56 protein-coding genes, 8 tRNA genes and 1 pseudogene (1 of these 65 running past the window's edge) are annotated in these 57671 nt (G+C 30.1%); 46 read left to right on the plus strand and 19 right to left on the minus strand.

The genetic code is table 11. The features are described 5' to 3' along the window. The first annotated feature begins 26 nt into the window (after positions 1–26). From ELQ11_RS02210 to ELQ11_RS02230, 5 genes are all read left to right on the plus strand, one after another. Complete coding sequence (locus ELQ11_RS02210) at positions 27–1619, plus strand: methyl-accepting chemotaxis protein (protein ID WP_070242961.1); 1593 nt, start codon at positions 27–29, stop codon at positions 1617–1619. A gap of 9 nt (positions 1620–1628) precedes the next feature. Then, positions 1629–2063, plus strand: a complete 435-nt coding sequence (locus tag ELQ11_RS02215) for an META domain-containing protein (protein ID WP_002871471.1) — start codon at positions 1629–1631, stop codon at positions 2061–2063. A gap of 98 nt (positions 2064–2161) precedes the next feature. After that, positions 2162–3139, plus strand: coding sequence for an agamatine deiminase (locus tag ELQ11_RS02220; RefSeq protein WP_002861700.1), 978 nt, complete (start codon positions 2162–2164; stop codon positions 3137–3139). Further along, complete coding sequence (locus ELQ11_RS02225) at positions 3136–4023, plus strand: cation diffusion facilitator family transporter (RefSeq protein WP_002861699.1); 888 nt, start codon at positions 3136–3138, stop codon at positions 4021–4023. Before ELQ11_RS02220 ends, ELQ11_RS02225 begins: the two co-directional genes overlap by 4 nt. Next, the gene (locus tag ELQ11_RS02230; RefSeq protein WP_002871473.1) at positions 4020–4892 is read left to right on the plus strand and encodes an N-carbamoylputrescine amidohydrolase; all 873 of its coding nucleotides are present in this window, start codon (positions 4020–4022) and stop codon (positions 4890–4892) included. Before ELQ11_RS02225 ends, ELQ11_RS02230 begins: the two co-directional genes overlap by 4 nt. 11 nt (positions 4893–4903) lie before the next feature. Here ELQ11_RS02230 and ELQ11_RS02235 read toward each other — a convergent pair whose 3' ends face one another. Further along, positions 4904–6250, minus strand: coding sequence for an SH3 domain-containing C40 family peptidase (locus ELQ11_RS02235; RefSeq protein WP_070284789.1), 1347 nt, complete (start codon positions 6248–6250; stop codon positions 4904–4906). A 48-nt stretch (positions 6251–6298) separates the two neighbouring features. On the opposite strand from ELQ11_RS02235, the gene pif1 reads away from it, so the two are divergent. Together pif1 and ELQ11_RS02245 are read left to right on the plus strand one after the other, a co-directional pair. After that, on the plus strand, positions 6299–7642 hold the full coding sequence (gene pif1 / locus ELQ11_RS02240) for an ATP-dependent DNA helicase Pif1 (protein ID WP_126214174.1): 1344 nt from the start codon (positions 6299–6301) through the stop codon (positions 7640–7642). 9 nt (positions 7643–7651) lie between these two features. Beyond that, positions 7652–8386 (plus strand): hypothetical protein, encoded by a 735-nt coding sequence (locus ELQ11_RS02245; RefSeq protein WP_002861695.1) that lies wholly within the window; start codon positions 7652–7654, stop codon positions 8384–8386. On the opposite strand, the gene lolA is transcribed toward ELQ11_RS02245, so the two are convergent. Continuing rightward, on the minus strand, positions 8383–8892 hold the full coding sequence (gene lolA, locus ELQ11_RS02250; protein ID WP_070242963.1) for a LolA-like outer membrane lipoprotein chaperone: 510 nt from the start codon (positions 8890–8892) through the stop codon (positions 8383–8385). The genes ELQ11_RS02245 and lolA overlap by 4 nt on opposite strands. A gap of 100 nt (positions 8893–8992) precedes the next feature. Here lolA and secA point away from each other — a divergent pair, with 100 nt between their 5' ends. The 12 genes from secA (at position 8993) to ELQ11_RS02310 (ending at position 18314) form a co-directional block, all read left to right on the plus strand. Beyond that, positions 8993–11581, plus strand: coding sequence for a preprotein translocase subunit SecA (gene secA / locus ELQ11_RS02255; RefSeq protein WP_126228865.1), 2589 nt, complete (start codon positions 8993–8995; stop codon positions 11579–11581). Beyond that, the gene (locus ELQ11_RS02260) at positions 11578–12783 is read left to right on the plus strand and encodes an ABC transporter permease (RefSeq protein WP_134225127.1); all 1206 of its coding nucleotides are present in this window, start codon (positions 11578–11580) and stop codon (positions 12781–12783) included. The genes secA and ELQ11_RS02260 overlap by 4 nt, the downstream gene beginning before the upstream one ends. 22 nt (positions 12784–12805) lie before the next feature. Then, positions 12806–13591, plus strand: a complete 786-nt coding sequence (locus ELQ11_RS02265; RefSeq protein WP_070242964.1) for an amino acid ABC transporter permease — start codon at positions 12806–12808, stop codon at positions 13589–13591. 61 nt (positions 13592–13652) lie between these two features. After that, positions 13653–13728, plus strand: a tRNA-Lys gene (locus ELQ11_RS02270). Between the two features lie 7 nt (positions 13729–13735). Beyond that, positions 13736–13811 (plus strand) — tRNA-Val (locus ELQ11_RS02275). 51 nt (positions 13812–13862) lie between these two features. Further along, positions 13863–13939, plus strand: a tRNA-Asp gene (locus ELQ11_RS02280). Between the two features lie 4 nt (positions 13940–13943). After that, positions 13944–14019 (plus strand) — tRNA-Lys (locus ELQ11_RS02285). Positions 14020–14038: 19 nt separating this feature from the next. Continuing rightward, a tRNA-Arg gene (locus tag ELQ11_RS02290) sits at positions 14039–14114 on the plus strand. Positions 14115–14120: 6 nt separating this feature from the next. Further along, positions 14121–14196, plus strand: a tRNA-Val gene (locus ELQ11_RS02295). Between the two features lie 51 nt (positions 14197–14247). Then, a tRNA-Asp gene (locus ELQ11_RS02300) sits at positions 14248–14324 on the plus strand. Between the two features lie 66 nt (positions 14325–14390). After that, positions 14391–14777, plus strand: a complete 387-nt coding sequence (locus tag ELQ11_RS02305) for a hypothetical protein (protein ID WP_070243244.1) — start codon at positions 14391–14393, stop codon at positions 14775–14777. Positions 14778–14801: 24 nt separating this feature from the next. Beyond that, complete coding sequence (locus ELQ11_RS02310; protein WP_134225128.1) at positions 14802–18314, plus strand: acyl-[ACP]--phospholipid O-acyltransferase; 3513 nt, start codon at positions 14802–14804, stop codon at positions 18312–18314. 7 nt (positions 18315–18321) lie between these two features. On the opposite strand, the gene ELQ11_RS02315 is transcribed toward ELQ11_RS02310, so the two are convergent. The 3 genes from ELQ11_RS02315 to ELQ11_RS02325 form a co-directional block, all read right to left on the minus strand. Next, positions 18322–19233, minus strand: coding sequence for an AEC family transporter (locus ELQ11_RS02315; RefSeq protein WP_002861688.1), 912 nt, complete (start codon positions 19231–19233; stop codon positions 18322–18324). Between the two features lie 195 nt (positions 19234–19428). Continuing rightward, positions 19429–19514, minus strand: a tRNA-Leu gene (locus ELQ11_RS02320). A 34-nt stretch (positions 19515–19548) separates the two neighbouring features. Then, the gene (locus ELQ11_RS02325) at positions 19549–19887 is read right to left on the minus strand and encodes a F0F1 ATP synthase subunit C (protein WP_052949384.1); all 339 of its coding nucleotides are present in this window, start codon (positions 19885–19887) and stop codon (positions 19549–19551) included. A 231-nt stretch (positions 19888–20118) separates the two neighbouring features. On the opposite strand from ELQ11_RS02325, the gene ELQ11_RS02330 reads away from it, so the two are divergent. Genes ELQ11_RS02330 through argH form a run of 5 tightly spaced genes read left to right on the plus strand, consistent with a single transcriptional unit; the run spans position 20119 to position 27616 of the window. Continuing rightward, entirely contained in the window at positions 20119–21453 is a 1335-nt protein-coding gene (locus tag ELQ11_RS02330) for a sodium-dependent transporter (protein WP_052949385.1), read from the plus strand. Positions 21454–21465: 12 nt separating this feature from the next. Then, entirely contained in the window at positions 21466–22806 is a 1341-nt protein-coding gene (locus ELQ11_RS02335; protein WP_134225129.1) for a sodium-dependent transporter, read from the plus strand. 31 nt (positions 22807–22837) lie between these two features. Further along, on the plus strand, positions 22838–24637 hold the full coding sequence (locus tag ELQ11_RS02340) for a biotin/lipoyl-containing protein (RefSeq protein WP_052949387.1): 1800 nt from the start codon (positions 22838–22840) through the stop codon (positions 24635–24637). 12 nt (positions 24638–24649) lie between these two features. Beyond that, positions 24650–26224 (plus strand): phosphoenolpyruvate carboxykinase (ATP), encoded by a 1575-nt coding sequence (gene pckA / locus ELQ11_RS02345; RefSeq protein WP_070285649.1) that lies wholly within the window; start codon positions 24650–24652, stop codon positions 26222–26224. Positions 26225–26233: 9 nt separating this feature from the next. After that, the gene (gene argH / locus ELQ11_RS02350; RefSeq protein WP_070285650.1) at positions 26234–27616 is read left to right on the plus strand and encodes an argininosuccinate lyase; all 1383 of its coding nucleotides are present in this window, start codon (positions 26234–26236) and stop codon (positions 27614–27616) included. Positions 27617–27637: 21 nt separating this feature from the next. Here the strand turns inward: argH and ychF are convergent, their stop codons facing one another. The 6 genes from ychF to rpiB are packed head-to-tail and all read right to left on the minus strand — an operon-like array spanning position 27638 to position 32115. Then, positions 27638–28741 carry a redox-regulated ATPase YchF gene (gene ychF, locus ELQ11_RS02355; protein WP_052949390.1) on the minus strand — a complete coding sequence of 368 codons (1104 nt, stop codon included), beginning with the start codon at positions 28739–28741 and terminating at the stop codon, positions 27638–27640. After that, positions 28738–30189, minus strand: coding sequence for a leucyl aminopeptidase (locus ELQ11_RS02360; protein ID WP_070317619.1), 1452 nt, complete (start codon positions 30187–30189; stop codon positions 28738–28740). The genes ychF and ELQ11_RS02360 overlap by 4 nt, the downstream gene beginning before the upstream one ends. Then, complete coding sequence (locus ELQ11_RS02365) at positions 30186–30782, minus strand: DedA family protein (RefSeq protein WP_002861619.1); 597 nt, start codon at positions 30780–30782, stop codon at positions 30186–30188. Before ELQ11_RS02365 ends, ELQ11_RS02360 begins: the two co-directional genes overlap by 4 nt. Before the next feature lie 18 nt (positions 30783–30800). After that, a complete protein-coding gene (gene apt, locus ELQ11_RS02370; RefSeq protein WP_044779227.1) occupies positions 30801–31349 on the minus strand; it encodes an adenine phosphoribosyltransferase in 549 nt (182 codons plus the stop codon). Further along, the gene (locus tag ELQ11_RS02375) at positions 31346–31678 is read right to left on the minus strand and encodes a membrane protein (RefSeq protein ID WP_002853247.1); all 333 of its coding nucleotides are present in this window, start codon (positions 31676–31678) and stop codon (positions 31346–31348) included. Before ELQ11_RS02375 ends, apt begins: the two co-directional genes overlap by 4 nt. Next, on the minus strand, positions 31678–32115 hold the full coding sequence (gene rpiB / locus ELQ11_RS02380) for a ribose 5-phosphate isomerase B (RefSeq protein ID WP_002861617.1): 438 nt from the start codon (positions 32113–32115) through the stop codon (positions 31678–31680). The genes ELQ11_RS02375 and rpiB overlap by 1 nt, the downstream gene beginning before the upstream one ends. Before the next feature lie 163 nt (positions 32116–32278). On the opposite strand from rpiB, the gene ELQ11_RS02385 reads away from it, so the two are divergent. From ELQ11_RS02385 to kcuS, 9 genes are all read left to right on the plus strand, one after another. After that, positions 32279–32833: a chemotaxis protein CheB gene (locus tag ELQ11_RS02385; protein ID WP_053872752.1), complete on the plus strand. Its 555-nt coding sequence runs from the start codon at positions 32279–32281 to the stop codon at positions 32831–32833. A gap of 15 nt (positions 32834–32848) precedes the next feature. Then, positions 32849–33637 carry a CheR family methyltransferase gene (locus ELQ11_RS02390; protein WP_052858622.1) on the plus strand — a complete coding sequence of 263 codons (789 nt, stop codon included), beginning with the start codon at positions 32849–32851 and terminating at the stop codon, positions 33635–33637. A 135-nt stretch (positions 33638–33772) separates the two neighbouring features. After that, complete coding sequence (locus ELQ11_RS02395) at positions 33773–34501, plus strand: amino acid ABC transporter ATP-binding protein (RefSeq protein WP_052858624.1); 729 nt, start codon at positions 33773–33775, stop codon at positions 34499–34501. A gap of 21 nt (positions 34502–34522) precedes the next feature. Next, on the plus strand, positions 34523–35302 hold the full coding sequence (gene peb1A / locus ELQ11_RS02400; RefSeq protein ID WP_044780510.1) for a bifunctional adhesin/ABC transporter aspartate/glutamate-binding protein PEB1a: 780 nt from the start codon (positions 34523–34525) through the stop codon (positions 35300–35302). Position 35303: 1 nt separating this feature from the next. Further along, positions 35304–36056, plus strand: a complete 753-nt coding sequence (locus ELQ11_RS02405) for an amino acid ABC transporter permease (protein WP_002853332.1) — start codon at positions 35304–35306, stop codon at positions 36054–36056. A 10-nt stretch (positions 36057–36066) separates the two neighbouring features. Next, positions 36067–36726 (plus strand): amino acid ABC transporter permease, encoded by a 660-nt coding sequence (locus tag ELQ11_RS02410; RefSeq protein WP_053872756.1) that lies wholly within the window; start codon positions 36067–36069, stop codon positions 36724–36726. Positions 36727–36833: 107 nt separating this feature from the next. Continuing rightward, positions 36834–37763, plus strand: a complete 930-nt coding sequence (locus ELQ11_RS02415) for a ribose-phosphate pyrophosphokinase (RefSeq protein WP_002861611.1) — start codon at positions 36834–36836, stop codon at positions 37761–37763. 167 nt (positions 37764–37930) lie between these two features. After that, entirely contained in the window at positions 37931–40042 is a 2112-nt protein-coding gene (locus tag ELQ11_RS02420) for a carbon starvation CstA family protein (protein ID WP_134225130.1), read from the plus strand. After that, entirely contained in the window at positions 40023–40220 is a 198-nt protein-coding gene (gene kcuS / locus ELQ11_RS02425; RefSeq protein WP_002867452.1) for a KCU-star family selenoprotein, read from the plus strand. The genes ELQ11_RS02420 and kcuS overlap by 20 nt, the downstream gene beginning before the upstream one ends. A gap of 39 nt (positions 40221–40259) precedes the next feature. Here the strand turns inward: kcuS and ELQ11_RS02430 are convergent, their stop codons facing one another. Continuing rightward, the gene (locus ELQ11_RS02430; RefSeq protein ID WP_052949397.1) at positions 40260–40673 is read right to left on the minus strand and encodes an acyl-CoA thioesterase; all 414 of its coding nucleotides are present in this window, start codon (positions 40671–40673) and stop codon (positions 40260–40262) included. A 61-nt stretch (positions 40674–40734) separates the two neighbouring features. Between ELQ11_RS02430 and ciaB the strand changes: the two genes are divergently transcribed. From ciaB to cysM, 3 genes are all read left to right on the plus strand, one after another. Continuing rightward, on the plus strand, positions 40735–42567 hold the full coding sequence (gene ciaB, locus ELQ11_RS02435; protein WP_052949398.1) for an invasion protein CiaB: 1833 nt from the start codon (positions 40735–40737) through the stop codon (positions 42565–42567). 101 nt (positions 42568–42668) lie between these two features. Then, the gene (locus tag ELQ11_RS02440; protein WP_002861608.1) at positions 42669–42965 is read left to right on the plus strand and encodes an HU family DNA-binding protein; all 297 of its coding nucleotides are present in this window, start codon (positions 42669–42671) and stop codon (positions 42963–42965) included. 126 nt (positions 42966–43091) lie between these two features. Then, positions 43092–43991, plus strand: a complete 900-nt coding sequence (gene cysM / locus ELQ11_RS02445) for a cysteine synthase B (RefSeq protein WP_126233368.1) — start codon at positions 43092–43094, stop codon at positions 43989–43991. Positions 43992–43997: 6 nt separating this feature from the next. On the opposite strand, the gene ELQ11_RS02450 is transcribed toward cysM, so the two are convergent. The 4 genes and pseudogenes from ELQ11_RS02450 to ELQ11_RS10255 form a co-directional block, all read right to left on the minus strand. Next, positions 43998–44558, minus strand: coding sequence for an SCO family protein (locus tag ELQ11_RS02450; protein ID WP_002856825.1), 561 nt, complete (start codon positions 44556–44558; stop codon positions 43998–44000). Next, entirely contained in the window at positions 44555–45007 is a 453-nt protein-coding gene (locus ELQ11_RS02455) for a hypothetical protein (protein ID WP_070252965.1), read from the minus strand. Before ELQ11_RS02455 ends, ELQ11_RS02450 begins: the two co-directional genes overlap by 4 nt. A gap of 3 nt (positions 45008–45010) precedes the next feature. After that, a complete protein-coding gene (locus ELQ11_RS02460; RefSeq protein WP_070252964.1) occupies positions 45011–45430 on the minus strand; it encodes a copper chaperone PCu(A)C in 420 nt (139 codons plus the stop codon). Between the two features lie 85 nt (positions 45431–45515). Continuing rightward, positions 45516–45959, minus strand: a pseudogene (locus ELQ11_RS10255) (hypothetical protein). 179 nt (positions 45960–46138) lie between these two features. Between ELQ11_RS10255 and ELQ11_RS02470 the strand changes: the two are divergent. The 4 genes from ELQ11_RS02470 to ELQ11_RS02485 all read left to right on the plus strand — a co-directional run bounded on the left by ELQ11_RS02470 (position 46139) and on the right by ELQ11_RS02485 (position 50143). After that, positions 46139–47116, plus strand: coding sequence for a murein L,D-transpeptidase family protein (locus tag ELQ11_RS02470; protein ID WP_044780507.1), 978 nt, complete (start codon positions 46139–46141; stop codon positions 47114–47116). After that, positions 47117–48103 (plus strand): alanine racemase, encoded by a 987-nt coding sequence (locus tag ELQ11_RS02475; RefSeq protein WP_134225131.1) that lies wholly within the window; start codon positions 47117–47119, stop codon positions 48101–48103. 2 nt (positions 48104–48105) lie between these two features. Further along, positions 48106–48573 (plus strand): tRNA (cytidine(34)-2'-O)-methyltransferase, encoded by a 468-nt coding sequence (locus ELQ11_RS02480; RefSeq protein WP_052949402.1) that lies wholly within the window; start codon positions 48106–48108, stop codon positions 48571–48573. 103 nt (positions 48574–48676) lie between these two features. Next, positions 48677–50143 (plus strand): sodium:alanine symporter family protein, encoded by a 1467-nt coding sequence (locus ELQ11_RS02485; protein ID WP_070252962.1) that lies wholly within the window; start codon positions 48677–48679, stop codon positions 50141–50143. Between the two features lie 27 nt (positions 50144–50170). Here the strand turns inward: ELQ11_RS02485 and ELQ11_RS02490 are convergent, their stop codons facing one another. Both ELQ11_RS02490 and ELQ11_RS02495 read right to left on the minus strand, forming a co-directional pair. Then, complete coding sequence (locus tag ELQ11_RS02490) at positions 50171–50899, minus strand: amino acid ABC transporter ATP-binding protein (RefSeq protein WP_052949403.1); 729 nt, start codon at positions 50897–50899, stop codon at positions 50171–50173. Next, positions 50892–51635 carry an amino acid ABC transporter permease gene (locus ELQ11_RS02495; RefSeq protein WP_002861598.1) on the minus strand — a complete coding sequence of 248 codons (744 nt, stop codon included), beginning with the start codon at positions 51633–51635 and terminating at the stop codon, positions 50892–50894. The genes ELQ11_RS02490 and ELQ11_RS02495 overlap by 8 nt, the downstream gene beginning before the upstream one ends. Before the next feature lie 82 nt (positions 51636–51717). Between ELQ11_RS02495 and ELQ11_RS02500 the strand changes: the two genes are divergently transcribed. After that, positions 51718–51897: a hypothetical protein gene (locus tag ELQ11_RS02500; RefSeq protein WP_010891894.1), complete on the plus strand. Its 180-nt coding sequence runs from the start codon at positions 51718–51720 to the stop codon at positions 51895–51897. Continuing rightward, entirely contained in the window at positions 51890–52459 is a 570-nt protein-coding gene (locus ELQ11_RS02505) for a DJ-1 family glyoxalase III (RefSeq protein ID WP_004305949.1), read from the plus strand. Before ELQ11_RS02500 ends, ELQ11_RS02505 begins: the two co-directional genes overlap by 8 nt. 29 nt (positions 52460–52488) lie before the next feature. On the opposite strand, the gene ELQ11_RS02510 is transcribed toward ELQ11_RS02505, so the two are convergent. Continuing rightward, a complete protein-coding gene (locus ELQ11_RS02510) occupies positions 52489–52854 on the minus strand; it encodes a histidine triad nucleotide-binding protein (RefSeq protein ID WP_002857192.1) in 366 nt (121 codons plus the stop codon). A 123-nt stretch (positions 52855–52977) separates the two neighbouring features. Here ELQ11_RS02510 and pheS point away from each other — a divergent pair, with 123 nt between their 5' ends. The 4 genes in view from pheS to ELQ11_RS02530 are tightly spaced (each overlapping or abutting the next) and all read left to right on the plus strand, a layout consistent with a single transcriptional unit that may run on beyond the window. Further along, a complete protein-coding gene (pheS, locus tag ELQ11_RS02515; protein ID WP_002852567.1) occupies positions 52978–53970 on the plus strand; it encodes a phenylalanine--tRNA ligase subunit alpha in 993 nt (330 codons plus the stop codon). Then, positions 53967–56288, plus strand: coding sequence for a phenylalanine--tRNA ligase subunit beta (pheT, locus tag ELQ11_RS02520; RefSeq protein WP_070243236.1), 2322 nt, complete (start codon positions 53967–53969; stop codon positions 56286–56288). Before pheS ends, pheT begins: the two co-directional genes overlap by 4 nt. Continuing rightward, positions 56285–57571, plus strand: coding sequence for a 3-phosphoshikimate 1-carboxyvinyltransferase (gene aroA, locus ELQ11_RS02525; RefSeq protein ID WP_070239657.1), 1287 nt, complete (start codon positions 56285–56287; stop codon positions 57569–57571). The genes pheT and aroA overlap by 4 nt, the downstream gene beginning before the upstream one ends. Then, a protein-coding gene (locus ELQ11_RS02530) for a 4-hydroxy-3-methylbut-2-enyl diphosphate reductase (RefSeq protein WP_002861592.1) crosses the window boundary here: on the plus strand, positions 57561–57671 show its 5' portion. It continues 723 nt past the right edge of the window; only the first 111 of its 834 coding nucleotides appear in the window; it begins with the start codon at positions 57561–57563; its stop codon lies off the right edge, out of view. Before aroA ends, ELQ11_RS02530 begins: the two co-directional genes overlap by 11 nt.

Raw genomic sequence — 57671 nt, forward strand, 5'->3', positions numbered from 1 at the left:
AAAAATTTTATTTTTAGGAAACTATGATGTTTAAAACTATAGGATTTAAGGTTTCTGCTGCAATTTTTGTGGTGTTGCTTATAAGTTTTATTGTAATGCAAGTGATTTTAAATTTGGACTTTAAAAATACTGCCAATAAAATGAGCAGGGCAAATTTAGATACCGTAAGTACTTCTGTTTTTCAAACAATGAGAATGGCTATGAATTTAGGAGATCCTGAAAAAATTAAAGAAGCCATTGAAGATGCAAAAAGTATAGAGGGTATTAGTGATATTAAAATTTATCCTTCAAAAGATACTATAGATCTTTTTGAGATGAAAGCCCCTCAAATTTCAAATGATAAGCGTATTATAGAACAATTTTCAAATCCTAAAATTCAAGCTTTAGAAGAAAATATAAATGGTGTTGTGCATTTAAGATTGATACGCCCTTTGATTGCAGATGAAAGTTGTGTTGCTTGTCATGCAAATGCTAATGTAGGGAGTGTGATAGGGGTTATGGATATATCGCATTCTTTAGAAGGTGTTCAAAAAGATATAAGTAAAACCAGTCAATCTTATATTATAATATTTACTATTGCTTTGATTTTTACCCTTTGTGTGGTTCTTTTAATGCTTAAAGTTGTTGTTGGAAAGCCTGTTTTAGAGCTTTTAAATCATGCTAAAGAATTAGCTCAAGGAAGTGGCAATTTAAAAGCTCGTATTTCAGTTAAAGGTCAAGATGAAATTGCTTTAGCTTGTGGATATATCAATCAATTTATCGAAAAAACTCACAAGGCAGTTAGCGGTGCAAGTCATAATTCAAAAAATGTAGAAAAACAAAGCAATCTTTTAAATTCAAATGCTATTTCTTTAAGTGAAATCAGCTCACAAAGTCATAAACAAATAGATCAAAGCTTTAAACTTGGTGCAAATGTTGGCAATGAACTTGGAGAACTTGCTAGTTTGTCAAATAAGGCAAATAGTGCCAATGAAAAATCCTTTTTATTATTAGAACAAATGCTTAAATCTTTGTTTAATGTTGCTAATAAAGTATCAACAGTATCCCAAAATGAAAATAAATTGGCTAAAAAAGTTGAAAACATGGTCAATCAAGCAGGTAATATACAAAAAGCAACTCAAATGATGGATGAGATTGCAGATAAAACCAATTTACTATCCCTAAATGCTGGCATAGAAGCAGCTAGGGCTGGTGCCTTTGGACGAGGTTTTTCTGTAATTGCTGAGGATGTTAGGCAGTTGGCTCAGAACAGTGAAGAATTTTTGGGAAATGTAGCTCAAATTACAAAAGAGCTTTTGCAAAGTATTAATGAGGTTAGCGCAGAATTAAAGAAAAATGCTCAAAGTGTACAAGCTTTAAATGATGACACCGCTTTATTGGTTGATGATGCTAATGAGGTTAAATTATGTAACGAAGACGCTAGGGCTTTGGTAACTCAATGTACTGAAAAAATAAAAATTTCCCAAGAGAATATACAAAATTTACTTTCTCGTATGCAAGAAAATGTTGAAGTAAGTGAAAAGAATGAAGAAATTTCTAAAATTCTACTTCAAGTTGCAGATGAGTTAAAAATAGTGTGTCATAATCTCGAAAGCGAACTTAACCAATTTCAAATTTAAAGGAATAAAATGAAAAAAACGCTTCAAATTGCTTTAGCTGCAACTTTTTTTGCGGGTTGTGCTAGTACTTCTGTTACTTCATCTACTTCTAAAGGTAATAATGAACTTGTGCAGAACCAGCTTTTCAAAATAGAAAAAATTATAGTTAATGGTAAAACTTTTGATCCAAAAAACGCAGAGGAAAGTCCAAATATTAGTTTTGAAAATAATAAATTTTATGGTTATTCAGGATGTAATCGTTTTTTTGGTTCTTACCAAACTAAGGCAGATACTTTGCAAATCGAAGGTGATCGCGTAGCTTCAACTCAAATGCTTTGTCACCCAATGGATGTAATGGATTTTGAAAATTCTTTCCTTTCAAATTTCAAAGGAACTTTTAAAATTTCAAATGAAAATGGAAAACTTGTTTTAAGTAATGATGAAATGAAAATCTTTTTTAAATAATACACTAAAGCCTCGAAATATCGAGGCAATCTTCTTAAATTTGACAAAATTCCAAAAAATGATACAATTATAATTTTATTATCAAAAAAGGTAGTTAAATGATAAAATCAATTCCTGAATGGAGTGAGCAAGAATACCTCATGCTTTCTTTACCTCATGAAAAAAGCGATTGGAGTCCATATTTAGAGGAAATTTTGCAAAGTTATAAAGAATTTGTAAAAGTGGTAAGTGAATTTCAAAAAGTTTTACTTATAGCTCCTAAACAGAGTGATTTTGAAAATTTTAAAGATATAAAAAATGTTGAGTTTTTTAAATGTGATACAAATGATACTTGGATACGTGATTTTGGAGCTATAGATATAGTAGAAAATAATCGTTTAAAGGCTCTTGATTTTACTTTTAATGCTTGGGGAAATAAATTTCAAAGTGAGCTTGATAATGCTGTAAATTCTAAGCTTTTTAAAGAAAAATTTAAAGAGGGGCTTAAAAAGGTGGATTTTGTTTTAGAAGGAGGAAGTATTGACTTTAATGGAGAGGGTGTGATGCTTACAAGCTCTCATTGTCTTTTAAATGAAAATAGAAATTCTCATCTAAACAAAACCCAAATTGATATAAAATTAAAAGAAATTTTTGGTTTAAAACAAATTATTTGGCTAGAAAATGGTTTCATAAAAGGTGATGATACAGATCATCATATCGATACCTTAGCAAGATTTATAGATAAAAATACCATAGCACATTGTGTTTGTGAAGATGAAGAGGATGAGCATTATTTGCCTTTGCAAAAAATGAAAGAAGAGCTTAAAAAAACAGGCTTTGATTTAGTAGAACTTCCTATACCTAAGCCTTTATACTATAAAGGAAGAAGATTGGGGGCGACTTATGCGAATTTTGTTTTTATAAATAATGCTTTAATTGTGCCTTTTTATAAGGATAAAAATGATGAAATCATAACTAAAAGACTTTCTAAAGCTTTACCCAATCATAAAATTATAGGAGTAGATGCAAGAGTGTTTTTACGACAAAACGGTTCTTTGCATTGTTCTTGTCAAAATCGTTTCAAAGGTTTAAGATGAGTTTGCAAAAAAAAGCAACTCTTGTAGCAAGTTTATGTGCTATTGTTTTAGCCTTGGTTAAATTTATAGTAGGCTTAACAAGTGGTTCTGTTGCAGTGCTTTCAAGTGCGATTGATTCTTTAATGGATTTTGCTATTTCTGCTTTTAATTTTTTAGCTCTTAAAAAAAGCTCACAAAAGGCGAATGAAAATTATAATTTTGGTTTTTCTAAAATTGAAGCTTTAATGGGTTTGTTAGAAGGTGTTTTTATAGTTGGCGTGGGGATTTTTATTTTTTATGAGAGTATTTTAAAGATTTATTATAAAGAAGAAATTAAAGATTTAAATTCAAGCATCTATGTGATGATTTTTGCTTTAATTATGACTTTTTTTCTTGTACTTTTTTTAAATTATGTAGCTAAAAAAACCAAAAGTTTGATTATAGAAAGCGATGCTTTGCATTACAAAACAGATTGCTTAACCAATGCTTGTACTTTAGGGGCTTTGGTTTTGATTTATTTTACAAATTTACATATTATTGATGCTATTTTTGGGATAGTGATCAGTCTTTATACGGCATTTTCTGCTTTTAAAATCATTAAAAAAGCTTTGGCTTTTTTAATGGATGAGGCTTTACCTAAGGAACAAGTGGATAAAATTTGTATTTTGATTTCTAATAATCCTGAAATAATTTCCTATCATGAATTAAAGACGCGTAAAACTCCAAGTTGTAATTATTTAAGCGTGCATTTGGTTTTTTGCCCTATAATTTCGCTTTTAAATGCGCATAAAATTTCAGATGAAATAGAAGAAGGTGTGCGTAAGATGTTTGAAAATGAAAAATGGGATATACAAATTCATTTAGATCCTTATGATGATGCAGAACAAGAAAGGCAAAGACAATGAAAATCGCTTTAATACAACAAAAATTTCACTCAAACAAAGAACAAACTATAAAAAAAACTTGCGAATTTATAGAAGAAGCCTCTAAACAAGGAGCTGAGCTTATTTGTTTAGGAGAGCTTCATCAAAGTGAGTATTTTTGTCAAAGTGAAAATGTGGATTTTTTTGACTATGCTAATGATTATGAAAAAGATGTGAAATTTTGGGCAAATATAGCTAGAAAAAATCAAATAGTGCTTATTACTTCATTATTTGAAAAACGAAGTGCCGGACTTTATCATAATACTGCAGTAGTTTTTGAAAAAGATGGTTCTATAGCAGGCAAATATCGCAAAATGCACATACCTGATGATCCTTGTTTTTATGAAAAATTTTATTTTACTCCTGGAGATTTGGGTTTTGAACCTATAAATACAAGTTTAGGCAAGCTTGGAGTGCTTATTTGTTGGGATCAGTGGTATCCTGAAGCAGCAAGAATTATGGCTTTAAAAGGAGCTGAGATTCTTATTTATCCCACGGCAATTGGTTGGTTTGATAAGGATGAAGATGAAGAAAAACAAAGGCAGCTCAATGCTTGGCTTGGTGTTCAAAAAGGACATGCTATAGCTAATGGTTTATATGTAGTAGCTATCAATAGAGTAGGTTTTGAAAAAGATGTAAGTGGGGTAGAAGAGGGCATTAGATTTTGGGGAAATTCTTTTGTTTTTGGCCCTCAAGGTGAAGAACTTTGTCTTTTAGATTCTCAAAACGAATGTGTAAAAATCATAGAAATAGATAAAAAAAGAAGTGAAAATGTGCGTCGTTGGTGGCCTTTTTTGCGAGATAGACGCATAGAATATTTTGCAGATTTAACTAAAAGATTTATTGATTAAATCAATAAATCTTATTTGTTTTGTATATTTTCAAGATAGCTTTTTATTTGCTCTTTTTCTTGTTCGTTTAAATTTATAAAACTTATTTCTTTAAGTCTTGATAAAAGCAAATTATCTTCTAAAATTTCATTTTTTCCTATTTCTAAAGAAGTGATGACGCTAGAACTTATGAGAAGTCTTTGGGTTGCATCTTTTCTTAAGCCCCATATATTATGTATGGCAATATTATTATCTGTAATTTGTCCTGCATAAAGCATAATATGTCCAGGTAAATAAAGTAAACTAAGATAAGCTTTCCCAAAGCGGTTTAAAAAATCTTTTTTTTGAGAATTACTAAGAGTGCTTATATCAAAATGATTAAAAGAATTTTTTTGTGCAGCTGAATTTCTTGGTAGATAAAGTCCAAAAGCTGAAAAGATATCACGAGTTAGTAAAGAACAATCTCTTTCAAAATTATAACCGCCCCAGCCATAAGGCAAATTTAAAACTTGTGAAAGTTGATTTTTTAAATTTTTATCATTGAATTGTAAAGGAAATTTAGATACATCTTTTTTAGAAATTTTATATTTTTTAGAACCTATTTTTCCATAAAAATAGTTTTTATCTTCTTTGTAGCAAGGATAAATAGCGCCAATTCTACTTTCAAAGAAAAATTTACCATCCTCGCTATAGATAGGAAATTTTTCTTTTAGTGGTGTGATAAAGTTAAGATTTTCATAGATTTTCGCTCTATCGTTTGAGAAAAATTCCAAATTTTTACTTTCAACAAATCCAAATCCAGCTTCACCTAAAACAAAAGCATAACGCTTATCTTTGCTAAAATGTGAAATTAAGACAGGGGTTCCAGCATTTAAAATGCCATCGCTTGCATAGTCAAAAGGAATTCCTTCATTTTCAAAAAAAGGATTTTTTAAGATAGCTCTTTGGGTTGGAAGATTTTTAATGATTGTATTTTGGATAATTAAAGCTTTTTGATTAAGTTTACCGAATTCTTGGATATTTGCGTTATTTATAGCGTTTTTAAACCATGAAAGTGGAATAATTTGTTTATTGAAAAAATAATAAGTATTTTTTGAATTTAAATATAAAGGAAAGGACCAAAAAATATTTTGTCCTTTGTAATTTTTAAACGAATCATGCCAAGGGTTAAAGAAATATTTTTTATATCGTTTTGCATCAAAATTAATATCGTAAGCAAATTGTGGCAAAATGCTTACATTTTGTTCGTATTCAAGTTTTGCATAATGTTGATTTTCATTTTTTTGTTCTAAATTTTCATGATGAAGTGAAGTTAAATTTTTTGTTGAACAAGCTGTTAAAAATAGCACTATAAAAGTAAAATATAAACAAGATTTCATAATCAACCTTTTAGAAAAAATAGTTATAATTAAAGCCAAGGAAATATAATGCTTGATAAACTAGAAAAAATTTTAGCTTATGATAATGTTTTTTTAAGTGGTGGTGCTGGAGTTGGTAAAAGCTTTTTGACAAATGAGCTTATCAAATCTTATAGAAAACAAAAAAAATTAGCCATAGCTCTTGGTTCTAGTGCTCTATCGGCGTTTAATATAGGCGGTGTTACTTTACACAGCTTTTTTTGTTTAGGGTATTGTGATGATATGATGAAATTAAGCACATTGGATCGCAATCAAAAACAAAAAGAAAAATTAACAAAACTTAAAGAGCTTTTAAAAACGATTGAGCTTATTATTATCGATGAAATTTCCATGGTTAGCGCAAGTGTTTTTGAAATGATAGGCTTTAGACTTAAAAATTCTCAATTTAATGGAAAAATTTTAGTTGTAGGAGATTTTTTTCAACTGCCTCCCGTAATTAAAGAAAAAAAAGAAACTTTATTTAATCATTCTTATTATGCTTTTTCTTCATTTTTTTGGCAAGATTTAAATTTTAAGAATATTAAACTTTCTCAACCTAAAAGAACACAAAATATGGAATTTTATAACTATTTATCTTTGATTAGACAAGGTTTTTTAGATGAAAAAATTTTAAGCTTTTTTGAATCTTTGCGAATTGATTATAAAGAATTAGAAAATTTAGAAGATGATTATACTTTACTTTGTGGTATCAATAAAAAAGTAAACAATATTAATCAAGAAAAATTAAGCAAACTTGAGACCCCACTTGTATGCTTTAAGGCTCAGGTTAAAAAAGAAGATAAGAGAATAAAAGATGAAGAACTTGATTCTTGGATTAGAAGCTTAAATATATTGGAAGAATTAAATATTAAAATAGGTGCTCGTATTATTTTTTGTGTAAATAATTGGGATAAGAATTATTATAATGGTGAGCAAGGCATTATAGAAGATATTCTTTATGAAGAGGAGAAAATTTATATTAGTATTATTAAAAATAATGGGATGAAAATTTTACTTGAACCTTATACTTTTTTCATGGAAGAACTTGAACAATCAGGTAAAGATTTTGTTGTTAATATTCTTGCAAGTGTTACACAGTTTCCTATTAAATTAGCTTATGCTATTACTATACACAAATCACAAGGTATGAGCATTGAAAAATTAGCGTGTGATATTGATCATATTTTTGAAAATGGACAGCTTTATGTCGCTCTTTCTCGCGCTACAAATCCAAATACTTTAAAAATTTATTCTACAAAAAAGATAAATTTTGGATTTTATTTTGCTAATATTTTAAAAATAGATTCTAATGTGATTGATTTTTATAAAAAACATAATTTTTTAGATCTTGAAATACAAGAACAAATCATTTAAAGGCATTAAATGAAAAAAATATTTTTAAGTGTTTTTTTGGCTTTGAGTTTAAATGCTCAAAATCTTGAAATAGATAAAATAAGAACAGATTTGTATTCTAAAAGTGGGGCAAATGTTCTTAAAAAAGTTGAAATTTCTTTGGAATTTGATGGGAATAATTTAAAAGAAAATGAAAATAAGTTGATTGATGCTGTAAATACAGTAATTTCAGGGTTTTTTTACGAAGATATTTTTACAGAAATTGGAAAAAATAATTTTAAAAAAACTTTAGAAAAATTTTTAGATAAGAAGTATAAGATTAAATTAGATGATATATATATCATATCTTTAAGCGGAGTGGAAAAATTTGATTTAGAGGAGTTTAAACGCTTTTTAGAAAGTACTGAGGCTAAAGAGAAAGGTATGGGCAGCGAGGTAAAAAAAGCACTTGAAAACTTAGAAGTTCCTAAAACTCAAGTTCCTGGTGTTGAAAAGATCCCAACTCCTAGTGTTCCAAATTTAGAAGCCAAGCAAGTTGAACAGCTTTTCAAAGATTCAGATGAAGAAAATAAAAATGACAATGGAGAAATCAATATAGATAATTTAAATACACCTAAAATGACTCCAGATATAGAAGAAAAAATTAAAAGAGATTTAATCGCCAATCCTCCACAAATATTCAAAGAAAATAACGCAAGCAAGCCTTATCATTTACCACAAACAGGTTATGATATAAAGCTTGATGAAAATACAACGCAAAATTAGCGAACTATATCATAATTTTGCGGAATTTTTGCCTTAAAAACATCGGAATTAATTTTTGGATTTTTAATTTGATTGTTTAGATTGATTATAACATCATTTTCAAATTCATCTTTATAGGATATGCTTTGAATTTGCTCTTGATTGAGTTTAATTGTATAATTTATATTATCATATTTTGCTACAAGTTTATCTTTATCTATAAGACTTGCTTTTTTGAAAATTTCATTAAGATTTGGAATGTTATCAAGATGAGAGAAAATGACTTGCTCTAGATCGTGCTCTATTATGGTTACTTGATTTTTGTTAATATAAATCTCTTTTTTACTAGGAGTATCATAACTCCAATATGCTTGATCTTTACTCAGTGTAAAATGTCCAGAATAAGAAAGTGTAGAGTTTTTGGATTTTACTATTTGGATAAAATCGCTTGAAAAGGTATTAAAATTAAGATCAAGGGCAAAAAGTTGTCCTATAAAAATAAAAAATATCAAGAATGTTTTTTTCATTTATTTTCCTTAAAAAAATTATATTTTTTATATCATTCTAGCTAATTTTAATTAAATAATCGTTATAATGGTAGTTTGAAAAATTTATAAAGGTTTAAAAATGTTTTTAAATACCTTAAAAGCCGTTTTTGGAACAAAAAATGATCGTGAAGTTAAAAAATACTTCAAGCGTGTAGCACAAATCAATGCTTTAGAAGGCAAATATCAAAATTTAAGCGATGATGAATTAAAAGCCGAATTTGCAAAATTTAAAGAGCAAATTTTAAACGGAGAAAAAAACGAAAATGATATCTTAAATGATGTTTTTGCTATAGTCAGAGAGACAGGTAAGAGAACTTTAAATATGCGTCATTTTGATGTGCAGTTAATCGGTGGTATGGTTTTACACGATGGAAAAATCGCAGAAATGAAAACAGGAGAAGGTAAAACCCTTGTAGCGACCTTGCCTGTAGTTTTAAATGCCATGAGTGGCAAAGGCGTACATGTCGTTACAGTGAATGATTATCTAGCCAAAAGAGATGCTGAGCAAATGAGTGCGATTTATAATTTTTTAGGTTTTAGCGTAGGCGTGATTCTTTCTTCTCAAAATAGTGACATAGAGCACAAGCAAGCTTATGATTGCGATATTACTTATGGAACCAATAATGAGTTTGGTTTTGATTATTTGCGTGATAATATGAAATTTTCAAAAGTTGAAAAAGTTCAAAGAGAGCATAATTTTGTTATTGTAGATGAAGTAGATAGTATTTTAATTGATGAGGCAAGAACTCCGCTTATCATCAGCGGCCCTACAAATCGCACTTTAGATGGTTATATTAAAGCCAATGAAGTAGCTAAGCAAATGCAAAAAGGCGAAGCAGTTTTACCTCCTGCAAAACCTGAGGGTGATTTTGTGGTAGATGAGAAAAATCGTAGTGTTTTGATTACCGAAGCAGGTATTGCTAAGGCTGAAAAACTTTTTGGTGTAGAAAATTTATACAGTCTTGATAATGCTATCTTAGCACATCAGCTTGATCAAGCTTTAAAGGCACATAATCTTTTTGAAAAAGATGTGCATTATGTTTTAAGAAATAATGAAGTTATCATCGTTGATGAATTTACAGGGCGTTTAAGCGAAGGACGTCGTTTTAGCGAAGGATTGCATCAAGCTTTAGAAGCTAAAGAAAATGTAAAAATTCAAGAAGAAAGCCAAACTCTAGCAGATATTACTTTTCAAAATTATTTTAGAATGTACAATAAACTCGCAGGTATGACAGGAACTGCACAAACAGAAGCGACTGAATTTTCTCAAATTTATAGTTTAGATGTTATTTCTATACCGACAAATATTCCTATTAAAAGACAAGATAAAGATGATCTTATCTATAAAACTCAAAATGAAAAATTTAAAGCCGTAATTGAAGAGATTAAAAAAGCCAATGCTAAAGGTCAGCCTGTGCTTGTAGGAACCGCAAGTATAGAACGCAGTGAAGTTTTTCACAATATGCTTGTAAAAGAGAAAATCCCTCATCATGTTTTAAATGCTAAAAATCACGAGCAAGAAGCTTTGATTATCCAAGATGCAGGTAAAAAAGGTGCCGTAACTATCGCTACAAATATGGCAGGTCGTGGTGTGGATATAAAAATCGATGATGAGATTAGGGCTTTGGGTGGGCTTTATATCATAGGTACAGAAAGACATGAAAGCCGCCGTATTGATAATCAACTTCGTGGTCGTGCAGGAAGGCAGGGCGATCCTGGAATAAGTCGTTTTTATCTAAGTTTAGAAGATAATCTTTTAAGAATTTTTGGTGGGGATCGTATTAAAAGCATTATGGATCGCTTAGGTATAGAAGAGGGCGAAAGCATAGAGTCAAGAATCGTTACAAGAGCGGTTGAAAATGCGCAAAAAAAAGTAGAAAGCTTACATTTTGAAAGCAGAAAGCATTTGTTAGAATACGATGATGTAGCAAATGAACAAAGAAAAACTATTTATCGTTATCGTAATGAGCTTTTAGATGAAAACTATGATATTAGAGCTAAAATTTCTCAAAATATCGCTGAATATAGCGCAAATGTAATGAATGATTATATGCTTGATGAAAGCGGTTCTAATGTAAATTTTGAAAATTTGAAAGCAAAAATTTTATATGAGTGTTCAACTCAGATTAGTGAAAAAGATTTTGAAAATTTAAGCGTCATTGAAATGCAAGATAAGCTAAGTCAAATTCTTGAAAATTCTTATAACGAAAAGATGTCAAGACTTGAGATTAAAGAATTGCGTAATATAGAGCGTATTTTATATTTGCAAGTTTTGGATAATGCTTGGAGAGAGCATTTGTATCAAATGGATATTTTAAAAACAGGAATAGGACTTCGCGGATACAATCAAAAAGATCCTCTTGTGGAATATAAGAAAGAAAGTTATAATCTTTTCTTGGAGCTAGTTAATCGTATTAAATTTGATAGTATTAAACTACTTTTTAGTGTGCAATTTAATCAAGAAGAGGTACAAAATTTAGAAAATAAAGCCAATGAAGAAAATGAAAAGCTACTTCAAAGCTCAGTAGAAATGGGCGCAAGCGAAGATAATCTTGGCGAAGCTGAGTTTAAAAAAGTTCCACGCAATGCTCCTTGTCCTTGCGGAAGTGGAAAAAAATTTAAAGAATGCCATGGAAAAAGTGGTCCTAAGCAAGGAATTTTAGCTTGAATAAAAGCGTTTTAAAATATTTACTTTTTAAATATTTAAGATTTGATAAAGAACAACCCTTTATCAATCTTTCTATGCTTTTGGCCTTTTTAGGAGTTTGTGTAGGACTTTGCGTTTTGCTTGTAGCTATGGCAATTATGAATGGTTTTGATAAAGAATTTGAAAAACGCTTTTTTGTGATGAATTATCCTATTACTATTTTGCCTAAATTTTACGCTCCTGTAAATGATGAATTTATAGATGAGTTAAGAAAAACATTTCCAAATTTGTTATTTAGCCCTTATATAAGTACTCAAGTTGTTGTAAAGGGAGATAATCGTTTTGAAGGTGGTGTGCTTTTTGGCGTTAATTTTAATGATGAAAAAAAAATAAACGAAGTGGTTGCTAAAGCTTTAAAGGATGAGAATTTAAGTGGTTTTGATATACTTGTAGGATCAGCACTTATTGATGAATTTGGTTTGCATAAAAATGACAAACTTTCACTTATTTTTTCAAATCTTAATCCTAGTGGATTTTCTTTAGTACCGCAAACTAAACGTTTTGATGTTAAAGCGCGTTTTACTTCAGGGCTTGCATTTTATGATAAAGCTTATATGTATACAGATGTTGATGCATTGAAAAAAGTACTTGGAATGCCTAAAAATCCAAATTATGATGGAGTTCATGTATATAGTGATAATGCTTTTAAGGATGTTGAAAAAATTAAATCTTATTTAAAAGACGATTATGCTGTAGTAGGCTGGTGGGAACAAAATAAAAATTTCTTTTCAGCCTTAGAGCTTGAGAAAAGAGCGCTTTTTATAGTGTTGATGCTTATTATTTTGGTTGCAAGTTTAAATATAGTAAGTTCTTTATTGATGATAGTAATGAATCGTCGCAGTGAAATAGCACTTTTGCTTGCCCTAGGTGCAAGCAAAAATGAGGTAAAAAAGAGTTTTTTTGTCTTAGGCATGCTTATTGGCGGCGGCGGTATGATAGTGGGTGTGATGCTTGCATTTTTTGCTTTATGGCTTTTAGGAAATTTTGATATTGTAACTTTACCTGCTGATGTTTATGGAACCAGTAAATTACCACTTGATTTGTCTTTAATGGATTTTTCTTTAACCATTATAGGTGCTTTAATAATCATAGCTTTATCGTCTTTTTATCCTGCAAAAAAAGCAACTCAAATTAATATTTTAGATACTTTAAGAAATGAATAAATTGTAATTTTGGAGATTTTTATTGTCTTTGTTTATCCAAAAAAATAAGAATTTTAAACCTTTAAAACCTCTATCAAAGTCAAAAATAATCACTAATTTAATTCTTTTGATTTTATTTTTAATATTGTTTTGTTATTGTGGTTTTAGTATAAGTGCTTATCATTTTGATTTTAGTGCAATTGCGACCTATAAAGAAAAATTTCTTCAAGGTTTTTTAAATACTTTAATAATCAGTTTTTTTTCTTTATTGTTGAGTATAATTTTAGGTGGAGTTTTTTGTGCTTTTTCTTTAAGTTCGATTGTTTTTTTAAGATTTTTATCTACATTTTACATAGAGCTTGTCAGAGGAACCCCTTTACTAGTGCAGGTATTATTGATATATTATATCATTGCAAATAATTTAGGACTTGATAATCGATATGTGGCTGGAGTTATTATTTTATCATGTTTTTCTGCTGCTTACTTAGCTGAAATATTTAGAGCTGGAATTTTAAGTATTTCTATATCTCAGCTTGAGAGCGCTAGGGCTTTAGGGTTAAAAGAGATGCAGGTTTTTGCGTATGTAATTTTTCCCCAAGCTTTAAAAAATATTTTAGCACCGCTGAGTGGACAATTTGCAAATTTAATTAAAGATAGTTCATTATTAAGCGTCATTGCTGTAAATGAATTAACCCAAAGTGCACAAGAGATAAATTCTTATACTTTTGCTACTCTTGAAGCTTATGTAATTTTGGCTATTACATATCTTGTTTTGACTTTACCTATAAGTATATTTTCTCGTTATTTGGAGAGAAAATGCCAAAAATGATTTAAAAAAGCTTGACAAATAGAGCTAATTTTGGCATAATCACATTTTTATTTCAGAAAATGTCTCGTTAGCTCAGTCGGTAGAGCATCTCCCTTTTAAGGAGGGGGCCGTTGGTTCGAATCCAACACGGGACACCATTATAAAGGTCGCTTAGCTCAGTTGGTAGAGCGCCACCCTTACAAGGTGGATGTCATAAGTTCGAGTCTTATAGTGACCACCATTTTATAAAATCATAAATAGGTTTTATAATCTCTACTTCTTTACTTTGGATGCAGCGGTAGTTCAGCTGGTTAGAATGCCGCCCTGTCACGGCGGAGGTCGCGGGTTCGAGCCCCGTCCGCTGCGCCATCTTGTCTCGTTAGCTCAGCCGGTAGAGCATCTCCCTTTTAAGGAGGGGGCCGTTGGTTCGAATCCAACACGGGACACCATTTTTATTGTTAGGGTTATGACCCTTTCGTCTAGTGGCCCAGGACAACACTCTCTCTGTGTGGAAACAGAGGTTCAAATCCTCTAGGGGTCGCCAATCATAGGTCGCTTAGCTCAGTTGGTAGAGCGCCACCCTTACAAGGTGGATGTCATAAGTTCGAGTCTTATAGTGACCACCATTTTATAAAATCATAAATAGGTTTTATAATCTCTACTTCTTTACTTTGGATGCAGCGGTAGTTCAGCTGGTTAGAATGCCGCCCTGTCACGGCGGAGGTCGCGGGTTCGAGCCCCGTCCGCTGCGCCATCTTGCTTGGTAACAATTTTATAAGTATAATTTGCAAAATAATAAAAAATAGAGCTAAGGAAAAAAATGCTTATTATTGGACATAAATTATTAAAAAATTTAGATTTTTCTTTTATTGAAAGTGTTGAAGAAGTTAAAGATAATAAAGTTTATTGTATTGTTTATGATGAAAAATTGATTTCTTATTTAAGTCAAAATGATTTTGAATTTGCTATTTTAGCGCAAAATAAAGACGAGATATTTTTAGCCAATGCTTTAGGAGCTAAATTTTTGCTATGCAATGATAAAAAACTTGCAAAATTTGCTAGCAAGGTTGCAGAATTTTATGTTTTTGATAGTAGGGTTTTAATGATTGTTGATAAATTAGAGAATTTTAAAAAATTTTATAAATTAAAAATCGATGGAATTATTTTAAAAGATAATATAGATAATTTTCCTAAATTTGTAAAATAAGTGCTAATTGACGAGGTTTAAATAATGCAAAAAAAATCTTTTTTGAAAATTTACGGATTAATTCCTTTTTTACTTATAGCATTCATCAATGCTTTTGTGGATTTGGGACATAAAATTATTATTCAAAATACTATTTATAAGGCCTATGAAGGAAGCGAGCAGTTATTTTTAAATGCTATAGTTAATGCTTTGATTTTACTTCCTTTTATTCTTATGCTTTCTCCTTCGGGTTTTTTAGCGGATAAATATCCAAAAAATATTGTAATGAAAATTTCAGCAATTTTCAATGTTATACTCACTTTAATAATTTGCATTTGTTACTATAGCGGTGCTTTTTGGATGGCTTTTATTTTTACTTTTATAATGGGAGTACAAGCAGCGATTTATTCACCAAGCAAATACGGTTTTATCAAAGAACTTGTAGGAAAAGACTTTCTTGCTATGGGCAATGGTGTAATTAATGCAGTAAGCATTATGGCAATCTTAGCAGGAATGGCTTTGTTTTCTTTAAGTTTTGAAAGTCTTTATAGTTCTGCATATAATCAAACAGATGAAATTTTAAAAGAAGTAGCGCCTTTAGGAATTGTGCTAATTTTATTTTCTTGTATCGAAGTATTTTTTGCGTGGCGTTTACCTAAGCTCAAACAAACAAATAAAGATTTAGTTTTTAACAAAAAAGACTATATTCATGGAAAACTTCTAATAAATAATCTTAAGCTTGTTTTTAAAAATAAAACTATTTGGCTTTGCATAATAGGAATTTCATTTTTTTGGGCTATATCTCAACTTTATCTTGTTAGCTTTCCTGTCTTTGTCAAAAATGAACTTTTCATAGAAAATACTTTTTATGTGCAAATTTCACTCGCTTTTTCTGGTATAGGAGTGATTTTAGGCTCTTTAGTAGCTGGTAAATTTTCAAAAAATTATATAGAACTTGGACTTATTCCACTTGGTGTATTGGGTATGTTTTTAATGGCTTTTTTAATGCCTTATTTTGTAAGTTTATTAAGTTATAGTTTTTTATTTTTCTTTTTTGGATTTTGCGGAGCTCTTTTTATCATTCCTTTAAATACTTTAATCCAATTTCATGCCAAAGAAAATGAATTGGGACAAATTCTTGCAGGAAATAATTTTTTTCAAAATATTGCCATGTTAGGATTTTTACTCTTAGCAACTTTATTTGCAAAATTTGAAATCAATGTAGTTTATTTGTTTTATTTTATTACTTTAGTAACCTTTATAGGAAGTTTTTATATACTTTTAAAACTTCCCTTTTCTTTAGTGCGTATACTTTTAAGCATAGCTTTTTTGCAACGATACCGCTTACTTGTAGAAGGTTTTGAAAATATACCAGAAAAAGGTGGAGCTTTGCTTTTAGGTAATCATATTTCTTTTATTGATTGGGCTGTTGTACAAATGGCAATTCCAAGAAAAATTTATTTTGTTATGGAAAGAAGTATTTATTCTAAATGGTATATTAAAATTTTTCTTGATAAATTTGGTATTATTCCTGTATCAAGTACAGGAAGTAAGACGAGTTTAGAACTGATAGCAAAGCATATCAAAGAAGGTAATTTAGTTTGCTTGTTTCCTGAAGGTACGCTTTCAAGACATGGACAATTAAATGAATTTAAAGCAGGATTTGAATTAGCTTGTGAATATTTAAGCGAAGATGATGGAAAAATTATTCCTTTTTATATAAGAGGACTTTGGGGTAGTGCTTTTTCAAGAAGCGATGAAGAATTTTCAGCAAGAAACCGCACTTTAAATAAAAGAAAAATTGCTATAGCTTTTGGTAAAGCTATGCCTTTGCATTCTAAAAAAGATGAAGTTAAAGCTAAAGTTTTTGAACTTTCTTTTATGGCTTGGAAATCACAATGCGAAGCTATGCATACTATAGCAAGAGCTTGGATAGATACAGCTAAAAAAAATCTAAATCAAATAGCTATTATCGATACACTAGCTGGAGATATTTCTTATAGAAAAATGTTGAGTCTTAGTTTAATTCTTAATTTTTTTATTAAAAGAAAATCCAAAGAATTAAACATTAACCCTCAGCGTGGAAGTTACGCTCCTAAAGAGGAAGCTATAGGAATTTTACTACCTGCTTCTTTTGCAAGCTCTTTAACCAATCTATCTGTTTTAATCGCAGAAAAAATTGCAGTAAATCTTAATTTTACGGCTGGAGAAAAAGCTCTAAAAGCAGCTATAAAAAATGCGCAAATTTCACAAATTTATACTTCTAAAACTTTTTTAGAAAAATTAGCAAATAAAGGTATAAACCTAAATTTCGATACAAATATACATTTAATTTATTTTGAAGATATTGTAGAAGATTTTAAAATGCAAAAAACTAAAATTTTTAGCATGATGTTAGTAGTTAGTATCATGCCTAGTTTTATACTCAAAAGCATCTTCACTCCTTCAAAAAACAATCTTGCCATCGCAGCTATTTTATTTAGTAGCGGAAGTGAAGGTTCTCCAAAAGGTGTTATGCTCAACAACCGTAATATTTTAAGCAATATAGCACAAATTTCTGATGTGCTTTGCACAAGAAACAATGATGTCATTCTCTCATCTTTACCACCTTTTCATGCTTTTGGACTTACCGTAACTACATTTTTGCCTTTGCTTGAAGGTATTAAAAGTATCACTTTTGCAGATCCAACTGATGCCTTAGGGGTTGCCAAAGCTGTTGCTAAAAATAATGTCACTATTATGTGTGGAACTTCAACCTTTTTAGGAATTTATGCAAGAAATAAAAAACTTGATGCTTTAATGTTTGAAAGCTTAAGAATAGTTGTATCAGGTGCTGAAAAACTAAAAAATGAAGTAAGAACTGCTTTTGAAATGAAGTTTAAAAAAAGCATTTTTGAAGGTTATGGAGCTACGGAAACTACACCTGTAGCGAGTGTAAATTTACCAAATCGTTTTGATGCGGATTATTGGCTTATACATCGTGCCAATAAAGAAGGAAGTGTAGGAATGCCTCTACCTGGAACTGCGGTACGTATTGTTGATCCAAATAATTATGAAAATTTAAAAACAAATGAAGATGGACTCATACTTATAGGCGGTCATCAAGTTATGGTAGGCTATCTTAATAACAAAGAAAAAACCGATGAAGTTATTAAAGAAATTGATGGCATAAGATGGTACAACACGGGAGATAAGGGACATTTGGATGAAGATGGTTTTTTATATATTGTCGATCGTTATTCTCGCTTTGCAAAAATTGGCGGAGAGATGATTTCTTTGGGTGCAATAGAAGAAGAAATTGCCAAATTTATAGACACTGAAGTGGTTAAATTTTGTGCTACATCTTTAGAAGATGAGAAAAAAGGGGAACAAATTGCTTTACTCATAGAATGTAATAATGAAATTTTTGAAAGAGTATGTGAGGCTATAAAAAATTCTAATATACCTACACTTTTTAAACCTAGATATTATTTTCAAATAGAAAAAATTCCCCTCCTAGGTTCAGGAAAAGTTGATCTTAAAAAAGTTAAAGAATTAGCTAAAAATTTAGCCATATAATTTGAGCTTATAACAAAGCCCAAATTAAAATTGGCATAGAAACAAAAGCAAAAAGAACTCCAAAGGCTACAGCACTTACGGCTAAATTGCTATCTAGTTTAGCTTTCATTACCATAGCTCCTGCTAAGGTCATAGTAGGAGCTGCGCTTTCTATAATAGCAACAATGGTAGAATTTTTTAATTCTAAATTAAATATTTTTAAACAAAATACAAAAAATAAAGGAGCTAAAATCATTTTAGCAAAGATGACAATTACTGTAGGTTTGTAAGAGGTTTTAATCGCCATAAAGCCAAGTCCTAAACCTATGGCAAAAAGTGCAACAGGGGTTGCAGAAGCGCCAAATAAACGAATAGGAGAGAAAATAAATTCAGGTAAAGTAATTAATTTGCACAAAAAACCAAAAAGCAAAGCTAAAAAAGGTGGAAAACTAAGAATTTTTTTAACATTAGCAAGTAAACTGACTTTTTCTCCATTTCCCAAAGAAAGTATAAAAGGTCCAAAAAGTGATATAGGTAAAGTTGTGGCTAAAGCATCGTAAAATATAACTTCAGCGCTAAATTGTGGGTCATTAAATATACCAGCAACAATAGGCATACCCACAAATATAGTATTTCCAAAACAAGAAAGCAAAAACATACTGACTAAAGTTACTTTAGAAAAATGAAAAACTTTTCCAATAAGAATAGCAAAAAAAGCTGCTAGTATACAGCTAAACAATCCAATAAAAATAAAAATAATCAATGAAAAATCAAAATTTAAATGATATGCTTTATCGAAAATCAAACAAGGTAAAGCAAAAATAATAGCAAAATCTAAAAAAGTCCTAGCTTGTTTTTGCTTTAAAACGCCAATTCTTTTGGCAAAATATCCGCCTGCAAGTAAAATAAAAATTGTAAATAATGGTATAAAAACAAACATTGAATAATCCTTTTTAAGGGATGGTTTTTGAAAACGGATAGAATTATATTCTTTATACTTAAAAAAAATCTTAATATTTTTAAGTTTTTTAAAAAAACCAATATTTTTTATTTTTTGTAACTTTAAGAAATTGTAAGTTGAAATTTGATTTTGAATAGTTGGTATTTTAAGTTGAATGATTATAATTTTAAATAATGGTGCGGTTAGCGAGATTTGAACTCGCACACGCGGAGCGCACCACCCCCTCAAGATGGCGTGTCTACCAATTCCACCATAACCGCATAAAAAAAGCCCAAAAAAGGGCTTTAATCAGTTTTATTGTAAAACTATAAAAGGATTTGCATAAAGTGCTATTAGCGCGATAACAAGAGCATAGATAACTTGTGCTTCAATCATCGCTAAAGCGATAAACATAGTTGTCATTAATTTTGGCCCAAGACCAGGGTTTCTAGCTGTTCCTGCAATTGTTGCCGCTGCGGTATTACCCATACCGATAGCACCACCAAGTGCTGCAACACCAAGACCTAAACCTGCTGCAAGAACTGAAAATGCTTTAATCCATATATTGATAGCTTCTTGCTCTACTGGAGCGTTAGTTTCAGCTGCAAAAGCTACTGCTGCACATGCTAATAATAAAAAAAGAACTTTTTTCATTATCTTAACCTTTCTATAAAAAATATTTTTCAATTTTTAAATCAGTTCGGCTTGCGTATCCCTACTTAAGACTTAAAAATAAAGCCGAATTATAACCAAAAGTATCTTTATTTTTATTGAAATTTACAAAAATTCACATTTTTGATTTAAATTTGATTGTTTTTAATAAAGCTTAAAAGTTTTTTTGCTTTAATAATATTTTAAAATAATTTTTAAATTAAGGTTGTAACATTGAGTTCTAAATTTTCAAAAATAGGTTTCATTTTAGCGGTAGCAGGTTCAGCAGTGGGCTTGGGTAATGCTTGGAAATTTCCAACACTAGTAGGTCAAAGTGGTGGATCTGCTTTTATCTTGCTTTATATAATTCTTACTTTAGGTGTAGGTTTTGTGATATTTTTAGCTGAGCTTAGCATAGGAAAAATTAGTGAAAAAGATCCGGTTAATGCCTATGAAAAGTTAGCACCTTCAAATAAAAAAACTTGGTCTTATGTTGGTTTTACTATGGTGGGAGCGATTTTAATAGTTTCTTTTTATACCTTGGTGATTGGCTGGATAGTTAAATATGTGTTTTTAAGTATCACTGGAAATTTGCCTATGGATCTAGAAGTAAGTAAAGCGCAGTTTGGATTTTTTACAAGTGAGGATTTTTTAAGTCAGTTTATTTGTTTTACTTTAGTTTTTTTATGTGTTTTTTATATTGTTTCTAAAGGTGTTAAGAATGGGATTGAAAAGTTAAATGTTTGGATGATGCCTTCATTGTTTATTTTACTTATTTTGATGCTTGTTTATGCTATTAGTAAAGATGGTTTTATGATGGCGGTTAAATTTCTTTTTGTGCCTGATTTTTCCAAAATCAACACTTCAAATGTTCTTGAAGCCTTAGGGCTTGCCTTTTTTAGTCTTTCTTTGGGCGTTGGAACGATTATTACTTATTCTGCTAGTCTGCCTGATAAAACTAATTTTATTACCAGTACTTTAAATATTATTTTTATCAATCTTTTAGTTGGTTTATTAATGGGTTTGGTTGTTTTTACTTTTATCTTTGAATTTGGTTACAATCCTAATCAGCAAGGACCAGGACTTGTTTTTATTTCCTTGGCTACTTTATTTGAAAAAATTGGGGTGATTGGTTGTATTTTTGGAGCAGCATTTTTTATTTCTTTAATCTTTGCTGGTATTACTTCAGCTGTTTCAATGATAGAGCCTTTTGCTTTTTACCTTATTAATACTTTTGGTATGAGCCGTAAAAAAGCTTTGATTTTAATAGGAATTGTTGTTTATATTTTAGGAATGTTGTGTATTTTATCTTCTTTAAAAAGTACTCAGTTTGGATTTTTTGGAATGAGTTTTTTTGATTTGCTTGATAGTATTTCAAGTAAGGTTATTATGCCTTTAGGTGGAATTTTGGCAGCTATTTTTGTGGGATTTGTGATGAAAAAAGAAGCTTTAAAAATTTTATTTGAACCTTATATGAGGGGTATATTTTTTGAACTTTGGTATGTGTTTTTGAGATTTATTTCCCCTTTGGCTGTTGTTATAGTTATGATAGCCGCTTTTTTAAAGTGAGTTTGAAAAATAATGAGAACATATTTTTCAAAAATCGGTTTTGTATTGGCTGTTGCTGGTGGAGCCGTTGGTTTAGGTAATGCTTGGAAATTTCCAACTTTAAGTGCAGAAAATGGTGGTTTTGTTTTTGTGCTTTTATATTTGTTTTTTACTTTAACCATAGGATTTAGTATTTTTTTGGCTGAAGTGGCTATGGGACGTTTAAGTAAAAGTGATCTTGCAAATGCTTATTCAAATCTTGCCATAAAATATGGCAATAGATGGCGATATGGCGGCGTTTTTATGTTAGGTGGTATTTTTGTTCTCTCTTTTTATCTAGTTATCATGGGATGGGTTTTAAAATATACTGTAGTTAGTCTTTATTATCTTCCTAAAACTTTAGATGAAGCAGCAAGTAATTTTCAGAATTTAATTACTGCAAATTTGACAAGTTCTGTTTTTTTCTTCATTTTATCTTTTTTTCTTACTTTATTAATAGTATCTAAAGGTTTAATCAAAGGGATTGAAAAATTAAACGTTGTTATAATGCCTAGCTTATTTTTAATGCTTGTTTTTATGTTGTTTTATTGTATGGGATTTAAGCAAGGTTTTGCAAATGCTTTTTCTTATTTATTTTATCCTGATTTTTCACATTTTAAATTTAGCTCTATTGCCGAAGCTTTAGGGCTTGCATTTTTTACCTTATGCTTGGGAATAGGTTGTATAGTTACATATTCATCAGCCTTGGATAAAAAAACAAATTTTATAAAAAGTTCAGTGTATATTGTTTTGATTAACTTATTGATTTCTTTTATCATGGGACTTATTGTTTTTACTTTTATCTTTGAATTTGGAGCCGATCCGCATACTCAAGGAGCAGGAATTGTTTTTGTATCCTTGATGAGTTTGTTTAATCAACTTGGAGCTTTAGGCTATATTTTTGCATTTTGTTTTTTCTTAGCGCTTTTTTTTGCTGGTATTACTTCAGCTGTTTCAATGATAGAGCCTTTAACTTTTTATATGATTAATAACTATCAAATTTCTCGTTTTAAAGCTCTATTTTTAATAGGTTTATTTGTTTTTGTTTTTGGAATTTGTTGTATCTTGTCGTTAAATTTAAATTTTTTTTCTATGTTTAGTTTTTTTGGTAAAGATTTTTTTACTTTATTGGATAAATTAACTTCAAATTTTTTACTTCCACTTGGTGCTATAGTATGCTCTATATTTGTAGGTTTTTTTATGAATAAAAAACAAATTTATAAAATTTTTTCTAAATTTATAAGTCGAAAAATTTTCTTAATTTGGTTGTTTTTTATTCGTTTTATATCGCCTATAGCAATAATTTTGGTAATGTGTTATCAAATTTTTGTATAATAATGAAAAAATATTTTTTTAAGGAAAAATAATGGCTAAAAAATTCATCGATGTAATGGATACAAGCTTTAGAGATGGTTTTCAGTCTGTTTATGGAGCTAGGGTTTTAATGGATGATTTTTTTCCTGCAGTAGAAGCAGCAAAAGAAGCAGGAATTACACATTTTGAATTTGGCGGTGGTGCTAGATTTCAAAGCTTGTATTTTTATCTTAATGAAGATGCTTTTACCATGATGGATAGATTTAGGGCTATTGTAGGAAAAGATACCAATCTTCAAACTTTAGCAAGAGGGGTTAATACTGTTACTTTAGATACTGGAAGTAGTGAACTTATTGATTTGCATGCAAAACTTTTTGCAAAACACGGTACTACAACGATAAGAAATTTTGATGCCCTTAATGATGTAAATAATTTAAAATTTAGTGGTGAATGTATAGTAAAACATGGGTTAAAGCATGAAATTACTATTACTTTAATGGATTTACCGCCAAATTGTAAAGGTGCTCATGATGTGCCTTTTTATGAAAAAATTTTAAAAGAAATTTTAGCAGCAGAAATTCCTTTTCATAGTATTTGTTTCAAAGATGCAAGTGGAACTTCAAATCCAAATAAAATTTATGAAACCATTAAAATGGCAAGAAAAATTTTACCTCAAGATATGCATATTAGACTTCATACGCATGAAACTGCAGGGGTGAGTATAGCCTGCTATCTTGCAGCACTTGAAGCAGGGGTTGATGGTATCGATTTGGCTGCGGCTCCAGTAAGTGGCGGAACCTCTCAACCTGATATTTTAACCATGATGCATGCTTTAAAAGGCAAAGATTATGATTTAGGCGGACTTGAGGAAGAAAAAATTCTAAAATACGAAGAAGTTTTAAAAGATTGTTTAAAAGAATATTTTTTACCACCTGAAGCTACTATGGTAAATCCACTTATTCCTTTTTCTCCTATGCCAGGAGGAGCTTTAACAGCAAATACACAAATGATGAGAGATAATAATATCTTAGATAAATTTCCACAAGTCATTCATGCTATGAGAGAAGTTGTAGAAAAAGGTGGATTTGGTACTTCGGTTACTCCAGTTTCTCAATTTTATTTTCAACAAGCTTTTAATAATGTGATGTTTGGACCTTGGAAAAAAATAGCAGAAGGTTATGGAAAAATGGTGCTTGGTTATTTTGGAAAAACTCCTGTTACACCCGATGCAAATATTGTTGAACTTGCTTCAAAACAACTTAATTTAGAACCTACTACAGAGCTTGCTATTAATATAGCTGATAAAGATGAGAGTAAAAGTATAGTTTATACTAAAACCTTGCTTGAAAAAGAGAGTATAGAAACGAGTGAAGAAAATATATTTATTGCAGCAGCTTGTAAAGAAAAAGGTATAGCATTTTTAAAAGGAGAGGCAAAGGTAAATGTACGCAAATTAGCTAGTATGCCAAAGCCTATGAGTGTAGATGAAAACAAATTTACCGTAGCTGTAAATGGTAATAAATATCATGTAGAGGTAAGCTATGGTTTTGATAAAGATGTTAATGTTAAAAGTGTAAAAAAAGTAGAAGAAAATAAAAATATTGTTTCTTCAAATTCAACAAGTTCTGTAGATGCTGAAAATGAAGTTTTAGCAGGTATTTCAGGTAATGTCTTTAAAATTTATGTTAACGAAGGTGAAGAAGTAAAATCAGGTCAAGCCATCATGGTTTTAGAAGCAATGAAAATGGAGATTGAAGTTAATGCCCCAAAAGATGGAATTATTTCAGAGCTTTGTATTAAAATAGGCGATACTGTTAACGAAGGTGAAGTATTAGCTATCTATAAGAATTAAAGTGAGGGAAAGATGAAAAAATTTGATAATTTAGGCTTGGACAATATAAAAGAAATTTTTCATAATTTAAGTTATGATGAATTAAATGCTCATGAAAAAGCAAATAATGAAGGTTTAAGTACGGATAATGATACTTTTTGTGTGGATACAGGAATTTTTACAGGTAGAAGTCCTAAAGATAAATATTTTGTAAAACAAGATCCATCTAGTAAGTATATTGCTTGGGGAAAGGTAAATCAGCCCATTACAAAAGAATTATTTGATAAGCTTTTGACTAAAGCAAAACAAGAATTAAGTGGAAAGAAAATTTATGTTCAAGATGCTTTTTGTGGCGCTTCTTTGCAAAGTCGCAAAGCAGTAAGATTTGTTACTGAAATTGCATGGCAAGCACATTTTGTTAAAAATATGTTTATTCGCCCAAGTCAAGAAGAACTTGAGAATTTTAAAGCAGATTTTATTGTTTATAATGCTTGCAAATGTATCAATGAAGATTACAAACAAGATGGTTTAAATTCAGAGGTTTTTGTAATCTTTAATGTTGAAGAAAATATAGCGGTTATTGGTGGAACTTGGTATGGCGGAGAAATGAAAAAAGGTATTTTTTCTATGATGAATTATTGGTTGCCACTAGAAAATAAACTTTCTATGCATTGTAGTGCAAATGTCGGAGAAAAAGGTGATGTAGCACTTTTCTTTGGACTTAGTGGTACTGGAAAAACTACACTCTCAACCGATCCAAAAAGAAAACTTATAGGTGATGACGAACATGGTTGGGATGATGAAGGTGTATTTAATTTTGAGGGTGGTTGTTACGCAAAAACAATCAATCTCGATCCTGAACATGAGCCTGAAATTTATAGTGCCATTAAAAGAAATGCACTTTTAGAAAATGTAGTTTTAAGAGCCGATAAGAGTGTTGATTATGCTGATGCTTCAAAAACAGAAAATACAAGAGTTTCTTATCCTATAGAGCATATTGAAAATCATGAGCCTAGTCTAAAAGCAGGGCATCCAAAAAATATTATATTTTTAAGTGCAGATGCTTTTGGAATTTTACCTCCAGTAAGTAAACTAAGCAAAGAGCAGGCTATGTATTATTTTTTAAGTGGTTATACAGCAAAAGTAGCTGGAACTGAGCGTGGTATTTTAGAACCTCAAGCAACTTTTTCAGCTTGTTTTGGAGAACCTTTTATGCCTTTGCATCCAACGGTTTATGCGAGATTACTTGGTGAAAAGATTGAAAAGCATGAAGCTAATGTTTATCTTGTTAATACAGGCTGGAGCGGTGGAAGCTACGGTGTGGGTAAAAGAATGAGCATTAAGGCTACTAGGGCTTGCATTAATGCTATTCTAGATGGAAGTATTGCAAAATGCGAATTTGAAAATTTTGAAGTGTTTGATTTAGCTATTCCAAAAGCTTTAGAAGGTGTAGAAAGCACGCTTTTAAATCCTATAAATACTTGGTCAGATAAAAATGATTATATTGCAACAAGAGATAAATTAGCACATATGTTTATACAAAATTTTAAACGTTATGAAGATGTCAAAGAAGGCATTGAATTTAGCAAATTTGGACCAAAAATTTAAGGCATTTAAATGAAAAATGAAATGTGGTCAGGACGTTTTAGTGGTGCAAGTGATGAGCTTTTAAAAGAATTTAATGCAAGTTTAAATGTAGATAAAACTTTGTTCAATGAAGATATACAAGGTTCTATAGCACACGCTACAATGCTTGAAAGTTGTGGTATTTTAAAAAAAGAAGAATTAGATGCTATTATAAAAGGTTTAGAGCAGGTTAGAAGTGAAATAGAGCAAGGCAAATTTATTTTTGATATTAAAGATGAAGATATTCATATGGCTGTAGAAAAGCGTTTAAGCGAGCTTATAGGTAGTGAAATTGGTGGAAGACTTCATACTGCAAGAAGTAGAAATGATCAAGTGGCTACTGATTTTAAACTTTTTGTCAAAAAATCTCATATTGAACTTATAAAGCTTTTAAAAGAATTGATTCAAACCATGCTCGAACATGCCAAAGTGCATAAAAAAACTATTATGCCAAGTTTTACACATTTACAACACGCTCAGCCTGTGAGTTTTTCTTTTTATATTTTAGCTTATGCTTTTATGCTAATGCGAGATATTAAGCGTTTGCAAAATAGTCTAGAACTCGCTGATTTTTCGCCACTTGGGTCTTGTGCGTGTGCAGGAACAAGCTATGTTACCAATCGTGAGTTGAGTGCTGAAATTTTAGGATTTAAGGAGATTATGCCAAATGCTATGGATGGAGTGAGTGATAGAGATTTTGCTCTTGATTTACTTTATGATATAGCAGTTATTTTTACACACACTTCAAGACTTTGCGAGGAAATGATTTTATTTTCAAGTTCGGAATTTTCTTTTATATCCATAAGTGATAGTTTTTCAACAGGAAGTTCTATCATGCCTCAGAAAAAAAATCCCGATGTTTGTGAACTTATACGCGGAAAAACAGGGCGTGTCTATGGAAATCTGATTTCTCTTTTAACTATAATGAAAGCTCTACCTTTAGCTTACAATAAAGATATGCAAGAAGATAAAGAAGGGCTTTTTGATAGTGTAAAAACCGCTAAAGATAGTTTAATCATCTTAAATGCAATGTTAAAAGAAATACGAATTGATAAAGAAAATATGCTTAATGCTTGTAAAAAAGGTCATTTGTTGGCTACCGATTTGGCGGATTATTTGGTGCGTGAAAAAAATATTCCTTTTAGAAAAGCACATTTTATAGTGGGAAATGTTGTTGCACAAGCTGAAGCACAAGGTATTGATATAAGTGAAATTAAAGATCTTTCAAAAATAGATCCTGTATTTGATGAAAAAGCTATGGAACTTTTAAATTTTGAATTTTCTTTAAATTCTAAGCAAAGTGAAGGCTCAAGTTCTATTGCAAGCGTAGAAAAGCAAATTCAAATTTTGGAAGGTTTTATTCAAAATTTATAAATATTGTTTAGGCTATTTTGCCTAAACATTGAATCTAAAATGCATTACATCGCCGTCTAAAACGATATAGTCTTTTCCTTCAAGGCGTAGCTTTCCTACTTCTTTGGCGCCATTTTCGCCTTTGTATTGGATATAGTCTTCATAGGAAATAACTTCAGCTTTTATAAAGCCTTTTTCAAAGTCATTATGAATCACGCTCGCTGCTTTTGGTGCTTTCCAGCCTTTTTTGATTGTCCAAGAACGCACTTCAACTACACCAGCGGTAAAATAACTGATCAGTCCAAGCTTAGTAAAAGCAGTGCGTATGATTTGATCAAGACCGCTTTCGTTAACTCCTAGAGAACTTAAAAATTCATGGCTTTCTTCATCGCTTAATCCTACTAATTCTTCTTCGATTTTTGCACAAAGCTTGATAACTTCATGATCATTTTTTTTAGCATATTCTTTTAAAGCTTTTACATAATCATTATCTTCACTAATACCATTTTCATCAACATTTGCACCATAAATCACTTCTTTAGCAGAAAGCAGTCTTAATTCTTTGATTAAGGCTTGATAAATTTCGTTTTCTTTTTCAGGATAAGAACTTGCAGCTAAGCCTTTGTTTAAATGATCAAGTAAAGAATTTGCAAGTTCGAGGCTTTCTTTAGCACCCTTTTGGTTGGCTTTGGTTTCTTTGGTGAGTTTTTCTATTTTTTTACTAAGTTGTTCAATATCTGCTAAAATAAGCTCTGTATTGATAATTTCTACATCACGCAAAGGATTAACTCCACCTTCAACATGGGTGATATTTTCTTCATCAAAACAACGCACTATGTGTAAAATAACCTCAGTTTCGCGTATATTTGAAAGAAATTTATTTCCTAAGCCTTCACCCTTACTTGCACCTTTAACAAGTCCAGCGATATCTACAAATTCTATTAAAGAATGCATAATTCTTTCAGGTTTTACGATTTTAGCAAGTTCATTAAGTCTTAAGTCAGGAACTTCAACCATGGCTTTGTTAGGCTCTATGGTACAAAAAGGATAGTTTGCACTTTGGGCATTTTGTGCTTTAGTTAAAGCATTAAAAGTCGTTGATTTGCCAACATTTGGAAGTCCTACTATACCCACGCTTAAACTCATTTAGCTTTCCTTAAAATTTGAATTAGATAATTAACACACATTCTAACTCCAGCTCCACCTGCACCAAAACTAGAATATCCCCAAGATTTTTCCGTATAAGCAGGTCCTGCTATGTCAAGATGTAACCATTTGTCTTTATATTCTTTACGAATAAATTTATCTAAAAATAACCCCGCGGTAATTGCGCCTCCATAGCGACTAGAGGCAGTGTTGCTAATATCGGCAATATTTGATTTTATAAGTTCTCTTAAGTGGGGGTTAAAGTGTAAGATTGTAGTATATTCTCCACTTTTTTTAGAGCTTAGATAAAAATCATTTTGCAATTCTTCATTGTTTCCCATAATAGCACTTGTAAATTCTCCAAGTCCTACAACACAAGCTCCAGTAAGTGTTGCCATATCAATAAGTAAATCAGGTTTTAAATCTTGTGCAAAAGAAAGACAATCAGCTAAAACCAAGCGTCCTTCTGCATCTGTATTTCTTACTTCTATACTTACGCCTTCGCGACTGATTAACACATCATCAGGCTTATAAGCATTGCCGCCTATCATATTTTCAGTTGCACCTAAAATACAATGCACTTCTAAATCTAAAGCAAGCTCGGCTACGGCTTTTATGATCCCCATTGCTGCTGCTGCACCGCTTTTATCGGCTTTCATTGTAAGCATAAAATCAGCTGGTTTTAAGCTTAATCCACCGCTATCGTAAGTTAAGCCTTTTCCAACAAATACAACACGTTTTTTTGCATTTTTGGCTTTATAGCTTAGATGAATGAGGCGTGGTGGATGTACCGAGGCACGATTGACTGCCAAAAAAGCATTCATTTTTTCTTTGGCCAAAAATTTTTCATCATAAATTTTACAAATAATGTTTTTATTTTCTTTAGCTAAATTTTGCGCATCTTCTGCCATTTTTAAAGGGGTGTAAATTTCAGGAATTTCATTGACTATATTTTTAGTAAAATTTGTGGCATTAGCTAAAATTTCTCCACGCTCCAAGCCTATCTTAGCTTCATCTTTATTAAATTTCTTACCATTTAATTCTTCGCTTGAAATAATAAATTTTTCCAAAGTGCTTGTTTTTTTCTCGCTTTTATATTTATCAAATTTATAAGCTCCAAAAAGTACGCCTTCAACTAAAGATGTAAAACTTCTAACTACACAATCTCCTATTATGCTAGGAAGTTTTACGCTTTTTATATTAAGCTTTTCAAGAGTTTTGTATGCTGTGCAAAGACTTAATCTTATATCCTCATAAGCAAGGCTTTTAAGCTCTAAATAAAGCTTTTTATTGTTTAAGTCTAGTAATATACCTTCGCCTTTGTAATTATTAAGTTTAAAAAAATCTTTTTCTTTGTTAAAATTTTTTAAATTTTTATCCTGTATAAAAATAAGTTCAAAGTCTGCTTTTATAGCATCTAGTTTTTTATCGTTTAATTCAAATTTCATGATTTTTTCCTTTTATCTTTAAGTATAGCTTTTTCCATTTGTTTAAAACCAAATAATAAAAGGGATAAAAAAGCTATAATAATAATGGCTGCATAATACCAATGTTCTTCAGCCCAAGTCACCATCTTCCAAATTTGTTCTCCAAAATACCAAGCTAAAAGTATAGTGATTGATGCCCAAACCCAAGCACTAAAAAGATTGATAATAGCAAATTTTTTTGCACTATAACGCGTGACTCCTATACTCATAGGTATAATGGTTCTAAAGCCATACATATAGCGTTGTATAAAAATAATAGGCCAACCAAAACGTTGTAAAAGTAAGTGTGCTACTGCAAATTTACGCCTTTGGGTTTTTAATTTTTTTTGTATGTAGCGTTTATTATATCTTCCTATATAGAAATAAATTTGATCGCCTACAAAACCACCAAGTCCTGCTATAAATATAACAAAGCCTAAATTTACATGTCCTTGATGGGCAAAAATACCTGCCAAAATTAAAGCCAACTCCCCTTCTAAAATACACCATAAAAAAATAATAATATATGCTAGATCTTTGTATTGGTAAAGTAAATTTTTTAAAAATTCTTCCATTTGCGCCTTTCTATAGTTTTAAATTTCTAAAACACTATAAACTGAAGTAAGTTTTTCAAGTTTATTTGCTCCATTTAAATCTTTAAGATTCATTAAAAAACAAGCTTCAACGCATTTTGCTCCAGCTTTTTGAATGAGTTCATACGAAGCTATAGCTGTTCCGCCAGTTGCTATTAAATCATCTACAAGTAAAACCTTTGCATTTTGAATATTTTTAAATGCATCTTTATGAAGTTCTACTTTATCGCTGCCATATTCAAGATCATATTCGCAGCTAAAGGTTTCAAAAGGGAGTTTTCCAGGTTTTCTAATAGGCACAAAAGGAAGATTAAGTTTTGCACAAATCATAGATGCAAAGATAAATCCTCTGCTTTCTGTTCCTGCTATGAAGTCTAGATTGTAATCTTTGTAGCGTTCTTTTAAATGTTTAAGTAGAAAATTTAAAGCCTCTTTGTTATTTAGTAGAGTGGTAATATCTCTAAAAATAATTCCTTTTTTTGGAAAATCAGCAATAATTCTAATGCTATCAAGCAGGTATTTTTGTTCTTCTTGTGTTAGTTTTATCATAATAATGCCTCGATTTTTGCTTCTAATTCTTTAATTCTTTGTCTTAGTTTGTCATTTTCTAAACGATATTGAGAATTTCTAGTTCTTAAAGATGTAAGGTCTGCTTTGATTTTATTAAGCTCTTCTGTGAGTATATCTATATTTCCAAGACTTCTTTGAAGTTGGATTTGTAGTTTTCTAATAACAATCTCAGTATCATCAAGATTGTTTTTGATAAAATCTTTTGATGTTTTTTCTTTATTAAGTAGAGTTTTATAGTAAAACAACATTACAATCAGATAGATAGTTGCACAAATTAATATAGTTAAAACAAGCCAGTTTGTAAACATTATATTTTTACCTCAATTTTTTGAATTCTTTGCATATGTCTCCCTTCTTCAAAAGGAGTTTGAATGAATTTTTCTATAATATCTGTAGCTAATTCAATCCCGATTAATCTTCCACCTAATGCCAAAACATTGGCATCATTATGTCTTCTTGCAAGTTCCGCACTTAAGCTTTCATGGCATAATGCGCAGCGAATGTTTTTATGACGATTTGCTGCAATAGAAATTCCAATTCCACTTCCACAAATAAGAATGCCAAAGCTTCGTTTGTCTATTTTTTCGGCAAGTAAATGTGCATAATCAGGATAATCACAGCTTGCACAAGTGTTTGTTCCTAAATCGTTAAAAATTATATTTTTTTCTTTTAAAAATACGCAAATTTTTTCTTTTAATTCAAAACCAGCATGATCACTAGCAATATAAATTTTTTCCCTAAGCATTGGTTTCCTAATTACTATATAAAATAAGATAAAAATCTAATCTTATCATATTAAATCATAAAAACAGCTTTTCTTTTTTTAAAAATAAGCTTTATTTTTCTTTATATATGTTAGAATTTGCGACAAGAAAAATAAAATTTCAATAAATTAAGGGGAGAAGAAAATGAAGCTCATACTCATAGGATCTTCAACAGGTGGTCCTAATCAGCTTAAATTTCTTTTAAAGGATATTGATATAAAAAATACTTGTGTAGTTATAGCTCAACACATGAGTGTTAGTTTTATTCCATCTTTTGTGAGGCAATTTAATAAGGAGGCTTTTAGTGAAGTGTGCTTATTGAACGATAAAGAGATATTAAGCAATAAAATTTATATTTGCCCTAAAAATACTATTTTATCTGGAAATTTAAATATTGTAGCCTCTTGGCAAGATGTGGTATCAAGTTTTAAGCCAAGTGTAGATTTGCTTTTTCATTCCGCTGTTTCTTTGGCAAAAACAAATAAAATACTTGCTATTATTTTAACGGGTATGGGAGATGATGGCGCAAAAGGTTTATTTGAGCTTTATAAAACAGGGGTTAGATGTTTATGTGAGAATGAGGCAGATAGCGTCGTTTATGGTATGCCAAAAAGAGCAAAAGATATGAATCCACATTTAAAACCTATGAGCTTAAAAGAAATTAAAAAAGAAATTATAAATTTTATTGATCAGGATTAATAAAAGGAAAATTACATGGAAAAAAAAATAACTCCTAGCGAATTAGAACTTAATGAATTTATAAAAATTATCAACGAAATGAGCGGTATTGATTTAACCGATAAAAAAAATATATTAGCTTTAAAGTTGAATAAATTTCTTGAAGGAACTAATACTAAAAATTTTTCCGAATTTTTGGGAAAATTAAAAAGTAATAGACAACTTAAACAAGAAACTTTAGATTTTGTAACCATAGGTGAAACTTATTTTTTAAGAGAATTGGCTCAATTGAAAGAAATAATTTATTATGCCAAAAGCTTAGAAAAGAGAGTAAATATCCTAAGTGCCCCTTGTTCAAGTGGAGAAGAAGTATATTCTTTAGCGTTACTGGCTGCACAGAATTTTATTAAAGATATGTATATTTTAGGCATTGATATTAATTCAAGCGTGATTGAAAAAGCAAAACTTGGAAAATATCAAGGAAGAACTTTACAGCGATTGAGTGAGAGTGAAAAAAGAAGGTTTTTTTTAGAAAGCGAAGATAAATTTTATACTATTAATAAAAATGAGCTTTGTACCTGTAAATTTGAACTTTGCAATGTTTTTGAAGAAAAATTTTCAAGATTGGGAAAATTTGATATTATAGCTTCTAGAAATATGATTATTTATTTTGATCATGAATCAAAACTAAAACTTATGGAGAGATTTCATAGAATTTTAAATGACAAAGGAAGGCTTTATATTGGCAATGCTGATTTGATTCCAGAGACTATTTATTTTAAAAAGATTTTCTCTCCAAGAGGTGTTTACTATGAAAAAGTATAAATTCTAAAAATTACTAAAAGTTACACTTTGGAAATTTATTGGTAAAAATAAGTTACATTTTGAAGTAGTTTTCTTTATTTAATGATAAAATAATTTTAATTAATTTTATATTTAGTTAGAAATAAAGGAAAAAACTTGATTGAATTAAAAAATGTAAATAAATACTACGGAACTCATCATGTTCTAAAGAATATCAATCTTTCTGTTAAAGAAGGTGAGAAGCTTGTTATTATAGGTCCAAGTGGAAGTGGAAAAAGTACAACTATCCGTTGCATGAATGGGCTTGAAGAAGTTAGTTCAGGCGAGGTAGTAGTTAACAATCTTGTTTTAAATCATAAAAATAAAATTGAAATTTGTCGAAAATATTGTGCAATGGTTTTTCAGCATTTTAATTTATATCCACATATGACGGTTTTGCAAAATTTAACCTTAGCTCCAATGAAACTTCAAAAAAAATCTAAAAAAGAAGCTGAAGAAACAGCTTTTAAGTATTTAAAAGTCGTAGGTTTAGTGGATAAAGCAAATGTTTATCCAGCAACCCTTTCAGGCGGACAACAACAACGCGTTGCTATAGCAAGATCACTTTGTACTAAAAAACCCTATATTTTATTTGATGAACCTACTTCAGCCCTTGATCCAGAAACCATACAAGAGGTTTTAGATGTAATGAAAGAAATTTCACGCCAAAGCAATACTACCATGGTGGTTGTTACACACGAAATGGGTTTTGCAAAAGAAGTAGCAGATAGGATTATTTTTATGGAAGATGGCGCTATTGTGGAAGAAAATATTCCTAGTGAATTTTTCTCAAATCCAAAAACCGAAAGAGCGCGACTCTTTTTAGGGAAAATTCTTAAAAATTAACCAAAATTGAAAGGAGAAAAAATGGTTTTTAGAAAATCTTTATTAAAGTTGGCAGTTTTTGCTCTAGGTGCTTGTGTTGCATTTAGCAATGCTAATGCAGCAGAAGGTAAACTTGAGTCTATTAAATCTAAAGGACAATTAATAGTTGGTGTTAAAAATGATGTTCCACATTATGCTTTACTTGATCAAGCAACAGGTGAAATTAAAGGTTTTGAAGTAGATGTTGCCAAATTGCTAGCTAAAAGTATATTAGGTGATGATAAAAAAATAAAACTAGTCGCAGTTAATGCTAAAACAAGAGGCCCTTTGCTTGATAATGGTAGTGTAGATGCAGTGATAGCAACTTTTACTATTACTCCAGAGAGAAAAAGAATTTATAATTTCTCAGAGCCTTATTATCAAGATGCTATAGGGCTTTTAGTTTTAAAAGAAAAAAATTATAAATCTTTAGCTGATATGAAAGGTGCAAATATTGGAGTAGCTCAAGCTGCAACTACAAAAAAAGCTATAGGTGAAGCTGCTAAAAAAATTGGTGTCGATGTTAAATTTAGTGAATTTCCTGATTATCCAAGTATAAAAGCTGCTTTAGATGCTAAAAGAGTTGATGCGTTTTCTGTAGACAAATCAATATTGTTAGGTTATGTGGATGATAAAAGTGAAATTTTACCAGATAGTTTTGAACCACAAAGTTATGGTATTGTAACCAAAAAAGATGATCCAGCTTTTGCAAAATATGTTGATGATTTTGTAAAAGAACATAAAAGTGAAATTGATGCTTTAGCGAAAAAATGGGGTTTATAATATGAATGAAAGTGTAGGTTTTGTTGAACATTTAAGACAAATTCTTACTTCTTGGGGTTTATATGATGAAAATAGTATAAGCCCTTTTGCGGTATGGAAATTTTTAGATGCTTTGGATAATAAAGATGCTTTTATTAATGGTTTTATTTATACTTTAGAAGTAAGCATTCTTGCTTTGCTTATAGCTACAATTTTTGGAACTATAGGCGGAGTTATGGCTACAAGTAGATTTAAAATTATCAGAGCCTACACTAGAATTTACGTAGAGCTTTTTCAAAATGTTCCTTTGGTAATACAAATTTTCTTTTTGTTTTATGCCTTGCCTGTTTTAGGTATAAGACTTGATATATTTACTATTGGTGTATTGGGTGTTGGGGCTTATCACGGAGCTTATGTAAGCGAGGTGGTTAGAAGTGGAATTTTGGCTGTACCAAGAGGTCAGTTTGAAGCTTCTGCGTCTCAAGGGTTTACTTATATTCAACAAATGCGTTATATTATAGTACCTCAAACCATTAGAATTATTTTACCACCGATGACAAATCAAATGGTAAATTTAATCAAAAATACCTCTGTATTGCTTATTGTAGGTGGAGCTGAGTTAATGCATTCTGCTGATAGTTACGCAGCTGATTATGGAAATTATGCGCCAGCTTATATATTTGCAGCGGTTTTATATTTTATAATTTGTTATCCTTTGGCTTATTTTGCAAAGGCTTATGAAAATAAATTAAAAAAAGCACATTTAACGAGATAAAGGGTTGTTAATGGAAAATGTTTTTAATGCACAAAATATTGAATTTTTAATGCAAGGTTTATTTCTGACATTAAAAATAGCCTTAGCAACTTGTATTATTTCGATTATTTTTGGAACTTTTTTAGCTATAACTAAAAATTATGGGGATAGATTAAGTAAATTTTTAGCAGCTTGCTATATAGATATTTTTAGAAATACTCCTTTATTATTATGGATGCTTGCAGCTTGTTTTGTTCTACCTGTATTTTTTGGACAATTTCCTCAAGCTTTTTGGGGTACTATAGGATTTTCACTTTATACGAGTTCGGTTATGGCTGAAATTATTAGAGGTGGATTAAATTCTATACCAAAAGGTCAGTTTGAAGCAGCTTATTCTCAAGGTTTTGGTAAATTTTTTACTCTTTTTTATATTATTTTACCACAAACTTTTAGAAAAATAATACCTGCTTTATTATCTCAAATTGTAACCACTGTAAAGGATACAGCTTATTTAGCGGGTTTAGGTATAGCTGAACTTACTTATAATTCAAAAACTATATTGGCAAAACTAAGAAGTTTTGAAGAAATTTTAGCGATGATAGGTGTTGTTGCGGGAATTTATTTTATAATATGTTTTTCACTTTCTATGTTAGTAAGATATTATGCTAAAAAGACAGCTTACATTTCTTAAAAAAGCTTATATTTTTATATAAGCTTTTTAAATTTACAGCAGTTTTTAACATTTTTTTTATTAAAATCTTTTGTATTAATTCATAATTTTATTGATTAAGGTTTTTTATGCGAGGTTATAAAATTTTTTCAGGCTCAGCTAATGTGGAATTTGCAAGACAAGTTTCTAAATATCTTTCCCTGCCTTTAAGTGATGCTGGAGTAAAACGATTTAGTGATGGAGAGATTAGTGTTCAAATTGATGAGAGCGTACGCGGAAAGGATGTTTTTATTATTCAAAGTACTTGCGCTCCTACAAACGATAATTTAATGGAACTTTTAATTCTTACAGATGCTTTGCGTCGCTCAAGTGCAAATTCGATTACGGCTATTATCCCATATTTTGGCTATGCGAGACAAGATAGAAAAGCAAATCCTAGGGTGCCAATTACTGCTAAACTTGTGGCTAATTTGATTCAGGCAGCTGGGATTGATCGCGTAGCTACGATAGATTTGCATGCAGGGCAAATTCAGGGTTTTTTTGATATTCCAGTAGATAATCTTTATGGAAGTATAGTTTTTAATGATTATATTAAAGCCAAACATTTTAAAAATGCTATTATAGGAAGTCCAGATATAGGCGGTGTTGCAAGAGCTAGGAGTGTTGCAAAGCATTTAGGACTTGATATAGTTATAGTTGATAAGCGTCGCGAAAAAGCCAATGAAAGTGAAGTAATGAACATCATTGGAGATGTAAAAGATAAAGAAGTTATCCTAGTAGATGATATTATTGATACTGCTGGCACTATAGTTAAAGCTGCAGAAGCTTTAAAAGAAAAAGGTGCAAAATCTGTTATGGCTTGCTGTACTCATGCAGTTTTAAGTGGAAAAGCCTATGAGAGAATAGCAAGTGGAGCTTTAGATGAGCTTGTAGTAACAGATACTATACCTTTAAAAGAGCAATTACCAAATATTAAAGTATTAAGTGTTACATCTGTTTTTGCTGAAGTAATACGTCGTGTTTATCATAACGAAAGTGTAAATTCTCTCTTTATTTAGATTAAAAAAGCTTAAAGATTGTTTTTAAGCTTTTCATTTTTATGCTACTTAAAGAAACAAAAAACATATATTTTTTTAAAAATGTGAAAAAACTAAACATCTTTCTATACAATTTAATCTATAAATCTGTTATTCTTTGAAAATATTTTATTTTCTTAGGAGAAATTATGACTCAGTTAAGTACTAAAATTTTATGGTTGCTTGTTGCAACTTTAGGCGCTATTTGTTTTGGTTATTTAGCTTTACAAAATGGAGAAAGTGTATCAGCGATTTATTTGGTGGTTGCTGCTATATGTATTTATATGATAGGATATAGATTTTATGGGCATTTTGTAGCTTATAAGGTTTTAGAACTTGATAAAAATCGCGCAACACCAGCACTTGTAGAAAATGATGGGCGTGATTTTGTGCCTACAAATAAGGCTGTATTATTTGGACATCATTTTGCTGCTATTGCAGGAGCAGGTCCATTAGTAGGACCTATCTTGGCTGCTCAAATGGGATATTTGCCTTCTATGCTTTGGATTTTAGTAGGAGGAGTTTTAGCGGGTGCTGTGCATGATTTTGTTGTTCTTTTTATATCTACTCGTAGAAAAGGTAGAAGTCTTGGCGAGATGATTAAGGATGAGATGGGTAAATTTACAGGTGGAGTTGCTATGGTGGCGATTTTTGGCATTATGCTTATTATTATTGCCATTTTAGCTATGGTGGTTGTAAAAGCTTTAGCAGAATCTCCATGGGGTTTATTTACTATCGCAATGACTATTCCTATAGCAATATTTATGGGAATTTATATGCGTTTTATCCGTCCAGGTAGAGTAGGGGAGGCTTCTATAATAGGTTTTGTGCTTTTAATTTTGGCTATTCATTATGGTAGCGTTGTAGCTGCTGATCCTTATTGGGCTAAAATATTTACTTTAGAAGCTCCAACTTTGGCAATTGTTATGATGGCTTATGGTTTTATTGCTTCTGTTTTACCTGTGTGGTTTTTACTTGCTCCAAGAGATTATCTTTCAACTTTTTTGAAAATCGGTGTTATTGTGGTAATGGCTGTAGCTATTGTTTTGGTTGCTCCTGATTTGCAAATGCCAAAAGCAAATACTCAGTATTTTGATGGAACAGGTCCAGTATTTGCAGGTGGAGTATTTCCATTTTTATTTATTACCATTGCTTGTGGTGCGATCAGTGGTTTTCATGCTTTGATTTCTAGTGGAACTACTCCTAAAATGCTTGAAAACGAAACTCATGCCTTAGCTGTTGGATATGGTTCTATGCTTGCTGAAAGTGCTGTGGCGATTATGGCTTTAATTTGTGCTTGTATTTTACATCCAGGTCTTTATTTTGCTATAAATTCAAGCTCTGCTTTGATAGGAACAGATGTTGTAAGTGTAGCACAAACCATTTCAAATTGGGGATTTAGCATTACTCCTGAAGAAATTACTACTTTGACTACAAATATAGGAGAGCATACTATACTTTCAAGAACAGGTGGAGCTCCAACTTTTGCTATAGGTGTAGCTTTGATCTTGCATGAACTTTTTGGCGGCGTGGATTTGATGGCTTTTTGGTATCATTTTGCTATATTGTTTGAAGCTTTATTTATTTTAACAGCGGTGGATGCTGGGACAAGGGCTTGTCGTTTTATGGTGCAAGATATATTGGGTAATGTTTATAAACCTTTAGGAGATATTCATAATTATCCAGCTGGACTTTTGGCTACGGCTTTAAGTGTTGCAGGTTGGGGATATTTTCTTTATCAAGGTGCCATTGATCCTAAGGGAGGAATTTATACGCTTTGGCCTCTTTTTGGCGTGAGTAATCAAATGCTTGCGGGTATGGCTTTGCTTCTTGCTACAACTATACTTGTAAAAATGGGCAAGGCAAGATATACTTGGGTTACTTTAGTACCTGCGGTATTTGTCTTAGTGGCAACTCTGTATGGAGGAATTCAAAAAATTATGCCTTATGAAGAAGGCAATAAAGTAGCAAATGCGGTAAGTCATGTAGCCACCGTTAGCATACAAAGTCAAAAAATTAAAGATTTAGAATTTAAATTAAATAATACTAAAGATGAAAAAGAAATTTCTACAATTAAAAAAGAAATTTCAATAGCCACCCAAAGTAAAGTTGGAAATTTACTTAATGCAATTCTTTGTGTGTTCTTTATGATAGCTACTTTGCTTGTTATAATTTCTTGTATAGGAATTTGCTTAGGTAAAATTAAAATTCCTCTTAAAGAAACTAAGTATATTAAGATTGATGAATTTCAAAAAATTTAAGTATTATTATGAAAAAGCCGAAAGGTTTTTTCATCCCTTGGTGGGACTTTCTAGTTATGATAAGTATTTAGAACACATGAAACAAAAACATCCAGGAAAAATTCCAAAAACCAGAGGGGAATTTTTCAAAGAATGTCTAGATAAAAAATATAATAGTGGCGGTTTAAATAAATGCTGATAAGCTTAAAGGATAAAGTTTTATCATACAAAATAAGCTTTAAGCATTTAAAAAGCCATGAATTCTTTTAAGTTCTTCAGTAATAGGCTTTTTCTTTCCATCTCTTGTAACACTTACGTAAGTTACTAAAGCCGAAGTTACATTAATGCAAGAAGTACAACCTTGAGAATCCACTCTTTGAGCTGTGACTTCTACTTCAACGCTGATTGAAGTGTTGCCCACATTTACAACTTTAGAGTAACAAGAAATTATATCACCTATAAAAACAGGTTCTTTAAAAACTACTTTATCCATAGAGATGGTTACAACGCGTTCAGGAGAAAGTTCTCTTGCTGCGATAGCTCCTGCTAAATCGATTTGTGAAAGTATCCATCCGCCAAAAATATTTCCTGCCGGATTTGTATCGCTTGGCATGGCTACAATTTTTAATTTTGGTTCTCCCATATCTCTCATTTTTACTCCTTATTTTAAAAAATGAATTATAATTAAAAAAGTTAAAAAGGAGAATAAAAGTATGAATAATTTTAAAGAAATAGCTAAATTGGTTAGAAAATACAAAGAAAGAAATAATGCGTTATATGAGTTTTTAGACAAAGAAGATGTGGGCGAGTATTTTAGATCTTTGATTTCTTTAAGCGAATTAAAACAAGATAAAACAACTATGCTAGCCATACTTAGGCGTTTGGTTGATTTAAAGGAAGAAAATTTAGTTCAAGAGTGGAAAAAAAACAACTTTAAGGAAGATAAGATTATAGAGTTAAAACATAAGTTCTATGAAGAGATTAGAAAGTTTTATGAAAAAGAACATCAAAATTTAATTAATGAAATAAAAGAGAAAAAGCTTTTAAATAATTTTTATCAGTCCATAATACAAGGAGTGCATAATATAGGTTTAATTATGAATATTTTTGAAATTTCTTGGACTAAAGAAATTATAGAAAAAAATAATAAAATTTTATCTACTCAATTTCCAAATTTAGATGATGCAATGGAATTTTTGCGTAAAAATCATTTATATCAAAAAACTTCAGAAGGAGAAATTTGTGAGCGAAGTTATGGTGTTTTAGTTAGAATAGGAAATTTATGGAAATTTGTTCCTTATGCGAGATTTTTCGAGAATGAAATTTTAAAATTAGAATTTGCTTTTGAAAATATGATTGATCAGCTTAAAATATTTGCTAGCAACGAAGAGGAAAAAGCTTATATAGAATATTTTGAAAAGTTAAAATTAGCGTTTTGCGAAAAAGATGAAGATAGAGTTATAAAAGCTTGGCAAGAGGCTGAATTTGCTTGGATGAAAGTAAAATCACCTTTACAAGTGGGACATCCTTTAGAATATTATGAAGATAATTATACTCATGCGGTGGCATTAGAATGGGATATAAGAATAGAAGATGAGAATGATTTTGATGTTTTGAAATTTGGTAGTGAGATTAAGGAAAGTTTTGAATATGTTTATAAAAATATAGGACTTGAAGATTGTGACTTGGAAAAAGAAGTTTTATCTAATATAGAAAAAACTCAACTTTATATTTGCACTCCGATGATATTTTATGGTGCTGAACTTAAAGGTTTATTTTCAGCTCAAGTCGTTCCAAATGATGAGTTTGTAAGTTCTAAGGCGGGTAAAAAAATATTTGCCTTTATAAATTTTGTATATGAAAATGCCAAAACAAAGCCTTTTATGAAAATTTCTAGCGAGGTTTTTGATAAAGAATTTTTGGATTTTGGAAGAAATATTTTATTTTATCAGGAAAAAATTTGGAAAAGGGTTTATGAAGTATCGACCATAGGCCATGAATTTGGTCATATATTTTTTATTGCTAATGATACTGAAAAAACAATGAATCAGAGTGGTTTTTTTAAAAATATAGAAGAATATAAAGCTACTACAGGTGGACTTATAAATTTCTTTTATCACGAACAAGATGACTTGATAATGCCTGTTTTTCATGAACTTATAAAAAGAGCTATTGGACTTATTTCTTGGCAAAGAGTTGATGAAGTTAGACCTTATTATACAGAAGGACTTATTCATCTTAGTTTGCTTTTTGAAAGTGAAGTATTGATTTTTGAAAATAATAATTTGAAGATAAATTTTGATTTAGGACATTATGAAAAATTTAAAGAACTAACTTTAAAAAATTATCATGAATTGGCAAAACACTATGCTTTAAGACTTGATGCAAAAGAGTTTTTAAGTAGATTTTGTGAAATTGAAGATAATATTTTTCTTCCTATTATGCCTAAGTGTAAAGAATTTGTTAAATTTTATTATGATTTATACGAGAAAATTGGTAATGAAATTGATAATAGCGGAGAATTTGAAAGATATAAGAAAAAATAATAAAGTTTTTTGAAAAAAACTTAAAAAAAGCTGTTTTTTACTTGATATTGTTTTTTAAATATGCTAAAATTAGGCGTTTCAATTAAAACAAAGGAGCTTTTATGACTAAAGCAGATTTCATTTCATTAGTTGCTCAAACAGCTGGGCTAACAAAAAAAGACGCTACTACTGCTACTGATGCAGTTATTTCTACTATTACTGATGTTTTAGCTAAAGGTGATAGCATCAGTTTTATTGGTTTTGGTACTTTTTCAACTCAAGAAAGAGCTGCTAGAGAAGCTAGAGTACCAAGCACAGGAAAAACAATTAAAGTTCCTGCTACAAGAGTTGCAAAATTTAAGGTAGGTAAAAACCTTAAAGAAGCTGTTGCAAAAGCAAGCAACAAAAAGAAAAAATAAAACTTCGGCTAGATAAATTCTAGCCTTCTTTCTTGATTGATTCGGATATTTTGCATCTTTTATTTACTTTATTTTTTTAAACTTTTATAAAACTATCATTATTAAATAAAAAAGGATATTAAAATTATGAAAGTACATGAAAAAGTAAGTGAGCTTATAGGAAATACTCCCATTATACATTTGAAAAAATTTGGTATCAATGTTTTTGCTAAATGCGAATTTTTAAATCCTAGTCATTCTATAAAAGATAGAGCAGCTTTTGAAATGATTAAAGATGCTTTAGATAGTAAAAAAATTAATCAAGATACTACAATAGTTGAAGCAACTAGTGGGAATACTGGAATTTCTTTGGCTATGATTTGTGCAGATTTGGGACTTAAATTTATTGCTGTAATGCCTGAATCTATGAGTTTAGAAAGAAGAAAAATGATAACACTCTTTGGCGCTAGGTTAGAATTAACTCCTGCAAATTTAGGAATGAAAGGAGCGGTTGATAAAGCAAATGAAATATTGTTAAATACTCCAAATTCTTTTATGGTTTCTCAATTTGAAAATATTTCAAATAAAAATGTGCATCGTAAGAATACGGCTTTAGAAATTTTAAGAGATTTGGATAATGAACTTGATATTTTTGTAGCTGGTTTTGGAACTGGCGGTACTATTAGTGGAGTTGGGGAAATACTAAAAGAAAAATTAGAAAAAGTGCATATTGTTGGAGTCGAGCCTCTAAATTCTCCATTGCTTAGCAAAGGTGAAGCGGGAAGCCATAAAATACAAGGAATAGGGGCGAATTTTATACCTGCTATTTTAAATAAAGAAATTATAGATGAAGTGATCACGGTAAGTAATGAAGATGCTATAAATACAGCCAAAGAACTTGCCAAAAGTGGTTTAATGGTGGGTATATCAAGTGGAGCAAATGTATTTGCCGCAAGTATGCTAGCAAAGAAATTTCCAGATAAAAGAATTTTAACTATGCTAAACGATACGGCTGAAAGATACCTCTCAACTGATCTTTTTGCTTAAGTATAATTATTGAGAATTTAGAAAAATTCTAAGTTCTCTTAAAATTTCTTGTGGATTTAAATCACTAATTTCTTTATAAAAATGACCTTTTTCATCAATAAGATAAAGCATATTGCTATGTGCTATAGAATAACCCATAAAAGAATCATTTAGATCTATTTTTTGATATTGAACATTATATTGTTTTGTTATTTTTTGAAGAGTTTTTTCATCTTTTGCAATTAAAGCATCTGCTTTTGGGTAAAAGTATCGTAACCATTCGTTTGTATTACTTAAGTTATTATCTCTATTTAGATCTAAAGAAATAAAAAGAAGGTGAGCCTTAGGATTATTGATTTGCTTTAAGGCTTTGCCTACTAAACTAAGAGTTGCCGGACAAACATCAGGGCAATAAGTGTATCCAAAATAGATAATAAGCTTATCTCCTTTAAAATCTTTTAGGGTGGTTTCCTCTTTTAAATCTGATTTCAAGATAAAATCATAAGAATTTTGATGATTTTTAATAAAAAATATTACACCTAAAATAATGGCAACTATAACTATAAACAAAATAATATTTTTTTTCATTTTTTTAGCTCAAAATCAAAATAAAACCCTATGGGTTTATTATTATCCATAAATTCTACCCTAAAACGCATAGTATCTAAAACACAAGTAGCAAGAACTATTTTGCTTTCATAGTCTGTTGAATTTAATCGATGTATTTTAGGCTTAATTTCACCCATATACATATTTAATCCATAAATTTTAATTCCTAAGTTGTTATAATTTCCTAGATTTACAATCTTTAGATTTGTAACATCTAAAGATTGTAAGGGTTTGGGATTTAGGGAAATTAAGACTTCTTTATTGTTAAAACTATATGTGCAGTCTTTAACATTAAGATCGCAAGCTAATGGGGTGGAAAAATCAGCTTTTGTTATTTTTTGAGAATCTTTTATTATATAAAAATCAAAAATAATATATAAGGTAGCAATAACAAAAGCAAAAGCTAGGATAAAAATAATTTTTCTCATTAATTAAAATTCTTTAGAATCAATATTTTTTAACTCTATGGTTTTGTGATTATTAAATTTTAAATCTAAATTTACCTTCGTATCTTTAATAATAGGTTTTTTTAGTTTTAAAAGCATTATATGGTAACCTCCTGATTTAAGTTCTGTGCTTGAATGAGCTTTTATAATAATTTCAGGAATTTTTTGCATCATCATTTTTCCATTTTTATGTACATGTGTATGCAGTTCACTTGCTTCACTGATATTGCTTTTGACGCCTATTAAAGCAATATCTTTATCAGTATTATTAAAAATGGTAAGAAAAATAGCACTATTTTGCGCATGAGGTGGAGTTTGTTTTACAAAGGCATTTTTTACCTCTATATCATTAACAGCCCAAAGATTTACAGCAAAAAGAGCGCCTAAGAGAAGAATTTTTTTCATATTGCATCCTTATTTTTATAACATTAAACATTTGTTCATTATATCAAAAAATATTTTTATTTGAATATAAAATTTTTAAAATTTTTCAATGTGTGTTACCTGTTTGAAAATTTTTTGCATAGCAACATCACAATCAAAGAAAAAACCAGTTGGAGTATTATTGTTTAAAAATTCAATCCTAAATCTAGAATCATCGGTAATACTTCTATCTATAAAATTTATAAGAATATCACCATTAACTATATTAAATTTTTAGGAATGATATCGTATATATTAGGAATTTAAACTATAAATTTTAATCTTTAAATTAGAATAATGAGGAGAATTTTTAATTTTTATAGTAGTTTTATTGAAAATTTTTATAGGTTTTGGGTAGGCTGAAACTTCAATATTTTTTTATTAAAAGAAAAAACACAATCTTGTAAATTTAAGTCACAAGCTAGATCTTGGCATGTATTTGAGCTAAATACACTTTCTTTTTATCATATAATGCATAAAAAGCTAAAAACAAAATACCTAAAAAAGACATTTCTATAAAAAAATTCTTATCACTATCAACCTTTTAAAACAAGCCTTTATGATTTATTAAAAATAATATCATAAATAAGGTCACATTATTAATATAATTAATATTTTTTAAGAAAAAAAATATTATAATCACAAACATTTTTGACTTAAAAAAAATTTTGAAATAGCTAAGGAAAAACATTGTTAAAACGACTTACTTTATTAATTACACTTTCTTCGTTGATGTTGCATGCCTCAGATCTTGTTAAAATTTATCTCAATCAAGGATTAGATGCTGTTGGCGTAGCGATTGAAAAAGAATTAACTCAAAAGGATTTTTGGTTAAGTGAAATAGGAGATAAAAATATTTCACTCGGATATTATGATGATAATGTTGCTATCGTGCTTGCAAATAAAACAGATAAAATTCTCCGTGTTTATTCTTACGAGGATGGAAAAATAAGAAAAGATTTTGAACAAAAAGAAATAATAACTGGGTTAATGGGCGATAAAAAAATAGAAGGAGATTTGAAAACGCCAGTAGGTTTTTATGAGTTAGGTCGTAAGTTTAATCCAGGTGATCCTTATTATGGTCCCTTTGCTTTTGCTACAACTTATCCAAATTTACTTGATAAAGTACAAGGAAAAACAGGTGGTGGTATTTGGATCCATGGCTATCCTTTAGATGGTTCTAGACTTGATGAATTTAAAACAAGAGGGTGTATTGCTTTATTTAATAACAATTTGGAGAAATTTGCACAAGTTGTGCAAGACAAAAAAGTTTTTGTTATGACAGAAGAAAAAGAAAAAATTAGAGCTAAAAAGGATCAAATAGCTAGTTTATTGGCTGATCTTTTTACATGGAAGCTAGCTTGGACAAATAGTGACATTAATACCTATTTAAGTTTTTATGATGAGCAAGAATTTAAACGTTTTGATAAAATGAAATTTGAACAGTTTGCTTCTATGAAAAAATCTATTTTTTCTCGTAAAGAAGATAAAAAGATTAAATTTTCAGATATTAATATCAGCCCTTATCCGAATTTAGAAAATGAAACTATGTATAGAATTTCATTTTATGAGGATTATTACACTAAAAACTATCAGTTTAGAGGCGATAAAATTTTATACGTTAAGATAGATAGTAAAGGTAAAATGAAAATTTTAGCAGAGCAATAAATGTCTTTAATAAAAATTGATCAAAAAGCTTATGAATATAATTTAAGACATATTGCTAAAAAAATAGGGAGTTTTCAAAGATTAATTTGTGTTTTTAAAGATAATGCATATGGACATGGAGCTAAGCTTTTAGCTCCATTAGCTAAAAATTTAGGAGTTTCTTTTGTTGCTGTTAAGAGTGAAGAAGAAGCTCAAGAAATCGAAGAATTTTTTGAGAATATATTAATACTATCACATCGTCCTCATGGTAATGAAAATTCTCGATTTATTTATGCTTTAAATGATATTTCCCAAGTAAAAAAATACAAGCAAGATATAAAAATACATCTAAAAATAGATACAGGCATGCATCGCAACGGAATTTGTGTAGAAAATTTAGAGCATGCTATAAATCTTATTCGAAGTAGTGATTTAAAACTTACTGGAATGTTTACACATTTTGCTAGTGCAGATGAAATAGATGGAAGTTTTTTTGTTCAAAAAGAAAATTTTCAAAAAGCTAAAAAGATAGTAAAAAAATATTTTTCAAATTTATTATTTCATTCGCATAATTCTGCAGCATTATTTAGAGGGAAAATTCCTGAAGATGAATATTGTAGAGTTGGGCTTGTTCAATTTGGATACGGGGAATCAAATTTAAAAAGAGTTTTAAGTTTGTATGCTCATAGATTAAGTCAAAGGATTTTACAAAAAGGACAGAGTATAGGATATGGAGGCATTTTTACTGCTGCAAAGGATATGGAAGTAGCAACTTATGATTTGGGTTATGCTGATGGTCTTTTCCGTTACAATGGAAAAGGGGAGTTAGTGCTTGGAAATGGAAAAGTAATACTTGGAAAGATGTCAATGGATAGTTTTTCTTGTGAAAATTCTGGTGAGGAAATTTGCGTGTTTAAAGATGCTGATATTTGGGCTGATTTTTTTCATACTATTAACTATGAAATTTTAGTAAAATTAAACCCTAACATTCAAAGAGTTCTAGTATAAACATGTTTAATATAGTTTTAGTTCACCCTAGAATACCGCAAAATACAGGTAGTATAGGTAGAATGTGCTTTAATGCTGGTTTTAAACTTCATATTGTTAAACCAACTGTTTTTGATATTTCTCAAAAGGCTGTTAGAAGAGCAGGGCTTGATTACTGGGATAAATTAGAGCCTATTATTTGGGAGAATCTTGAAGAATTTTTAAATGAAAATATTATTTATAAAAATCGCTTTTTTTTCGCAACAACTAAGAGTAAAAAAGCTTATTTTGATGCAGAATTTCAAAAAAATGATTTCTTATTCTTTGGAAGTGAGAGTTATGGTTTGCCAATGGAATTAATGCAATTAAATTGGGAAAATGCTATAACTATACCTATGAAATCTTATGGAAGAAGTTTAAATTTAGCCACAAGCGTTGGTATAATCTCTTATGAAGCTTTAAAACAAAATTTTAGCAGTTTTGTTTCTTAAAAGTTTCAAATTTACACAATAACTTAAAACAAATAAAATCATAAAGTCCTTTTTATAAAAATTATGTTAAAGTAAAATTTAGATTATTTTTTGAGGAGCTTGGATGAATTTAGATATTATGCTAGATTTTGCCAATAAAGCGTCTGATATTATAGCTAATAAGATTGTCCCAAATACAGACATTATCATGGTGGTTTTACTTATTGTTTGTGGACTTTATTATAGCTTTTTAACTCGCTTTGTTCAGTTTCGTATGTTGAGTTCTGTATTTAAAATTCTTACAGAAAAAAACGAAGGACACACTAAAGAACATATTTCACCTTTTCAGGCATTGATGATCTCAACTGCTTCTAGAGTTGGTATAGGAAATATCGCTGGAATTTCTTTGGCATTGGCCACAGGTGGAGCTGGTGCTTTATTTTGGATGTGGGTTATGGCATTTTTTGGTGGTGCCTCAGCATTTGCTGAAAGTACCTTAGCTCAAGTTTACAAATCAAAAGATGATACAGGTGGATTTAAAGGTGGTCCAGCTTATTATATAAAAAAAGCCTTAGGCTCACATTTTTTTGGAGCTTTTTTTGCTTTTATTCTTATTATTACTTATGCTTATGGATTTAACGGACTTCAAAGTCAAACAATGACTTCATCTTTTAAAGTTTATTATGATATGTTTAATCCAAATGCTGCTGTAGATTTTGCATCAAGTTCTTGGCCAATGATCATTGGTATTGTTTTAACTATTTTTGGCGCATGGATGTTTTTTTCTCACCATACTAAAATAGGTAAAATTAGTTCTTTAATTGTTCCTTTTATGGCTTTAGCTTATGTTTTGCTTGCTGTGATTGCTGTTTTAATAAATTTTGATAAAATTCCTTCTGTGGTTCATATGATTTTACAAAGTGCTTTTGATTTTAAAGCGATTTTTGGTGGTTTTGCTGGTTCTGCTTTAGTTATAGGGATTAAAAGAGGACTTTTTTCAAATGAAGCGGGTATGGGCTCAGCACCTAATGCAGCTGCAGCAGCTTTGACAAGTCATCCAGCCAAACAAGGTGTTATACAAGCCTTTTCAGTTTTAATTGATGTTGTTGTTTGTACAAGTTCTGGATTTTTAGTTCTTTTTTCTATGGCATATTTAGGGCTTGGAGAAAGCAAAATTGATGGTGGAATGCCTTTAGTTCAAGAAGCTATGCGTGAGTATTATGGTAGCTTTGGAATCCATTTTATTACTATAGCTATTGTTCTTTTTGCAATAACTTCTTTAATAGGGAATTATTATTATGCTCAAGCCAATGTTAAGTATTTAACAAATTCCAAATTTGTAATGAATTTGTTTAGAATTACAGCTGTAGCTATGATTTTTATAGGTTCTCAAATGAATTTAAAACTTGCTTGGAATTTGGCTGATTTGACTATGGCTTTCATGGCAACGACAAATATTATATCTTTATTGCTTTTAGGCGGTATAGTAAATAAAGTTTTAAAAGATTTTAATACACAACAAAAATCTGGTATAGATCCAAAATTTAATGCTAGCAAACTTGGAATTAAAAACGCTGAATGTTGGGATTAAAATTCATAAGCCTTAATGGCTTATGAATTAATGATTTAAAACCTTGTTTAAAAATTCTTTCAATCTTTCATTGCTAGGATTTTCAAATACTTCTTTAGGGCTTGCATCAACAGCGATTTTTCCTTTATCCATAAAAAATATACGATTGGCAACATTTCTAGCAAAACCCATTTCATGAGTTACTACAAGCATAGTTAAACCTTCTTTTGCAACATCTTTCATAATGCTTAGAACCTCGCCTATCATTTCAGGATCTAGAGCTGAAGTAGGCTCATCAAATAAAATAACATCAGGATTCATCATCAAGCTTCTAGCAATAGCTATGCGTTGTTTTTGTCCACCAGAGAGCTTATGGGGCATTATATTTTCTTTGTCTGCTAAACCCACCTTAGCAAGAAGTATTTTTGCTTTTTTTATGGCTTCTTCTTGACTTAAAATTCCTGTTTTAATGGGCGTTAAACATAAATTTTCCATAACATTTTTATTAGCAAAAAGATTAAAATGCTGAAATACCATGCTAACTTTTTGCCTGATCTTATTAATATCAATTTCTTTATCAAGTATGTTTTGCTTATTGATTAAAATTTCCCCACTATCAGCTAGTTCTAAGCGATTGATGCAGCGTAAAAATGTACTTTTTCCGCCTCCACTTGGACCTATGATAGCTATTACATCGCCTTTTGAGATTGTAGTGTTAATATTTTTTAAAACTTCTAATTCTCCATATTTTTTTTGTAAATTTTTAACTTCAATCATTTTTATTCATCCTAAGTTCAAGTTTTTTTGCAAAATAACTAAAAATTTTTACACTTACGTAATAAACAAGTCCAGTGAAAATAATAGGTTTTGGATTGTAAAGTACGGCTTGTAAGCTTTGACTTTGCATGGTAATATCAACAACACTAATAAATCCTACAACAGAAGTTTCCTTAAATAAAGAAATAAATTCATTAGCTAATGCAGGTAGAATGTTTTTAGTAGCCTGAGGAAGAATAATTTCTTTCATTGAAGTTTTGTAATCAAGTCCCATTGCTCTTGCAGCTTCCATTTGTCCTTTATCCACACTATTAATGCCACTTCTTACAATTTCTGCTATATAAGCCGAGCTATTAAGTCCTAGTGCAAGAATGGCTGCATAAAGGTTATCTATAAAAGTAAAAATTACAAAAGCAAAAATCATCAATTGTAAAATTACTGGTGTTCCTCGTATAATGTCTATATATTCATCTATAATAAAATTAAGTGTTTTAAATTTAGAGAAGCGTAAAATAGCTAAGCTAAAACCAATAATCACTCCGATAATAACAGCACAAGCAGTTAATAAAAGCGTAATAAGATAACTTTTTAAATAAGCTTTTGCATTTTCTGTATAGCCATAGCTTACAACTCCACTAGGATCTTGAATTTTTAATATTTCTATCGGGAAAGAAAAATAGCCCCATAAAATAATAATAACAAAAAAAACAAAAATTCTTATATTTTTCTGATTCAATTTGTAAACCTTTTCAGAGAAATTATTTAAAAAAAGATTTTATAGAAATATCTTTGAATTTTCTCTAAAGATTTAAAAAAATGTGTTAGAATTTCCCAAAAATAAGGTTGTATTTATGGAAATTTTAGATTTCATTCTAATAGTTATTTTTGTGTTTTTAATGATTGTTTTGGTCATAGGATTCAATCATCAAATGATGCAAAAAAACAAAGAAAGAGAAGAAAGATTTAAAAAATATAAAAAAGGAGAACAAAATGAGTAAAAAAGTATTAATTCCATTGGCTCAAGGTTTTGAAGAAGCTGAATTTATAGGAATTGCAGATGTTTTAAAACGAGCAAGAGAATTAAATCCGGATTTGGAAGTTGTTATAGCTTCGCTAAATAGTGAGTTATTAGTAAAGGGTGCTAATGGCATTAGTATAAAAGCAGATTGTTCTATAGAGGATGTTGATATAGAAAATTTAGATGCCATTGCTTTGGCGGGTGGCTTTGAAGGTATGATGAATCTTAAGAATTCAAATATTATTTTAAATATCATTAAACAACTTCATAGCAACAATAAAATTGTTGCCGCAATCTGTGCTTCTCCTATAGTCTTAAATGAAGCAGGTGTTTTAGAGGGCGAGTTTGCTTGCTATCCTAGTTGTGAAGTTGGACTTAATGGAAATCGTGTTAATAAGGCTGTAGTTGTAAATAAAAATGTTATAACTTCAGCAGGTCCAGCTACGGCAATTCTTTTTGGTTTAGAACTAGCTAAAAAGTTATGCGGTGATGAAATTTATCAAAAATTATACGAGGGAATGTTGCTACCTCTGACAAAATAATTTAAATGGTAGTTTTTCTACCATTTAAATTAAAATAAAGCTTGAGGATTTTCTTTTTTTGTTTTTTCCTTAGGCAGTTCAAAACCTCCAAGCATATGAAAATGCAAATGAAAAACTTCTTGTCCGCTATTTTTTCCACAGTTTGTTACCAAGCGATATCCACTTTTATCTACGCCTAAAAGAACAGCTAGTTCTTGTATGAAACTTGTCATTTTGGCCATAAGTTCAGGATCAAATTCTTGAAAGTCTTTAAAATGTTTTTTAGGGATTATAAGTATATGTATGGGTGCTTTGGGTGCAATATCATGAAATGCTAGAAAATCGTCACTTTCAAGCACTTTATTGCATGGAAGTTTACCTTCAACTATGAGTTCAAAAATTGTTTTTTCTTGCATTATTTATCCTTTTTTATTGTTGGTTTGATACAATTATATCTTTAAAGTTTGGTTTTTATGCTGAATTTAAAATAGTTTTTAATAGAATTAGAACTTGAAATATTTTATTTTAAGGTAAGAAAATTGCAAAATTTTATAGAACAGATTCAAAAATGTGAGAATTTAAATGATTTGGAAGCCATTAGGATTTCCGTTCTTGGAAAAAAAGGTATTTTAACAGAAGGCTTTACAAAGCTTAAAGAGTTAGAAGATGAGGCGAAAAAAGAATTTGCTGCTAAACTAAATGCACAAAAAGAAATATTTAATGAGGCTTATTTAGCTAAATTTAAAGATTTGGAAAATCTTGCTTTAGAAGAAAGAATGAAACAAGATGCTTTAAATTTTAACTATTTTGATGAAAGTATTACAACAGGTGCCTTGCATCCTGTTATGAGCACCATGGATAAAATCATAGAGTATTTTATAGCTTTGAATTTTAGCATAGAAAAAGGGCCTTTAATAGAAGATGACTTTCATAATTTTGAAGCGTTGAATTTACCTAAATCTCACCCTGCAAGAGATATGCAAGATACCTTTTATTTTGATGATAAAAGGCTTTTAAGAACACAAACTTCGCCAGTGCAAATACGGACAATGCTTGCACAAAAACCTCCTATTAGGATGATAGCCCCTGGTGCTGTATTTAGAAGAGATTTTGATATTACGCATACTCCTATGTTTCATCAAGTTGAAGGCCTTGTAGTGGAAGAAGGGCAAAAGGTTAGCTTTGCAAATTTAAAAAGTGTATTGGAAGATTTTTTGCGTTATATGTTTGGAGATGTGAAAGTTCGTTTTCGTCCAAGTTTTTTCCCATTTACAGAACCTTCTGCTGAAGTTGATATTTCTTGTGTATTTTGCAAAGGAAAGGGTTGTAGAGTTTGCAAACATACAGGTTGGCTCGAAGTTTTAGGATGTGGAATAGTTGATCCTAATGTTTATAATTTTGTTGGTTATGAAAATGTAAGTGGCTATGCTTTTGGATTAGGAGTAGAGCGTTTTGCAATGCTTTTGCATCAAATTCCAGATTTAAGATCTTTATTTGAAGGTGATTTAAGATTATTGGAGCAGTTTAGATGATAATTACTAAAAGTTGGTTGAATGATTGGTTAGAACTTGAAGAAATAAGTTCAGATAAAATAGCTAAAACTTTAAATTCTATAGGTATAGAAGTTGATAGGGTTGGCGTTTTAAAGGCTCCAGATAAAGTTGTTGTAGGCTATGTTAAGGAAAAAATTAAACATGAAAATTCAGATAAATTAAGCATTTGTCAAGTTGATATCGGAAGTGAAACCTTGCAAATTGTCTGCGGTGCTGCGAATGTTGATGTAGGACAATTTGTAGCTGTTGCAACTAAAGGTGCTATCATGCCAAACGGTATGGAAATAAAAGAAGCAAAATTACGAGGAGTGGATTCTTGTGGTATGCTTTGTTCTAGTTTAGAATTGGGTTTTGAAAAAATCAATGAAGGAATTATGCTTTTAGATGAGAGTATAGGGAAATTAGAACTTGGGAGAGCTTTAAATACTTATGAAATTTTTAATGATGAGCTAATAGAAGTAGAACTTACTCCTAATAGGGGTGATTGTTTAAGTATTTATGGTATTGCTCGTGATTTAGCTACAGCTTTAAATTTAAATTTAAAAGAACCAAAACCATTCAAAGAAAGTGAAAATGTTTTGGGTATCGGTAGAATTTTGCGCTTAGCAGCTGAGAAAGAACTTAACGGACTTTATAATTATCGAGCTATAGAGCTAAAAGAAGAAATTCAAACAAATTTATTGCTTAGTTTAAGACTTGCTCAAATTGAAGGTTTGGGAAAAAATTCCATAGAAAATTTATTAAATTATGCAACGCATTCAACTGGTGTTCTTTTTAATGCTTATGATTTAAGTGGTTTTTCTGAAAAAGATGAAGAATTTACCATCAATTTAAGCAAGCAAATGCATGGAGAAACAAAAGTATCTTACAAAGATAAACTTTTAAGCTTTAGCGGAATTTTCCAAAATAATGAAAGTAGATGCAAAGATGATTCTAAAATAATTATTATTGAGGCTAATTATACCGATCCATTGGTAATTGCAGATGCTAAAATATATCATAAAGATCAAGATGAAAAAATGCTTTATAGAAGTTTTAGGGGAAGTGAGCCTAAATTAAATTTAGGAATGGATTTTTTACTTAGTATTTTTGAGCAGATTCCAAATCTTGTTATTTATAGTTCTTCTCAACAAATTTTAACCGACAAAGAATTACCAATCATACCAATAAGTATTGAAAGTATTGGCGATATAATAGGGCAAAATGTTGACAAAGATGAAGTATTAAAAATATTGAAAAAATTAGGTTTTGAACTCATACTTTCAGGCGAAGGGCTTATAAATGTTAAAGCACCTTTACATCGTCCTGATATTAAAAATTTATCAGATATTTGCGAGGAAGTTGTAAGAATTATAGGTATTGATAATATTGCTTCCAAGGGTTTAGAATTTGTAGAAAAAAATCGTTTAAATTTTACATATAAAAATTATATTGAGTTTTTAAATTTAAGGAAAAGAGCAGTAGCTAGTGGTTATTTTGAAAGCTTACATTATGTTTTAGACAATGAAGAAGAACTTAAAAAATTGGGTTTTGATTCTGTTAAATTAAAACTAATCAATCCAATTACAGCAGAACTTAATACTTTAAGAACAACCCTTTTAAATCATTTATTGAATGCAGCAAGTTTAAATGCAAAAAATTCTAAAAAAATTATTAAACTTTTTGAACTAGGGGTTGTTTTCAATGTCAATAATCAAGAATTAAATCGTATCGCATTTATCCATTCTGGCTTAAAAGAAGAAGCTAAAATTTCTAATAAGGCAAAACCTGAATCGGTGCAATTTTATGATTTTCTTTTAGACATTAAAAATATTATAGGCGATTTTAAACTAAAATCATCAAAATATAATATTTTAAGCCCTTATGAACAAGCAGATATTTATCTATCGGATATTAAAGTAGGTTTTATAGGCCGTTTGCATTTAAAAATAGAAAATGAGAGGGATTTGCCAAAAACATATATTTGCGAACTTGATTTAGATTTAATTAAGCAAGATTTTAAAATAGCTAAGCCTTACTCCAAATTCCCAGCTATCACTAGAGATCTTAGCGTGTTAATACCTAAAGGTTTTGAATACAATCAGATTAAAAATTGTATCGAAGAATTGAATTTAGAAATACTTGAAAATTTTCGTTTAGTTGATATTTATAGTGATGAAAACCTTAAAGAATTTTATAGCATTACTATGAGTTTTTCTTTTAGAGATATAAATAAAACTCTAGAAGATAATCAAGTAAATGAATGCATGGGTAAAATTTTAAATACTCTTAAAAATTTAGGTCTTGATTTAAGATGAAAATTTACAAATTGCAAACCTCTATAAATGCTATACTTGAAAATATAGCAGCAGATAAAAGCATATCTCATCGTTTTGCTATATTTTCGCTTTTAACACAAGAAGAAAATAAGGCTCAAAATTATCTCTTAGCTCAAGATACTTTAAACACTCTTGAAATTATAAAAAATCTTGGAGCTAAAATTGAACAAAAAGATTCTTGCGTCAAAATTATACCCCCTAAAGAAATTTTATCTCCAAATTGTATTTTAGACTGTGGAAATTCAGGAACCGCTATGCGTTTGATGATAGGATTTTTAGCAGGAATTTCTGGTTTTTTTATTTTGAGTGGAGATAAGTATTTAAACAATCGTCCTATGAGAAGGATAAGCAAACCACTTACTCAAATAGGCGCTAGAATTTATGGAAGAAATGAGGCAAATTTAGCTCCACTTTGTATAGAAGGTCAAAAATTAAAAGCTTTTAACTATAAAAGCGAAATTTCTTCAGCTCAAGTTAAAACAGCTATGATTTTATCTGCTTTTAGAGCTGATAATATATGCACTTTTAGTGAAATTTCTCTTAGTCGAAATCATAGTGAAAACATGCTAAAGGCTATGAAAGCTCCAATAAGGGTTAGTAATGATGGCTTAAGTCTTGAAATAAGTCCTTTAAAAAAACCTTTAAAAGCTCAAAATATAATCATTCCTAATGATCCTTCTTCGGCTTTTTATTTTGTTTTAGCAGCTATTATTTTGCCTAAATCTCAAATTATTTTAAAAAATATTTTACTTAATCCTACTCGTATAGAGGCGTATAAAATTTTGCAAAAAATGGGCGCCAAACTTGAAATGACAATAACTCAAAATGATTTTGAAACTATTGGTGAGATCAGGGTGGAGTCTAGCAAGCTTAATGGCATAGAAGTTAAAGATAATATCGCTTGGTTGATAGATGAAGCGCCTGCTTTGGCTATAGCTTTTGCTTTGGCTAAGGGTAAATCTAGTTTAATAAATGCTAAAGAATTACGCGTTAAAGAAAGCGATAGAATTACTGCGATGGTTGAAAATCTAAAGCTTTGTGGTGTTGAAGCTAGAGAACTTGATGATGGTTTTGAAATAGAAGGTGGATGCGAACTAAAATCTTCAAAAATTAAAAGCTATGGAGATCACCGTATTGCTATGAGTTTTGCTATTTTAGGTTTGCTTTGTGGAGTTGAGATTGATGATAGTGATTGTATAAAAACTTCTTTTCCAAATTTTATAGAGATTTTATCAAATTTAGGAGCTAGGATTGATTATTGAATTAGCAAAAAACTATGGTTTTTGTTTTGGTGTTAAAAGAGCTATTAAAAAAGCAGAACAAATAAAAGATGCCGCAACTATAGGTCCTCTTATTCATAAT

The sequence above is a fragment of the Campylobacter sp. US50a genome, assembly GCF_004379015.1.
In the GTDB taxonomy this organism is placed as follows: domain Bacteria; phylum Campylobacterota; class Campylobacteria; order Campylobacterales; family Campylobacteraceae; genus Campylobacter_D; species Campylobacter_D jejuni.

Coding starts and splice junctions, on each gene's coding strand:
- ELQ11_RS02210 (WP_070242961.1), top strand. CDS start 27: ATGTTTAAAACTATAGGATTTAAGGTTTCTGCTGCAATTTTTGTGGTG.
- ELQ11_RS02215 (WP_002871471.1), top strand. CDS start 1,629: ATGAAAAAAACGCTTCAAATTGCTTTAGCTGCAACTTTTTTTGCGGGT.
- ELQ11_RS02220 (WP_002861700.1), top strand. CDS start 2,162: ATGATAAAATCAATTCCTGAATGGAGTGAGCAAGAATACCTCATGCTT.
- ELQ11_RS02225 (WP_002861699.1), top strand. CDS start 3,136: ATGAGTTTGCAAAAAAAAGCAACTCTTGTAGCAAGTTTATGTGCTATT.
- ELQ11_RS02230 (WP_002871473.1), top strand. CDS start 4,020: ATGAAAATCGCTTTAATACAACAAAAATTTCACTCAAACAAAGAACAA.
- ELQ11_RS02235 (WP_070284789.1), bottom strand. CDS start 6,250: ATGAAATCTTGTTTATATTTTACTTTTATAGTGCTATTTTTAACAGCT.
- pif1 (WP_126214174.1), top strand. CDS start 6,299: ATGCTTGATAAACTAGAAAAAATTTTAGCTTATGATAATGTTTTTTTA.
- ELQ11_RS02245 (WP_002861695.1), top strand. CDS start 7,652: ATGAAAAAAATATTTTTAAGTGTTTTTTTGGCTTTGAGTTTAAATGCT.
- lolA (WP_070242963.1), bottom strand. CDS start 8,892: ATGAAAAAAACATTCTTGATATTTTTTATTTTTATAGGACAACTTTTT.
- secA (WP_126228865.1), top strand. CDS start 8,993: ATGTTTTTAAATACCTTAAAAGCCGTTTTTGGAACAAAAAATGATCGT.
- ELQ11_RS02305 (WP_070243244.1), top strand. CDS start 14,391: ATGCTTATTATTGGACATAAATTATTAAAAAATTTAGATTTTTCTTTT.
- ELQ11_RS02310 (WP_134225128.1), top strand. CDS start 14,802: ATGCAAAAAAAATCTTTTTTGAAAATTTACGGATTAATTCCTTTTTTA.
- ELQ11_RS02315 (WP_002861688.1), bottom strand. CDS start 19,233: ATGTTTGTTTTTATACCATTATTTACAATTTTTATTTTACTTGCAGGC.
- ELQ11_RS02325 (WP_052949384.1), bottom strand. CDS start 19,887: ATGAAAAAAGTTCTTTTTTTATTATTAGCATGTGCAGCAGTAGCTTTT.
- ELQ11_RS02335 (WP_134225129.1), top strand. CDS start 21,466: ATGAGAACATATTTTTCAAAAATCGGTTTTGTATTGGCTGTTGCTGGT.
- ELQ11_RS02340 (WP_052949387.1), top strand. CDS start 22,838: ATGGCTAAAAAATTCATCGATGTAATGGATACAAGCTTTAGAGATGGT.
- pckA (WP_070285649.1), top strand. CDS start 24,650: ATGAAAAAATTTGATAATTTAGGCTTGGACAATATAAAAGAAATTTTT.
- argH (WP_070285650.1), top strand. CDS start 26,234: ATGAAAAATGAAATGTGGTCAGGACGTTTTAGTGGTGCAAGTGATGAG.
- ychF (WP_052949390.1), bottom strand. CDS start 28,741: ATGAGTTTAAGCGTGGGTATAGTAGGACTTCCAAATGTTGGCAAATCA.
- ELQ11_RS02360 (WP_070317619.1), bottom strand. CDS start 30,189: ATGAAATTTGAATTAAACGATAAAAAACTAGATGCTATAAAAGCAGAC.
- ELQ11_RS02365 (WP_002861619.1), bottom strand. CDS start 30,782: ATGGAAGAATTTTTAAAAAATTTACTTTACCAATACAAAGATCTAGCA.
- apt (WP_044779227.1), bottom strand. CDS start 31,349: ATGATAAAACTAACACAAGAAGAACAAAAATACCTGCTTGATAGCATT.
- ELQ11_RS02375 (WP_002853247.1), bottom strand. CDS start 31,678: ATGTTTACAAACTGGCTTGTTTTAACTATATTAATTTGTGCAACTATC.
- rpiB (WP_002861617.1), bottom strand. CDS start 32,115: ATGCTTAGGGAAAAAATTTATATTGCTAGTGATCATGCTGGTTTTGAA.
- ELQ11_RS02385 (WP_053872752.1), top strand. CDS start 32,279: ATGAAGCTCATACTCATAGGATCTTCAACAGGTGGTCCTAATCAGCTT.
- ELQ11_RS02390 (WP_052858622.1), top strand. CDS start 32,849: ATGGAAAAAAAAATAACTCCTAGCGAATTAGAACTTAATGAATTTATA.
- peb1A (WP_044780510.1), top strand. CDS start 34,523: ATGGTTTTTAGAAAATCTTTATTAAAGTTGGCAGTTTTTGCTCTAGGT.
- ELQ11_RS02405 (WP_002853332.1), top strand. CDS start 35,304: ATGAATGAAAGTGTAGGTTTTGTTGAACATTTAAGACAAATTCTTACT.
- ELQ11_RS02410 (WP_053872756.1), top strand. CDS start 36,067: ATGGAAAATGTTTTTAATGCACAAAATATTGAATTTTTAATGCAAGGT.
- ELQ11_RS02415 (WP_002861611.1), top strand. CDS start 36,834: ATGCGAGGTTATAAAATTTTTTCAGGCTCAGCTAATGTGGAATTTGCA.
- ELQ11_RS02420 (WP_134225130.1), top strand. CDS start 37,931: ATGACTCAGTTAAGTACTAAAATTTTATGGTTGCTTGTTGCAACTTTA.
- kcuS (WP_002867452.1), top strand. CDS start 40,023: ATGAATTTCAAAAAATTTAAGTATTATTATGAAAAAGCCGAAAGGTTT.
- ELQ11_RS02430 (WP_052949397.1), bottom strand. CDS start 40,673: ATGAGAGATATGGGAGAACCAAAATTAAAAATTGTAGCCATGCCAAGC.
- ciaB (WP_052949398.1), top strand. CDS start 40,735: ATGAATAATTTTAAAGAAATAGCTAAATTGGTTAGAAAATACAAAGAA.
- ELQ11_RS02440 (WP_002861608.1), top strand. CDS start 42,669: ATGACTAAAGCAGATTTCATTTCATTAGTTGCTCAAACAGCTGGGCTA.
- cysM (WP_126233368.1), top strand. CDS start 43,092: ATGAAAGTACATGAAAAAGTAAGTGAGCTTATAGGAAATACTCCCATT.
- ELQ11_RS02450 (WP_002856825.1), bottom strand. CDS start 44,558: ATGAAAAAAAATATTATTTTGTTTATAGTTATAGTTGCCATTATTTTA.
- ELQ11_RS02455 (WP_070252965.1), bottom strand. CDS start 45,007: ATGAGAAAAATTATTTTTATCCTAGCTTTTGCTTTTGTTATTGCTACC.
- ELQ11_RS02460 (WP_070252964.1), bottom strand. CDS start 45,430: ATGAAAAAAATTCTTCTCTTAGGCGCTCTTTTTGCTGTAAATCTTTGG.
- ELQ11_RS02475 (WP_134225131.1), top strand. CDS start 47,117: ATGTCTTTAATAAAAATTGATCAAAAAGCTTATGAATATAATTTAAGA.
- ELQ11_RS02480 (WP_052949402.1), top strand. CDS start 48,106: ATGTTTAATATAGTTTTAGTTCACCCTAGAATACCGCAAAATACAGGT.
- ELQ11_RS02485 (WP_070252962.1), top strand. CDS start 48,677: ATGAATTTAGATATTATGCTAGATTTTGCCAATAAAGCGTCTGATATT.
- ELQ11_RS02490 (WP_052949403.1), bottom strand. CDS start 50,899: ATGATTGAAGTTAAAAATTTACAAAAAAAATATGGAGAATTAGAAGTT.
- ELQ11_RS02505 (WP_004305949.1), top strand. CDS start 51,890: ATGAGTAAAAAAGTATTAATTCCATTGGCTCAAGGTTTTGAAGAAGCT.
- ELQ11_RS02510 (WP_002857192.1), bottom strand. CDS start 52,854: ATGCAAGAAAAAACAATTTTTGAACTCATAGTTGAAGGTAAACTTCCA.
- pheT (WP_070243236.1), top strand. CDS start 53,967: ATGATAATTACTAAAAGTTGGTTGAATGATTGGTTAGAACTTGAAGAA.
- aroA (WP_070239657.1), top strand. CDS start 56,285: ATGAAAATTTACAAATTGCAAACCTCTATAAATGCTATACTTGAAAAT.